At 46.1% G+C, this 57,671-nt stretch carries 49 protein-coding genes (1 of these 49 running past the window's edge); 45 read left to right on the forward strand and 4 right to left on the reverse strand.

Going from position 1 to position 57,671, the window contains the following annotated elements; translation table 11 throughout:
• The first annotated feature begins 305 nt into the window (after positions 1–305).
• From VM640_RS03340 to mobB, 4 genes are all read left to right on the forward strand, one after another.
• A complete protein-coding gene (locus VM640_RS03340; RefSeq protein ID WP_325389913.1) occupies positions 306–1,340 on the forward strand; it encodes an LCP family protein in 1,035 nt (344 codons plus the stop codon).
• A gap of 164 nt (positions 1,341–1,504) precedes the next feature.
• Positions 1,505–3,526, forward strand: coding sequence for a FapA family protein (locus VM640_RS03345; protein ID WP_325389915.1), 2,022 nt, complete (start codon positions 1,505–1,507; stop codon positions 3,524–3,526).
• A 57-nt stretch (positions 3,527–3,583) separates the two neighbouring features.
• Complete coding sequence (locus tag VM640_RS03350; protein ID WP_325389917.1) at positions 3,584–4,798, forward strand: molybdopterin molybdotransferase MoeA; 1,215 nt, start codon at positions 3,584–3,586, stop codon at positions 4,796–4,798.
• Positions 4,798–5,313: a molybdopterin-guanine dinucleotide biosynthesis protein B gene (gene mobB, locus VM640_RS03355; protein WP_325389919.1), complete on the forward strand. Its 516-nt coding sequence runs from the start codon at positions 4,798–4,800 to the stop codon at positions 5,311–5,313. Before VM640_RS03350 ends, mobB begins: the two co-directional genes overlap by 1 nt.
• A gap of 290 nt (positions 5,314–5,603) precedes the next feature.
• On the opposite strand, the gene VM640_RS03360 is transcribed toward mobB, so the two are convergent.
• The 3 genes from VM640_RS03360 to VM640_RS03370 all read right to left on the reverse strand — a co-directional run bounded on the left by VM640_RS03360 (position 5,604) and on the right by VM640_RS03370 (position 7,333).
• Positions 5,604–5,777 carry a hypothetical protein gene (locus tag VM640_RS03360; protein WP_325389921.1) on the reverse strand — a complete coding sequence of 58 codons (174 nt, stop codon included), beginning with the start codon at positions 5,775–5,777 and terminating at the stop codon, positions 5,604–5,606.
• A 19-nt stretch (positions 5,778–5,796) separates the two neighbouring features.
• A complete protein-coding gene (locus tag VM640_RS03365; RefSeq protein WP_325389923.1) occupies positions 5,797–6,312 on the reverse strand; it encodes a hypothetical protein in 516 nt (171 codons plus the stop codon).
• Between the two features lie 103 nt (positions 6,313–6,415).
• The gene (locus VM640_RS03370; protein WP_325389925.1) at positions 6,416–7,333 is read right to left on the reverse strand and encodes a Na/Pi cotransporter family protein; all 918 of its coding nucleotides are present in this window, start codon (positions 7,331–7,333) and stop codon (positions 6,416–6,418) included.
• A 113-nt stretch (positions 7,334–7,446) separates the two neighbouring features.
• Between VM640_RS03370 and VM640_RS03375 the strand changes: the two genes are divergently transcribed.
• The 5 genes from VM640_RS03375 (at position 7,447) to VM640_RS03395 (ending at position 13,232) form a co-directional block, all read left to right on the forward strand.
• Positions 7,447–7,920 carry a GNAT family N-acetyltransferase gene (locus tag VM640_RS03375; protein ID WP_325389927.1) on the forward strand — a complete coding sequence of 158 codons (474 nt, stop codon included), beginning with the start codon at positions 7,447–7,449 and terminating at the stop codon, positions 7,918–7,920.
• Between the two features lie 374 nt (positions 7,921–8,294).
• Positions 8,295–9,782, forward strand: coding sequence for a TldD/PmbA family protein (locus tag VM640_RS03380; RefSeq protein ID WP_325389929.1), 1,488 nt, complete (start codon positions 8,295–8,297; stop codon positions 9,780–9,782).
• Complete coding sequence (locus tag VM640_RS03385; RefSeq protein WP_325389931.1) at positions 9,779–11,098, forward strand: metallopeptidase TldD-related protein; 1,320 nt, start codon at positions 9,779–9,781, stop codon at positions 11,096–11,098. The genes VM640_RS03380 and VM640_RS03385 overlap by 4 nt, the downstream gene beginning before the upstream one ends.
• A gap of 681 nt (positions 11,099–11,779) precedes the next feature.
• Positions 11,780–12,541 (forward strand): histidinol-phosphatase HisJ family protein, encoded by a 762-nt coding sequence (locus VM640_RS03390; protein WP_325389933.1) that lies wholly within the window; start codon positions 11,780–11,782, stop codon positions 12,539–12,541.
• A 25-nt stretch (positions 12,542–12,566) separates the two neighbouring features.
• Complete coding sequence (locus VM640_RS03395; protein ID WP_325389935.1) at positions 12,567–13,232, forward strand: HD-GYP domain-containing protein; 666 nt, start codon at positions 12,567–12,569, stop codon at positions 13,230–13,232.
• Positions 13,233–13,426: 194 nt separating this feature from the next.
• On the opposite strand, the gene VM640_RS03400 is transcribed toward VM640_RS03395, so the two are convergent.
• Positions 13,427–13,558, reverse strand: coding sequence for a hypothetical protein (locus VM640_RS03400; protein WP_325389937.1), 132 nt, complete (start codon positions 13,556–13,558; stop codon positions 13,427–13,429).
• A 48-nt stretch (positions 13,559–13,606) separates the two neighbouring features.
• Here VM640_RS03400 and VM640_RS03405 point away from each other — a divergent pair, with 48 nt between their 5' ends.
• The 36 genes from VM640_RS03405 to sigG all read left to right on the forward strand — a co-directional run.
• The gene (locus VM640_RS03405; RefSeq protein ID WP_325389939.1) at positions 13,607–14,305 is read left to right on the forward strand and encodes a hypothetical protein; all 699 of its coding nucleotides are present in this window, start codon (positions 13,607–13,609) and stop codon (positions 14,303–14,305) included.
• A 229-nt stretch (positions 14,306–14,534) separates the two neighbouring features.
• Positions 14,535–15,419, forward strand: a complete 885-nt coding sequence (locus VM640_RS03410) for an AAA family ATPase (RefSeq protein WP_325389941.1) — start codon at positions 14,535–14,537, stop codon at positions 15,417–15,419.
• A 9-nt stretch (positions 15,420–15,428) separates the two neighbouring features.
• Positions 15,429–16,781, forward strand: coding sequence for a vWA domain-containing protein (locus VM640_RS03415; RefSeq protein WP_325390057.1), 1,353 nt, complete (start codon positions 15,429–15,431; stop codon positions 16,779–16,781).
• 389 nt (positions 16,782–17,170) lie between these two features.
• Positions 17,171–17,341 carry a 4Fe-4S binding protein gene (locus tag VM640_RS03420; RefSeq protein ID WP_325389943.1) on the forward strand — a complete coding sequence of 57 codons (171 nt, stop codon included), beginning with the start codon at positions 17,171–17,173 and terminating at the stop codon, positions 17,339–17,341.
• A gap of 236 nt (positions 17,342–17,577) precedes the next feature.
• Positions 17,578–18,003, forward strand: a complete 426-nt coding sequence (locus VM640_RS03425; protein WP_325389945.1) for a Fur family transcriptional regulator — start codon at positions 17,578–17,580, stop codon at positions 18,001–18,003.
• 130 nt (positions 18,004–18,133) lie between these two features.
• Complete coding sequence (locus tag VM640_RS03430) at positions 18,134–20,272, forward strand: glycoside hydrolase family 2 protein (protein ID WP_325389947.1); 2,139 nt, start codon at positions 18,134–18,136, stop codon at positions 20,270–20,272.
• Between the two features lie 729 nt (positions 20,273–21,001).
• Positions 21,002–22,102 (forward strand): methionine synthase, encoded by a 1,101-nt coding sequence (locus tag VM640_RS03435; protein WP_325389949.1) that lies wholly within the window; start codon positions 21,002–21,004, stop codon positions 22,100–22,102.
• 92 nt (positions 22,103–22,194) lie between these two features.
• Complete coding sequence (locus tag VM640_RS03440) at positions 22,195–22,392, forward strand: DUF1858 domain-containing protein (RefSeq protein WP_325389951.1); 198 nt, start codon at positions 22,195–22,197, stop codon at positions 22,390–22,392.
• 231 nt (positions 22,393–22,623) lie between these two features.
• On the forward strand, positions 22,624–24,006 hold the full coding sequence (gene lpdA / locus VM640_RS03445; protein ID WP_325389953.1) for a dihydrolipoyl dehydrogenase: 1,383 nt from the start codon (positions 22,624–22,626) through the stop codon (positions 24,004–24,006).
• 149 nt (positions 24,007–24,155) lie between these two features.
• Positions 24,156–25,529, forward strand: a complete 1,374-nt coding sequence (locus tag VM640_RS03450; protein WP_325389955.1) for an NCS2 family permease — start codon at positions 24,156–24,158, stop codon at positions 25,527–25,529.
• A 309-nt stretch (positions 25,530–25,838) separates the two neighbouring features.
• Entirely contained in the window at positions 25,839–28,955 is a 3,117-nt protein-coding gene (locus VM640_RS03455) for a molybdopterin dinucleotide binding domain-containing protein (protein ID WP_325389957.1), read from the forward strand.
• 23 nt (positions 28,956–28,978) lie between these two features.
• Positions 28,979–29,674: a TorD/DmsD family molecular chaperone gene (locus VM640_RS03460; protein ID WP_325389959.1), complete on the forward strand. Its 696-nt coding sequence runs from the start codon at positions 28,979–28,981 to the stop codon at positions 29,672–29,674.
• Positions 29,667–30,272: a sulfate reduction electron transfer complex DsrMKJOP subunit DsrO gene (dsrO, locus tag VM640_RS03465; protein WP_325389961.1), complete on the forward strand. Its 606-nt coding sequence runs from the start codon at positions 29,667–29,669 to the stop codon at positions 30,270–30,272. Before VM640_RS03460 ends, dsrO begins: the two co-directional genes overlap by 8 nt.
• A gap of 1 nt (position 30,273) precedes the next feature.
• A complete protein-coding gene (gene nrfD / locus VM640_RS03470) occupies positions 30,274–31,467 on the forward strand; it encodes an NrfD/PsrC family molybdoenzyme membrane anchor subunit (RefSeq protein ID WP_325389963.1) in 1,194 nt (397 codons plus the stop codon).
• A 169-nt stretch (positions 31,468–31,636) separates the two neighbouring features.
• Positions 31,637–32,650 carry an ABC transporter substrate-binding protein gene (locus tag VM640_RS03475; RefSeq protein ID WP_325389965.1) on the forward strand — a complete coding sequence of 338 codons (1,014 nt, stop codon included), beginning with the start codon at positions 31,637–31,639 and terminating at the stop codon, positions 32,648–32,650.
• The gene (locus VM640_RS03480; RefSeq protein ID WP_325389967.1) at positions 32,647–34,785 is read left to right on the forward strand and encodes an ATP-binding protein; all 2,139 of its coding nucleotides are present in this window, start codon (positions 32,647–32,649) and stop codon (positions 34,783–34,785) included. Before VM640_RS03475 ends, VM640_RS03480 begins: the two co-directional genes overlap by 4 nt.
• Positions 34,786–34,788: 3 nt before the next feature.
• Positions 34,789–36,216, forward strand: coding sequence for a sigma-54-dependent transcriptional regulator (locus tag VM640_RS03485; protein ID WP_325389969.1), 1,428 nt, complete (start codon positions 34,789–34,791; stop codon positions 36,214–36,216).
• A gap of 317 nt (positions 36,217–36,533) precedes the next feature.
• Positions 36,534–36,965: a division/cell wall cluster transcriptional repressor MraZ gene (gene mraZ / locus VM640_RS03490; protein ID WP_325389971.1), complete on the forward strand. Its 432-nt coding sequence runs from the start codon at positions 36,534–36,536 to the stop codon at positions 36,963–36,965.
• A gap of 17 nt (positions 36,966–36,982) precedes the next feature.
• Complete coding sequence (gene rsmH, locus VM640_RS03495) at positions 36,983–37,915, forward strand: 16S rRNA (cytosine(1402)-N(4))-methyltransferase RsmH (RefSeq protein WP_325389973.1); 933 nt, start codon at positions 36,983–36,985, stop codon at positions 37,913–37,915.
• 30 nt (positions 37,916–37,945) lie between these two features.
• Positions 37,946–38,425: a septum formation initiator gene (locus tag VM640_RS03500; protein ID WP_325389975.1), complete on the forward strand. Its 480-nt coding sequence runs from the start codon at positions 37,946–37,948 to the stop codon at positions 38,423–38,425.
• Between the two features lie 53 nt (positions 38,426–38,478).
• Positions 38,479–40,518, forward strand: coding sequence for a penicillin-binding transpeptidase domain-containing protein (locus VM640_RS03505; protein ID WP_325389977.1), 2,040 nt, complete (start codon positions 38,479–38,481; stop codon positions 40,516–40,518).
• A 509-nt stretch (positions 40,519–41,027) separates the two neighbouring features.
• The gene (locus VM640_RS03510) at positions 41,028–42,518 is read left to right on the forward strand and encodes a UDP-N-acetylmuramoyl-L-alanyl-D-glutamate--2,6-diaminopimelate ligase (protein WP_325390059.1); all 1,491 of its coding nucleotides are present in this window, start codon (positions 41,028–41,030) and stop codon (positions 42,516–42,518) included.
• Entirely contained in the window at positions 42,505–43,911 is a 1,407-nt protein-coding gene (locus VM640_RS03515) for a UDP-N-acetylmuramoyl-tripeptide--D-alanyl-D-alanine ligase (protein WP_325389979.1), read from the forward strand. The genes VM640_RS03510 and VM640_RS03515 overlap by 14 nt, the downstream gene beginning before the upstream one ends.
• An 83-nt stretch (positions 43,912–43,994) precedes the next feature.
• Complete coding sequence (gene mraY / locus VM640_RS03520; protein WP_325389981.1) at positions 43,995–45,002, forward strand: phospho-N-acetylmuramoyl-pentapeptide-transferase; 1,008 nt, start codon at positions 43,995–43,997, stop codon at positions 45,000–45,002.
• 562 nt (positions 45,003–45,564) lie between these two features.
• On the forward strand, positions 45,565–46,935 hold the full coding sequence (gene murD, locus VM640_RS03525) for a UDP-N-acetylmuramoyl-L-alanine--D-glutamate ligase (RefSeq protein ID WP_325389983.1): 1,371 nt from the start codon (positions 45,565–45,567) through the stop codon (positions 46,933–46,935).
• 20 nt (positions 46,936–46,955) lie between these two features.
• The gene (gene spoVE / locus VM640_RS03530) at positions 46,956–48,050 is read left to right on the forward strand and encodes a stage V sporulation protein E (protein WP_325389985.1); all 1,095 of its coding nucleotides are present in this window, start codon (positions 46,956–46,958) and stop codon (positions 48,048–48,050) included.
• Between the two features lie 371 nt (positions 48,051–48,421).
• Positions 48,422–49,531, forward strand: coding sequence for an undecaprenyldiphospho-muramoylpentapeptide beta-N-acetylglucosaminyltransferase (murG, locus tag VM640_RS03535; protein WP_325389987.1), 1,110 nt, complete (start codon positions 48,422–48,424; stop codon positions 49,529–49,531).
• A gap of 78 nt (positions 49,532–49,609) precedes the next feature.
• Positions 49,610–50,422 carry a hypothetical protein gene (locus VM640_RS03540; RefSeq protein WP_325389989.1) on the forward strand — a complete coding sequence of 271 codons (813 nt, stop codon included), beginning with the start codon at positions 49,610–49,612 and terminating at the stop codon, positions 50,420–50,422.
• Positions 50,337–51,215: a UDP-N-acetylmuramate dehydrogenase gene (murB, locus tag VM640_RS03545; protein ID WP_325389991.1), complete on the forward strand. Its 879-nt coding sequence runs from the start codon at positions 50,337–50,339 to the stop codon at positions 51,213–51,215. The genes VM640_RS03540 and murB overlap by 86 nt, the downstream gene beginning before the upstream one ends.
• Positions 51,216–51,245: 30 nt before the next feature.
• Positions 51,246–52,505 carry a UDP-N-acetylglucosamine 1-carboxyvinyltransferase gene (gene murA, locus VM640_RS03550; protein WP_325389993.1) on the forward strand — a complete coding sequence of 420 codons (1,260 nt, stop codon included), beginning with the start codon at positions 51,246–51,248 and terminating at the stop codon, positions 52,503–52,505.
• Positions 52,506–52,567: 62 nt separating this feature from the next.
• The gene (locus VM640_RS03555; RefSeq protein ID WP_325389995.1) at positions 52,568–53,293 is read left to right on the forward strand and encodes a cell division protein FtsQ/DivIB; all 726 of its coding nucleotides are present in this window, start codon (positions 52,568–52,570) and stop codon (positions 53,291–53,293) included.
• 17 nt (positions 53,294–53,310) lie between these two features.
• Entirely contained in the window at positions 53,311–53,640 is a 330-nt protein-coding gene (locus VM640_RS03560) for a small basic family protein (RefSeq protein WP_325389997.1), read from the forward strand.
• 338 nt (positions 53,641–53,978) lie between these two features.
• Entirely contained in the window at positions 53,979–55,046 is a 1,068-nt protein-coding gene (gene ftsZ, locus VM640_RS03565; RefSeq protein WP_325389999.1) for a cell division protein FtsZ, read from the forward strand.
• Between the two features lie 197 nt (positions 55,047–55,243).
• Positions 55,244–56,149 carry a sigma-E processing peptidase SpoIIGA gene (locus tag VM640_RS03570; RefSeq protein ID WP_325390001.1) on the forward strand — a complete coding sequence of 302 codons (906 nt, stop codon included), beginning with the start codon at positions 55,244–55,246 and terminating at the stop codon, positions 56,147–56,149.
• A gap of 3 nt (positions 56,150–56,152) precedes the next feature.
• Complete coding sequence (gene sigE / locus VM640_RS03575; protein WP_325390003.1) at positions 56,153–56,878, forward strand: RNA polymerase sporulation sigma factor SigE; 726 nt, start codon at positions 56,153–56,155, stop codon at positions 56,876–56,878.
• Positions 56,879–56,938: 60 nt separating this feature from the next.
• A protein-coding gene (sigG, locus tag VM640_RS03580) for an RNA polymerase sporulation sigma factor SigG (protein WP_325390005.1) crosses the window boundary here: on the forward strand, positions 56,939–57,671 show its 5' portion. It continues 41 nt past the right edge of the window; only the first 733 of its 774 coding nucleotides appear in the window; its start codon is at positions 56,939–56,941; its stop codon lies off the right edge, out of view.

Genomic DNA, 57,671 nt, shown 5'->3' on the forward strand with positions numbered 1-57,671 from the left:
AACGGCTTTCGTTCTCGCTATGCTCGGCGAAAGCCGGGTTTTCTTTATACTAACAGAAAGTATAAGTTTAGGGCAGATAGCATAAGTGCAACCAACGGCTTTCGTTCTCGCTATGCTCGGCGAAAGCCGGGTTTTCTTTATTAAATCCAGATTTTTAGGCTAAACTGGAATTGAGGAGGAAAAGCATGCTACAATATAGAAAAATTAATGCAGATCATCGGGAAATCGATCAAAAAGGTTAAAGGTTTCTGAAGAGTTCGTACGGAGTTGATGATGTGAGAAGAAAAAAAACATTTAGGTTACTGGTGTTATTGATATTAGCGGCCGTTACCGCAGTTTCCGGCTATTTCTTGTATTCCCGGCCATCCTCAATGGATAATTCCCCAACGCTCAAAGGGCCTGAAGGAGTTGATATGACGAATCGGGTGAGCGTTCTGTTAGTGGGAGCCGACCAACGTTCTAATAGTGAAGAAAAGTTTAATACGGATTCCTTAATCCTGGCCAGTATTGATCCGGTGGACAAGCGGATCAGTTTGCTCTCAATTCCGCGCGATACGCGGATTTCCATTTCGAAACACCCTTATATCAAGATTAACTCCGTTGCTTCCCTTAAGGATATGCAAACACTCGAGGAAGTGGTCACAAATTTGACAGGGGTACCACTAGCCGGCTATATCCAAACAAATTTCAGCGGCTTTAAACAAATCATTGATACCCTCGGGGGGATCACAGTCGATGTCGAAAAAGATATGTACTATGAAACTGGAGATGTAACCGACGGATATATTAACCTCAAAAAAGGGATTCAACGTTTAGATGGATCACAAGCGCTTCAGTATGCCCGTTTCAGGTATGATGCTCTAGCCGATATTTCCCGGACGGCGCGCCAACAGGTTGTTTTGAAGGCAGTGGCTAAGGAAATGATGCAAATCTCGACCCTTCCCAAACTTCCTTGGTTAATTCCCCAGCTTAACGAGGCAGTTAATACCAACCTAAGCCTAGGTGATATGTTTAAATTGTCCAAGGCAGCGGTCGGTTTTGAGAAAGCAGATATTGTTTCGCAAACATTACCTGGAAAGTTTTTAGATTTAGAAGGGGTAAGCTATTGGGAGGTAGATCCAAAAGCTGCGAAGAAAGTCGTGAGTAATTTACTGCAAGGAATTACGACCGCTAAAGTCATCGAAGATCAAGAAGTCGATTTGCTGAAACCTGTTGTCACAACGCCTTCCAAGGCATTGCCTAAAGTCCCCGGAAATAATCAGGACCCGAACGGGCAAGAATCGACAGGGTATCAGGAAGTCGAGATAAAGTGGCCCTTGGGCCCAGATGGTGGAGCTTAAGGAAAGAATAAAACAGCGAAAAAAGTAGGAAAAAGTAAGAAAAAGCAAAGAACTAATAATTTGAAGAATTATCTGGAAATTTTACCCCTAAGTTGCTAAAATATAATAATAGAAGGCATCCAAGTTGTCGAAACAACTGAATTATTATAGATGGGGTGTAAAAAATGCGAGAAGAGACGACACGAGGAAAGTCTGTTGAGAATATTAGAATCGAATATGCCCAAAAATGGAAATGCCAACCGGAGGATTTAGAAATAGAGGTACTGGATAAGCCGGGATTCCTTTCACGGCAGTGGAAAGTACGGGTATGTCTGGAATCAGAACAATCAGACCTGATGGCTAAGTCCTTTGCGACGAGTGAAGGGGTAGAAATTGACGAAATCAATGATCTCTCAGATGATTCGAAGGTCCTTGGCCAAGACCAGAAGGATTCGGATATGCAGCCAGTTTGGAACGCAGAAGAAAAGAAATATACGATTAAGTTAGCCCCTTCCGTTCGACAGATTATTCCTTATCCGGAAGCAGGGGCCCTCTATTGGAACGGGGAATTGCAAGTACTGCCTTTCAGCGTGACAGGTGAAGATGAGATCGAGTTTATCCCGAGTGAAAGTTTAGGACTAAGGACTTGGGAACTGGTCATTCGCGAAAACGGCTTAACGGCAATTGCTAAAGTGAAACATGAGAAATCAGGACGCTATGAGTTACCTGAGTTTGTGCAATCTGATGTTCGCTTGAAATGGGAAAATACCGTGCTCTGGAAAGAGACTCCACCTGAGGGCGAGTATTGGGATCAAGAACGCTTGCAGGAAGATATCCAACGGTTGAGTATTGTCCATGGAATTCACCCTGAGGCATGGGCAGAAATACTGTTTATTGAAGGGACAGGCGAAGTTGTTATCGCGAGCGGAACCCTGCCTACAGCTCCAGTGCCAGCTCGTTTCGAAGATTTTGTGGGAGAATGTTCGAAAGGGTATGACGAAAATGAAGAGCGTATTGACTTTTTTGCCACGAAGATAAATTTCATTAAAGAAGGTGCAATTTTAGCCCGAAAAGTTCCGGGAAAGGAAGGAGTACCTGGCAAGGATGTTCTGGGTCAGCCGATTCCTTCAGCACCCGTGAAGGATCTTCAGTTTAAATTAAAAAAGAACGTTAAACTTTCCGAAGATGGTTTGGAGGTTGTTGCTACCTGTGCTGGATTACCCATCCGCGTGGATGAGATAACATATATGGTCGAGAATGTTTATCTTCTTAATCAAGATGTGGATTTGGCGACAGGCAGCATCGAGTTTCCCAGAGATGTTTTCGTCTATGGGAGTGTCCAGGATGGGCTTCATGTTTATTCGGGGGGAAAAGTAGAAATTCAAGGATCGGTCTCAAAAGCGGAAATTCGTGCTGAAAGGGGTCTTAAAATAGCCCATAATGTTTTGGGTGGGCATTTGGTCGTTGGTGCAAGCTATGTCGTTCGTTCCGAATTGTTACGGCGAATGAAAGAATTCTACGAATGTCTAACCCCTTGCCTGATGCAAACGGCGGAACTGATTAATTCTCCTGATGCACAGCGTTTAAAGCCAGGACAATGTTTAAAACTCATTATGGAGCGTAGATATGTTGATCTTCCCAAAATGGCTACCGATTTGGAAAAGTTCGTTTTGGGCACAAAAGATGAGCTTTTGACTCAGGAGATTATCGTGTTGATACGTACTGCCAAACGCTTTTTGGTAGGCTTGGGCCCTCTTGACCCTCAGGCATTGCCTCTTCTGCACAGCGTGAACAAAGCCTTAGAGCAGTTGGTTTTAAATATCTCAATTGAAGTTCCCGAAAAATTAGAGTGCTCAGTTGATTATATTCAAGGAACAAATGTCGAATGTGGGGGGGCGTTTACCTGTTATAAAGGGACTTATAACTCAACAATTCAGGCGGGTGGAGATGTTAAAATCGAGGGAGTCTGTCGTGGAGGAAAGGTCATAGCAGGTGGAAATGTCGAAATCCGTGAATTAGGGGGATCGGGAGTAAGTACCACTGTGGTCTATTTGCCGGGAACGAAGCGGCTAAAGGTTGCGAAGTGCCATCCCAATGTTCTGATCTATATGGACAAAGAAATTATTCATATCGAAGAAGCCTATCGTTCACTGGAGATCTATCGGGAAAAAGGAATTGTCCAGGTTGAACGGTTGAAGGCGATCTAGCAAATAATTAAAAGTACAAATTTTAAACGTTGCAAAATTAGGGGAAGGAATAGACGTATGGAAACAATGATTTCGTTAGAACGAGCCTGGGAACTCGTTTCACAAAAAATCCATCCGATGGCGACCGAAAAAGTTCATCTGAGTGAGGCGTATCACCGTATTTTAGCAGTATCGGTTACCTCTCCCATCGCAATGCCTCCCTTTGATCGATCTCCGCTTGATGGTTATGCTTATGTGGCGAGTAAGGCAGATCCTACGCCTCTGCCGTTGCGCGAGGTTAGCGAAATTCCCGCAGGGACGTACCCAGTTCGGGAATTAGGTCAGGGAGAGTGTGCGAAGATCTTTACCGGAGCACCGATTCCAGTGGGTGCAAATTGTGTGGTAAGGATGGAAGATACGGAGTCGCACGACGATCAAGTTCTGATTCATCGCCCAGTTTCAGCGGGGGCGAATATTGTTCACCAAGGCGAGGAAATCCAAAAAGGGGAAATCGTCTTAATTTCCGGAACCGTACTTAACCCTCCATCTGTTGGGTTGTTAGCAGCATTAGGGGTGGAAGAGGTAACCGTTTATCGGCGGCCGCGCATCGGGTTGCTTTCCACGGGTTCGGAATTAATGGAAGTGGGGCAAGCGCTGCAGCCAGGAAAGATTTATAACAGTAACACTTATACATTACGGGGACTTTTAATGGAGGTGGGCTGCGACGTGAAAGTAGCTTCCTTCGTTCCAGATCGTCTTCCGGAAACGATCGCGACTCTGAAATCTTTGCAGGATATGGATGCAGTGGTGACAACAGGTGGTGCTTCAGCAGGTGATTATGACTTGATTCGTGAAGCGCTAATAGGAATCGACTGTGAACTGCTCTTCTGGAAAGTAAATTTCAAACCCGGAACTCCGGTAGCAGTGGGCATAAAGGGTAACCAGCTTTATTTTTCGCTTTCCGGAAATCCAGCGGCGGCGATGATTACCTACGAACTTCTCGTTCGTCCTGCGCTAAAAAAGATGTCAGGACGAAGAGATGAGGAAGAGGTTTTCCCTGTCAAGATGGCAGGAAGCTTCGGTAAATCTGGGAAACAACGACGCTTTTTACGTGCGCGCGCGGTTTTCCGTGAGGGAGAAATCTGGGCCGATCCGAATTATGCGCAAGGCTCGGGGGTTTTACGTTCGATGATTGGGAGTAATCTATTGGTGGATGTTCCAGGCGGACATGGACCCGTTCAAGAAGGGGAAACTTTATGCGCACACTGGATTCTTTCAGAAGGAGAACTTTGATGAACTCAGGTGAGAACTCAACTCAAACCCCGATCGTCTCGATCGTCGCGCGTCATTCGAACTCTGGTAAAACAACGTTGCTCGAAAAACTCGTGCGTGAAGCCAAGAGCCGAGGTTGGCGAGTCGCGGTTGTTAAACATGATGCCCATGAGTTTGAGATCGATAAGCCCGGAAAGGACTCCTGGCGTTTCACCCAAGCGGGAGCAGATGTAGTCGCCATTTCTTCTCCCCATAAGATGGCTATTTTGGAATCAGGCGAGTTAGAACGGACTCTTGATGAAGTGCTGGAACGGCTTCCAGATGTCGACCTTATTTTCACGGAAGGATATAAACACGGAAATAAACCCAAAATCGAGGTTTTTCGTTCTGAGGTCCATCGAGAGCTTTTTTACAAGCCGGAAGAGCTGATCGCTATAGTCAGCGATGTTAGGTTCGAGGTGGGGGTACCCTGCTTCGATCTCGAGGATGCAGTCGGTATCTGCGATTTTTTGGCGGAAAAGTATCAGTTGCTTTAATCTACCCTTTACAAGCAGCGTTACTTTACAGACGTTCGGACGTACGCTTGCAGACCAAGCTAAAGCATAACTGCTAATTAGAGTTGCTGCTACGCCTTCCATGGCGTTAATCTGCACTAGGCACGTCCACGTCCACGTTCAATGTTTGGCGAGATATCCATTCCCATCCCGTTGCCACATTGTCCCTGCGTATGTTTTCTGTCTTGTTTTCGCATGAGGATTATGAATGCTTTTTTGTCTGCTGAAATGATAAAAGACCCCTTGGTAGAGGTCTTCAATTTAATTTTGATTTATTTAATTATGGTTTTTCCATTAACGGTTTTAACACTTAGATTATTTTTAATTTCTTTAAAATATATATCCCTTTTAACTATAGTTTCTCTCTTAGGATTATTTAATTTATTATCAAACGATTTTGCTGTCTTACCACTCAAAATTATTTGATTGTTTTCATATCTAATCATAAGAAATCACACCTTTCAATCAAACTTCAAAATAATCTTCTACTACTTCATTGTCGCGAAAATCAATAATCATTTTAACAGTTGAGTCTTCTAAGACTATATTATCATCATCTTCAAGAAAATCAAAGCCCCTGTCCTTGTACCATTGTATTTTTGATGTAATTGCATCAATCAATAAACATCTGCATCCAATAAAGTCCGATATATTTTTAGAATTTCCTACAACATAGTTAAGAACTTTTGTGCCAATACCCATATTTTGATAATTATTATCTGTACATATATATTTCAAACAAATACACGGATATAAAATATTACTTTCTTCAATTTTTATTTCTTTAAACTGCATTGAAAAGTATCCTACTATTTTTCTATCTAACCTAATAAGTTTTGTATTGGCTAGTTTCATTATATGTTCATAATATGCGTCACCATCCAATAAATACTTATTTATTGAAGGGACTCCACAATCTAAATTCTTGAAACTCTCATTTTCATTAATTCCCACTAATTCTAATTCTAAATCTGAAGACATAAGTTCTCCTCCGATCTATTCAAACAATTTCGACAAAAGAGTGGAGAACCCTTCAGAATATGGAAATATTTATATTCAACTGCTTAAAAGGGACTACCATTCGTTACTTTAATACCCGCGTTAAAAACCGCGTAGCCCAGGGCAGAAACGGGAAAGCAACGAGGGAAGAGATCAGGTTGAAGAGAGTATGCGCATTGGCTACTTGGCGGCTGAGACTACCTCCAAGTCCTTCTAGGAGGTAGGCCAGCGGAGTAAGAAAGGGCAGAAAGAGGAGAACCCCAAATACGTTTAGTAAGATGTGAAAGACGGCCACGCGCTGGGCAGCCCGGTTTGTAGCGAGGGACGCGAGAATAGTGGTAAAACAGGTTCCAATATTGGCTCCGAAAATAAAGGCGAGGGCAGTGGGCAGGGTCAGATATCCTCCTTCCGCAAGAAGCATTACGAGACCGGTTGTAGCTGTAGAGGAGTGCAGTAGTGCGGAGAGTAAAGTTCCTGCAAGTATCCCTTGGAGATAATGATCCCCAAGCTGTTGCAAGAACTGCTGAACGACTGGGACTTCGGCTAAAGGGGCCATTCCGGTTTCTAATAAATAAAGGGCAAGAAACAATAACCCGAGTCCGAAGACGGAAAGGGCCAGGTAACGGTAACGATTGGGGATAAAGAGAAATCCGAGCGCTCCGAGGAGTAAAATATAGGGAATGAAGGAATCCAGAGAAAAGGCGAGGAGCTGAGTGGTCATCGTGGTTCCGATATTACTCCCAAGGATGAGGCTGAGCGTATTTTCAAAGGGAATCAGACCGGCATCAACAAAGGAAATAGTCATCACGGTAAGGGCAGTGCTAGATTGAAGCAGTGCCGTCGCTGCAGTGCCACTCCAGAGGCCACGCCACGGTGTAATAGTCATTTCACGAAGTACACGTTTAAAGGCATCCGCAGCGAAACGCTCAAGTCCGAGACGGAGAATCGACATACCATAAAGCAAGCAAAAGAGCCCGAGAAGCATCGAGAGGAGGAGCGACATATTGTATCCTCCTTTACCTATAGGAGACTAATTTTATATATGAATTATTTTCACCCTGCAGAACAGGCGCAACTGCGTTAACTCGTGCGTACATTATCCCAAGGGGTGATTTTATGCGGGTTCGCCAGGGAAACGTTCAGGATTGGCCTTTTATGTATGCTTTAGGAAAAGATGTGATACCTGCTAGCATTTCACCATGGCGCAAACAGCCCATGGAGGACACGCTCAAATACCGGGAGAAGATCTTAAAAGGGTTCTGGACGTGGATTCAGCAGACAGATTCGAGGGTGTTTATTGCCGAAACTGAAAAAGGGGAACCCATGGGGTATCTGGTTCTTTATCCGTCCTCGCGCGAAGAATTAACCGGGGTTTTGCAAACCTGGATTATGGATTTCGCGGTTTTACCCAAATATCGACGCCAGGGAGTTGGACGAACTCTGATGGAATCAGCAGAACAATATTCCCGGGAACAGGGGATTCCTTATTTAGGCTTGGCTGTGAGCAGTCATAATCTTCATGCTCTCCAGCTTTATGAAATGCTTGGCTTTGCCGAGGAACGGAAGTTGATGGTGAAAGTCTTAGACTAATGAAATATAGAAATAAAGAAAGTCAAAGACCCTAGAATTAGCTGGTCTTTGACTTTCTTTTTACTAACAGAAAGTATAAGTTTTGGGCAGATAGCATAAGTGCAACTAAGGCTTCCGCCTACGCCAGAGGCTTGGCGCAAGCCAAGTTTTCTTTAATAAGTGGGTAAAAAAAGGCTTGCGACAGAAGTATATAATACTTGTCGCAAGTGAAGTAAAAGAGAGGAGTGGGGATAAAAAATTGGAAAACGTGAGACTATTTAGATTGTGTCCGAAGGGCAACTAAAATATACATTCATTTTCCAGGGAATTATTTTAATGAGCCAAGCGTGGTATAATACAATACAAATAATTAAGTCGAAAAATGGAGGAAAAACGTGAATCAAAACGAACTTCGAGAACTGGTAGATCAACTCTTTAAAGAAAGTCAGAATGAATACTGTATCGTACGCTTAGAATCCAGAAGAGAATGGGGAATGCGCTTGAGCAATGGACGGTTCGAACGGGTTTCGAGCGGTTGGGATAGCGGAATAGGGGTTCAGGCTTTTACACAAGAGGGAGCGTCAGGTTTTGCTTCTGCCGATGTTCTAAGCCTCGAAGTCGGGCGACAGGTAATGCAAAGAGCGACTTCCTTGGCCGAACGCAACGCTCAGATCGGGGCGGAGTGTAATCGGGAGATTCTCAAGGCCCCTCGGATTGAGGAAGATGCTGAGGATCCGCGGGTTTTCCCTTTTGAACATTTTTCCCTGGCTGAACTTCAAACGAAAGTTTTAGGCCTGCACCAAAGGTTATTGGAGCGTAATCCGAAAATCTCTTGGCAGACCAGTTACCGTCAAGTTGAAGATCTCTGGTGTATCGGACGTTCAGATGGAACCCGGGTGTCTTTTGTAATTCCACGCGCTTTGCTCATGCACCAAGGAACCGTCCGCGAAAACGAGCGTGCTCAAAGTACGTTGGTTCAAAGGAGCGGCGTAGATGTGGGAATTTTGCAACTGGAGCAAGAAGATGCCTTCTTAGAAACTAAAGCCCTTGAGCGCGCTGAATTCGCTAAAGCTGTTTGTCGAGCTCCCCAGCTTCCTTCCGGGCATTATCCGTTAGTCATTGATTATGGTTTAGCAAAGGGGTTAGCGCATGAAGCCTTCGGGCATGCGGTCGAATCCGACCATATGAAGGAATCCGTGCTGGGGGAAAAGGGTAAATTGAAAAAGGGGCTCAAGGTGGCGCGATCTGGTGTCCAGATTATTGATGGTCCGCTCGTGGGCGACTGGGCGTATCAACCGTATTCCGCGAATGGGCTGAAACGAGAAACGGTCCAGATTGTCAAAGATGGAGTATTATTAGCAGGCCTTGGTGATATATTTTCGGCTGAGGAGGCTGGAATGGAAGTGACAGGAGCGGGTCGGGCGGAAAGCTATGGCTATATCCCCCTTCCTCGGATGACGAATATTCGCCTGATCGTCGATCAGGCGATCCCGATCCCTCAAGCGCCGAGTCTGAGGGAAGAGATTCGGCAAGTCCGAGAGGTTCTTAAAGAAAAGGGAGAACTGAGAGAAGAGGGTAAACATCTTTTGCTGCTGGGCTACCGGGGTGGTCAGGTCAATCCCAAGACGGGGGATTTCGTTTTTCAGTGTGATGGGATGATTGATCTTGCCGATCCGAATTTACCGGTTTATCAACCCAGTATTTTTAGCGGGAAAATCCTTTCAGCCTTGCAAGCGATTCGCGCTGGTCTCGGACAAGGGTGTTATGATGCCATAGGAACTTGCGGAAAATCAGGACAAGCGGTTCCTTCTAGTGGTGGAAGCCATCGTTATCTTCTGCTTGAGCAAGATGAACAGGTTAGTTTAGGGGGAGAACAAGGATGAAACTTATAGCCCATCTCGAAGAACTTTTGTATAAAGCACAAACTTCCCCAGTCCAGCTGAAGCTTAAGGTTCGTGACTGGCGGATTGTGGTTCACGAAACGCAACTTACCTCGTTAGGGATCAAAGATAGTGCTCCTGGTAGTGTTTACACACCTCCCAGTTATCATCAAGGGGAAAGTGGAGAGGTGGTTATTATTTGGGAGGATGGTCGCTTAAGCCGAGCTAACGTTCAGGCTGTTTCAGGAAAGAACGCTCAATCAGGGCAAGAGCAGTTGCAAGAATGGTATCAGGCTGCTTATGAAGACCCAGACGGCCGTGAGATTCCGGCTCCCGAAGCGATCCCTTTGGTTGCGGTAGAAGATCGAGCAGTCCAGAAAATTCTCGCCGGTGAGGATGAGATCCTTTTTGAACAATTGAGCCGTTTACTGAAAGATCGACCGGAACAAGCGGAAATGCAGGCAAGCATCCAAGCCGCTTGGGGTTATCGTCATGTCCGCAATTCTAAGGGCCTGGCGGTCTCCTATCAGGAATCTCAATATGCGCTCTCCTATTCCTTTGATAGTTTAGTGGGGGGAGGGTTCGCGAAGAGGCGCTTGATTAGTGAGGAAGAGTGGGTAAAAACTTGGCAACAGACGCTGGCCTATTATCAGGCGATGCAGCAGGAGGGGGCACCTATTGGGCCTCAGACCACAGTAGTCTTTTCGCCAGGAGTAGTGGACTCTTTTTTAGGGCAATTTATTGTTCCTAATTTCGTGGGGCAAAGCATTCTAGAAGGACAAAGCGCTTATCGAGTCGAACATTTTGAAAAGCAGGAACAGGTTTTTAATGAAGGCTTGACGCTTGTGGTTGACCCACTTCGTCCCTTCGAACTAGGCTCTTATCTCGTTACCTCTGAGGGAATAGCTGCCGAACGCACTATTCTTGTTCAGAAGGGTGTCCTGAAAACTCCCTTTTTACGGGTCAAGGATGCTCATCGTTGGGGCGGAAAACCCACGGCACTTCCCCAAGGGACTTCAGGGCTTTACCTCAAGCATGATCAGGAAGGTTCTTGGCCGGAAGTTCTTGTAGGAATTGAAGATGGAATTTTGATTCTTTCGGTGCTGGGAATGCATACGCAAAATAGTACTGCCGGAGAATATTCCTTAAGTGCCCCGCAAAGTTTAAGAATTCATAACGGGAAAATCGTTGGCAAAACCGATGTAAAGTTGTCGGGAAACTTCTTTAAAGACTTGAAATCCCCCGATACGCGGTTCACAAAGTCTGAACTTGAAACAAAGCCGTATCTCCTCGTGAAAACGGGCTTACAGACGCTGTAAACCCTCTAAAGGAATTTTTCTTTAGGGTAGACCTTCATGCCGGAGCATAGCACCATCAGAGGATGAAAAAGTTGGGGTCGTGTAGCTTCTCCCCTTCGAGGATAAGTCGACTAGGGCTAGAGTTTCGTACCTCAACTCTAGCCAGTCTCCTATATCATACATCCATTCACTTAGCGCTCCAGGGCTGGCACACTCGCTTCCGAGGGAGCTTAGCCGAACCCTTCTGCTTACTGCATGTGAACCTGCGGCACGCTAACCCACGGAAGCGTCGTGCGCCATAGCGCCCCTCCGCAAATCGTTCATTCCTGTGCGAGAAGCTACGTTATCAGGACTCTTGAGATGTAACATTATGAAAGCCACAAAGACAGGCGAAACGAATTGCTGAGCGAAGACTTAAAGCTGAGGGGCGTAGTGAACGCAGGCAGTGGAGCGTGAAGCCGAGCTGTGGACTTGTCCATGGATGGACTGATGCCGCGGGCGCATGGACGCGCAGGAGCGGCGTACCTCTTTTAGCACCCCGAGGTTTAGCGAGGTAGCGGAGTCGCCAAGTGAATAGCCCCGGCGCCATGATGAGCGGGCAAAGCGTTTCGCCGACACCCGAGTAGACCTAAAAAGCATAGCTTGGTGAGACCTTTCTTGGCCTTTTTACGGTAGAGAGAAATTGAGAGGGAGAGGTGGAAAATGTTAGACTTACATACGCATTTAATTGGACATCAGGACAGGCCCGCTAATCGGGAAAATATTCAAGACTATTTAGAGGCGGCTCGACGTGCAGGACTGCAGGAGATCGGCTTTTCAGATCATGACATGTATCTCGAGGATCTGAATCTGCCGTTAATCCGCGAGGTTGCCGAAGAATACCCCGACCTAAAGGTCCGAGTGGGCTTGGAGGTTGATTACCGCGCTGAAGATGAAGCGAAAATTCAGACCCTTTTACAGACGTTTCCCTTTGACTACGTTATTGGATCAGTCCATGAAATCAAGAACTGGTTATTTGATTATCCGGATCAGGCGCCCAAACACCGTGAAGTAGATCCTGATCAACTCTACCTCGAGTATTTTTCGCTTGTCGAAAAAGCAGCACGTAGTCAACTTTTTACGACGATCGGCCATTTTGATTTGATTAAGATTTTTGGGGTGAGACCGCGCACGGATGTCCGTGAATTAGCAGCTAACGCGCTTCAAGCCATCGTAGAAAATGGTTTAGTGGCTGAGCTGAATACGGCGGGACGGTATAAACCTGTCGGAGAATTTTATCCTGAACGGAAATTGATTCAGGAAATGGTCAATCGGGGAATTGAGTTTACTTTAGGTTCCGATGCCCATGAGGCTCAGTATGTCGGACGAGATTTAAGTGAAGCAACTCACTTACTTCAAGCTTGTGGCGTAAAACGACTGATCCGATTTGAACAGAAAAAGCGACTCACTCTTCCTTTGAGTTAAGCGTGAGGAGAGGGGCTGAACGAAGATGTATGGCAAGGAGATCGAGCAATTACTAAGAGATTTGGCCTGGATCGATGACGTTACTTATTATCATTGTTTAAAGGTTACCTATCTTATGTCATGTTTTGCGGATACCCCTTCAGGTAAACTTTTGATTAAACAAGCCTGGGTTACCCGAAATGAATGGGTAGCGTCTGGGTTACTCCATGATATTGGCAAGATACGTTGGCCACGGGAAATCCTTTTTGCTACTGAACAATTAAAGGATATGGAAAATGAGAAATTGCTGGAATTTTGGCGCTGCGAAATTGAACATCCGCTGGCTTCGGAAAAAGTGATTCTTGATTTTTATCACCAAACAGGGAATCGATTCTGGGAAAGAATCGCTAAAGGCGTTGCTGCCCATCACGAAAACTACTTGGGTGGGGGCTATCCGTATAAGCTGAGCGGAACGGATATTCCTTTGTTGGCCCGTGGAATCCGGATCTTTGACAGGTACACAACCTTGACTGAAGTAAAGCGTTACCGGATGCAGGCTAAGGATCAGGAGAGTGCCTTGAAAGAAATTCGCGGGCTACTGGGTTACGAATTTGATCCTTACTGGGGAGAGCGGATTCTTGACTTTCTGCCTCAGGTTGAGTTAATCTCTGATCTGGATGCATGGTTAACTGAAGAAATAAGGAAGTTTTAAGGGCCAGAGGGTACCTTTTTTATACTAACAGAAAGTATAAGTCTGGGGGCAGATAGCATAAGTGCAACTAAGGCTTCCGCCTACGCCAGAGGCTTGGCGCAAGCCAAGTTTTCTTTATACTAACAGAAAGTATAAATTTTTGGCAGATAGCATAAGCGCAACCAGCGGTTTTCGCTTTCCTACGATGCACGTAGTTAAGTCCGGCAGGATAAGGCGACTAAGGCCATCGCTTTGGCTCTGGCCAAGTCTTCTTTATCGCAAAGCTCGGCGAAAGCCGGGTTTTCTTTATCCTCCACCGAGCATAGAAAATCAATATTCTGGCACACTAAAGAAGAATTTGTGAATTTTCTATGCTCAGGAAAGAAGGAAGCCATATGCCTTGGATGGAACTTAGTTTGGATCCTCAAGATGACTGGAATGAGGTGGGTTTGCAAGATTGGTCAGAGGCCCTAGCAACTTTTCTCACGGAAAAGGGTAAAGAGGCCAAGCCCAGATTACAGCCTTTGCCAGGGTATCATACGGTTGCTTTGGGAGAAAATGAGGAGCTGGGTGAACTCGTAATTAGCTCAGCGGAACGTCTCGTGGTTCTGTTTGGGTTATCCTATGAGAGTCAAAGGGAAAAGGAGCTTGCTCATTATGTGGCTCACTTAGCGCGGCAGACGGGAGCTGTAGCTTTGCGTGCACCGATCCTGACATCAACAGAAAAGACGTTTTGGCAACGGATGGGGGCAGAACTTCAACCGGATCCAACACATCTTAAGGAGAAGATCCAAAGTGCGAAAGTGGGGGTCAAACCCTTATATCAGTACAGTTTGCAGGTGACTTATAAAGAAAGACCTGTACTTTGTCTAGAACCGATCTTTTGTACCGCACGGTCAGAAGGGGTGGTGAGCTTAGCCCAACGTCGCACGGAAAAACGGATAGGGGGACAACCCATTGGGTTTGCCAGCCGGATTTCTGCCCATTGTCCATGGAAGTTGGAACGATCCCAGTGGGATGACTTTTTGGCCTTTAGCCGTTTAGCGTCCTTCGAAGTGCTTGAGCAATGCATCAATATTTCAGAATTTTCATAAGACTTATTTCGTGGTATGATACCGCTATAAAGAAAACTTACTTCAGATGGAGTTTTGATTTCATCTGAAGTCCAGTTGCACTTATCCCCTACGAGGATAAGAATTGGCACCAAATCATAGATTTAGACAATTCTATACCCAGGGACTTAGCGCCACTTATCTCCCGCTTAAGAAGCAGGAGTCTAGTGGCGGTTAGTCATCGGGTATAGAGAAGTGGGGAGGGGTAGGTATGAAAATCGATATGACTCTGGATGAGTTCGAAAAAGCTCTGTCAGAAATAGGGTATATTACGGAGAAAAAAGACCGGATCGCGCTCACAGCTTATCTTGCAATCCAATTGGAAAAGCCGATTTTAGTTGTAGGGCCTCCTGGGGTAGGCAAGACAGAGATAGCTAAGGCATTATGCCAAGTGATGGCTGCCCCATTGATCCGGTTACAGTGTTATGAGGGCTTAGATGAAAATAAGGCGCTTTATGAATGGAATTACCAAAGGCAACTTTTAAAGATTCAAATGCAGAAGGAGAATCTACAGGAGGAAGATTTATTTTCTCCTGAATATCTACTTCCACGTCCTCTACTACAAGGACTGATGAGTCCAGAAGCTTCGGTATTGTTAATTGATGAAATTGATAAGACCGATGGTGAGTTTGAGGCGTTTTTACTGGAGATACTTGGTGAGTTTCAAGTGACGATCCCGGAGATGGGGACAATAAAAGCACAGGAACGGCCCTTAGTCATCTTAACCTCGAATGGGGAACGAGAGCTTTCTGACGGGTTGAAAAGGCGTTGTGTTTTTCTCCATGTCGATCCCCCTTCAGTGGAGAAAGAGGTCAAGATCTTGAGAGCCAAACTTCCAGGACTACCTGATAAACTAGCCTATCAAGTGGCCAAATCCGTGGGCGTGCTCCGGGAAAAATTGACCCTTCAGAAGATGCCTTCTGTCTCAGAAACATTAGATTGGGCGAAGGCGCTGTTAGTTATGGGCAAAGCAGAGTTGGATCCGGCTTGGATTGAGTCGACGCTCAGTCTTCTCATCAAAAGCCAGGAGGATTTAGAACTTTTCTATCAAGAAATGGGCGCTGAACGTTTACTTTGGGAAGCGAAAGCGTTATAGGTGATCGTGATGGGTGAGCATGTGATAAAGGAACGTAGCGAACTAGACCGACATCTTCTCGAATTCGCTCGCTTGCTTCGGGAAGGTGGAGTCCCTGTAAGTATGACGGAAGTCCAAGATGCATTGCAATCCTTGCTGAAGCTTGGACTAGAGGATAAAGAACGGACTGAGGGAATCCTCCAAGCAACTCTGGTAAAATCTCCGCAAAATATCCCCTGGTTTAATGAAGCCTTCCGAGCTTTTTTTGCTCCACCAGAGCAGCAGGCGAATTGGCAAAACGAAGCGCGGGAAAAGGCAGACAATGTTCATAAGGGGCTCTCTAAGAGTCGCAAAGAGCTGAGCTTCCAAGGGGAGGAACTGAATTTAACCGAGGAACAACGGATGGTTTATTTGCAGCTTCCGGAAGCGGAAAAGGAACGGATTAAAGATTTTTTGACTCGTTCTGAGCAAGGAATCCGTAATGGAATCCCGGTGGATCATTCCTTTCAGCCAATGGTCGAACGGGTGCTTAGAGGATCTCTCGAGTATTGGCGGCATAAACTTGGAGAGGAGTCTGAGTTTCCGTTATCTCCGCCTGGAGAAGGGGGACTTCTCTCTGAAGTCGAACGGGCCTGCCGTGAACAAGAAATTCAATATTTTACGCGAGATCTTAAGAATATTACGCCTGAAGAATGGCCACAGGTGATGCAGTTGATTCAGCAGCTTTCCCAACGACTCGCCGCCCAGGCTTCGCGGAGGTATCAAGCGCGGGGCAAGAGAGGCGGAATTGATATGCGTCATACCCTGCGGGAAAATCTCCGGTTCGGTGGAGTGTTGCTTGAACGCCGTTTTCGCGTTAAGCGGAGGAGCCGTCCGAAATTCGTTTTGCTTTGTGATTTGTCGGGTTCGATGATGAAGTATACGGAATTTATCTTGCAATTTATCTATGGCTTATCTTCCGCCGTGAACGGGATTGAAACCTATGCCTTTGCTGATCGCTTGCTCGAACTGACAGGAAAGGTTCGGTCCGGACATTCCCTCCAGGCAATGCTTCAGGCTGCATTGCCAGAAGCAAGTAAAGAATGGGGTGGAGGGACGAATCTCGCTGTTTCTTTAGAAGAACTCGCGAAGAAATATGCGAAGTCCTTTTCGCGCAATACCGTTTTGATTATTCTGAGTGATACCCAGACTCTTGAAGGGGAGAGGGCAGCCGGACTTCTCAAGAATATCCGCAGAAAAGTTCGTGAGATTCTTTGGTTGAACACCCTTCCCGAAAAGCGTTGGCCTGAAACGAAGACGGTGGAGTATTTCCGGCCTTACTGTCAAATGTTTGAGTGCTATACCTTAGGACATTTGCAAAATATCCTGAGCTCAAGATTTTAAATGTTAATGAAGAAGATCAATTTGGGTTTAGTGAAGGCCTTTATTGAACATACTAGGAGTATCAGGTAATAGTACATAAGCTCACAACCTAGGAGGTAATACTGGTGTTAGAAAAATGTCGATCTTGTGGTTTTGAACACGAAGACCTAACTCATGTTCTTTTTCGGAGAAATCATGTCAGCAATCGTACCTTGCCATACTGCTCGCATTGTATGCGAAGACTTTATCAGGTTCCATATCGCCCAGATCGGGATATTTAATCATTATCTAAGTCGTTCTCTGAAATGAATGATATTTTAGTATATGGGTAAAATAGTAAGTTTCATCTTGCCTTTTTCCTTTCTCTTTGGTATAGTGACGTTGAATAAGGGGAGAAGGGGGTTGTTCTAATGGCTTACAAAATTTCCTCAGACTGCATTAGCTGTGGTGCATGCGAAGCTGAATGTCCAGCAGGCGCGATTAGTGCAGGAGATGATCAATACGTCATCGACGCTGATGCTTGCACAGAATGTGGTACTTGTGCAGGAGTCTGCCCTGTTGGCGCTCCAGCTCAAGACTAATTGAATGTGAAACATTAAAAGGGAGAGTCGAAGTGCTCTCCCTTTTAATGTTTCACAGCGAAAATAGGGAGTAGATCCCAAAGACTCCTAATCAAGAATAATTATTGACAATATGACAATCAAAATTTATAATAAAATTAAAATAATTATTAAGAGATTATTGATATCGAAAACAAGTAAGTTTGAGGTTTTAATGGTTATAAGTTTATTAATGGGCAGGCTAGGAGATGAGAATTATGAACGCTATTGATATTTTAAGACACCTTAAGGAAAAAGGCGTGCGGTTTACGCCTCAGAGACAAGCCATTCTTGAATATCTTTTAGGGACGGATACCCATCCGACTGCAGAAGATATCTATAATCAAGTGAAAGCGAAATTCCCAGGAGTAAGTCTCGGTACGATTTATAATACGCTCAACATGCTTAAAGAACACGGCCATATTCTTGAGTTATCCTATGGAGATATGTCAAGCCGTTTTGATGGAAATCCTGTAAATCACTATCATGTCGTGTGTACGGAATGTGGAAAAGTCGTAGATTATCATCGCCCTCTTTTAACGATGGAAGATGAGGTTGCCGAAGAAACAGGGTTTAAAGTGATGGGGCATCGGATGGAGTTTTATGGCGTTTGTCCCGAATGCCAAAAGACGTTAGTCCACTAAAAGAACTTGAATAAGTCGTTAGTCCATTTACTAACGACTTATTTTTATCCTTCAGAGCAAGGATTTTTTTTTATTTTCGCGAACATATTGTATTAAATCCCATTGTTAAAAGAAAGGGTAAAACGCAATCATGTTTAAACGTCGCATTATTTTACTTCTTGCTGCATCAATACTAGCGTTTGGATTCTTAATTTGGAACTGGAGTGGGGCCCCGGGAATGTCCTTAGAGACGGGAGCAGGACCTATCAGTACTCAGCGTTTAACCTTAGATTTACGAGGAAGCTGGAATAGCTATTCTTCTTTAAGACAAGCTTTTGTAACGGAATCGCAAAATCTGACCCAGCAAAAGAGAGATTATCCTCTGATTGCTGCAGGAGAGGTAATTCTTCCCTCAACTCAGAAATTCCATGTCGCGGTTAAAAAATTTCAAATCCCGTCTGAATGGAGTGCTCGCAATGTTCTCCTCCAAATGAAGGGCGTTAATGGAGCAGGAGCGATCTATCTCAATGGCATGGATAGCACTCATCAGATTGGCAAGTTTGCGGATGATGGAGGAGAGGAAGAGTTTCTCCTGCCCGCGAATGCGCTTCATTATGGTGAAGATAATTTAATTTTGATTGAGTCCTCAGCACCGCCGTTTCAAGAAAATACGTTATTTGGTTTAAACTGGCCTGCAAAGGGACAAATTAAGGGCGCGTTGCAGTTAGTCGCAACCATGGAAACCAGTTTGGCAACGCCAAAGGTGAGTGTTCAGTGGAAGAATGGAGACGCGGTGGTCTTACTGCAAACCCAGATCATTCATCATTCGGTTTCAGAATATGGTCCCTGGAATATCCAAGGTGTTCTCTCGGATGGTTCCTCAGCGGTGGCAACAGCTTCGGCACAGATTGAACTTGGGGAATCGTCAGTTCAGGATTTAACTCTGACTTTTACCGTTCCTCAGGCTCGCCAATGGACGACGAAGGACCCGTTTCGTTTTCAGCTTTATCTGACCGTGATGAACCCAAAGGGAGATAAGGATGATGTATCCATCCCTCTTGGATTATCCTCAATAACCTTGCAAGAGGGAAAGTTCGTTAAAAATGGACAACCCTTAACGATTTCAGGACTAACCCTTTCTCCTGAGCAAGAGGCTCAGGTGCGACATACGGGGCAAGTCCAACAATGGTTAACAACGCAAAAGGATAAAGGGTATAACCTTATTTATTTTATTGGACCTTTTCCAGATGAAGCTTGGTTGGAGGCGGCGGATCAGATGGGGATGGGGATATGGGCAGAACTTCCAGCGAAGATGGTACCTGCAAATCGGCTCCCTAACCCCTCCGGTTGGGGAAACCTTATCCGCACAGGAATGCTCCATCCATCCCTGTGGGCGTGGACAGGAGGTACGGGCTTAGAGGCTGATCCACGCTTAATAAACTCAAATTTTTGGAATAATGTTCAGGCACAGACCCAACCGTTGCCGACTTTTATAGCTCGAGTCACTGGAGCTCAAGTCCCTTCTTCGCTAAACAATGTTCAGCTGACTCAATCGGGTTTTCAAGGACCCTGGGGGAAAGTGGTTTACAACACAGAAGGACAAACGAAGATTCCCATACCTTGGTCGCGGGAATCTCTAGTTGCAGGAATTTGGGCGGCCTGGGTGTTACTCGTCATTTTGGCGAATATTAGCGCAAGCAGTTGGCGGTATAAAGATCTTAAGGAACGAAAACCCAAACGTGCTCTTCGCCGAGCGTGGTACTGGCAGGGTTTAGCGCTCTTAAGTCGAGAAGGAACTCTGGCTGGAATTGTGACGTCGTTTCTCTTTCATACCCAAGTTTCTTGGGCGGTTTGGATACCAGAACAATGGCCCTTATGGGCTGCCATACAACAGCAGTCTCCGCTGCTCATATGGATCATCTTGACGCTTTCGTTTGTGCTGCTTCGTTTATTACATATCGGGGTGGCAGCACCACATATGCCCGAAGCTCCTGCAGCACTTGGGCTGGCTTTATGGTTAGAACGTCGCTATCGCTGGATTTGGATACCTGCCTTGTTGTGGGCAGCACACCCGTGGGGTGTTCCGATTTATTTGCCCTTAGCAGTGTATGGAGGATTATCTCTGCTTTTTCTTCCGATCAGGATACGGGATGTGCACAAGGTTAAAGGGCATTATCGTCCAATTCTGTTTGTGCCTGGTATATTATCCCTAATCTTCTTGGTTTGGGCAACCTGGAGATGGACAGATTGGTATTACCTTTGGTATCTAGTTGTTGCTTTACGCGGGTAGGCATTCTGGTCGCTGTGTACCATCATCAGGTGAGAAAAAAGGTTGGGTCGTGTAGCTTCTCGCACATCCATTCACTTAGCGCTCCTGGGCTGTCTCTCTTGCTTCCGAAGCAGCTTTGCCAAACCTTAGGGTAATACCTGAAGTGAACCACTGGCGCCGCTAAGCTTCGAAAGCTTCGTTCGCCTCGACGCCCTTCCGCCGCAAATCGTTCACTCCTGTGCGAGAAGCTACGCTTTCGGGTCTCCTAAGATTCTTACAGTATTAAGCCACAAGTATTAAGCCACACAGAAAGGTGAAGCGATTTGCTGAGCGAAGACTTAAAGCAGAGGGGCGTATCGCAAATCCCCGTCCGTCTTCTTAAGACCCAAAAGAGCCTTTTGTTAGGAATGAAGACTTTAAGTGAGCCGCTCACCAAACTTGACTTAAACTCGGAACAGGAGCTTCAGTGGGGCGGCGCATAGGACGTGCGCCGCCGCCAACAGAGGCAGGAGCCGATTTTGGCGGGTACCCCTCTTTAAATCCCGAGTTTAAGTCCTAGTTTGGTCGGTGAACGCTTCGCCTGAATGGATAACAAATGGCCTCTTTCAGAATAGCCCTGGCGCCGTGATGAGCGGGCAAAGCGTTTCGCCGATACCCGAGCAGACCTACAAAGCATAGCTTAGCAGAGGTCATGAAGACAGGCAAAAATACGCTGAATGGCAAATGTATACGAGAGTAAAGGATGGGATTATGGTGAGAAAAGAAGAGAATAAAAGTTCAGATTTAAACCCAAAAACTTGGGAACCCCACTTTTTAGCGACAGGGATAGGAAGCTTGCCTCATTCTGACCCTGAAGCTGCGTTGGATTTAATTTGGCAATCAGTACCCACTGCTCCCCATTGGCCTCAACTCCCGAACTTAGGGGCGGAAAGCTCCTTTATTGGTCAATTTTTGCGGCCGCTTATTGAAACCGGAGTGATTGGAGGTTTTGCTTCGCCGCGATTTCAAGTGGAGGCTCCGGATTGGCCGGAGAGAATGGCCCGTTTCTATGAACTTTATTTGCGGGCAGAAAGCGGAGAAATAGAAGCACTGGATGCTTTCGGCTTCACTCCTAAGGGGGGAATCGGGTTTGAAAGCTTTTGTGCGGATATAGAACATCGAGATACCCAAGGCGTTTTACTGGTCAAAGGACAATTAAGTGGACCGTTGACGGTGGGTATGCAAATCACGGATGCTAATCGGCGCGCAAGTTATTATGATGAGATCCAGCGGGATCTCTTGGTTAAAGCATTGGCGATGCATGGTGAGTGGCAAACCCGACGTTTAGCGCGTTTCGGTTATCCGGTTCTTATCTCAATCGATGAACCCGAACTTTATGCTTATGGAGCGTCGACGCATGTGACTTTAGGACGCGAGAGCCTTATTGCTCATATCAATGAGATTTCTGACGGAATCCTTCGACAAGGGGGTATACCAGGGGTACATGTCTGCGCAGGGACAGATTGGACGCTGCTTTTTGATTCTAAGGTCCGGGTGGTCAACTTTGATGCCTATGAATATATGACGAGTATGATCGTTTTAGCGGAGTCGTTGAATGATTTCTTGGAGCAAGGAGGAATTCTTTCCTGGGGAATCGTGCCGACTTCAGCCAAGGCTTTTGGGGAGACCGTGGAAAGTCTACAGGAATGTCTCGAAGGAAATATTCAAGAGCTCGTTAAACGGGGAGTCAATGAGGCGCGGTTACGTGCCCAAAGTATACTTACTCCGAGCTGTGGAATCGGTACCCTTGAACTCGATTTGACGGAAAGAATCTATGCGCTGCTTCAGGGTTTAGCGCTGAAGATGAGCTGAGTCTTGTGTATTGAAAGGTTATCCCTTATAATTGATTAAAACCGACTAGTTTACTTAGAATTGATTTGTAAGATAAAGAGGGGGAATTGAGATTGATTACGAAAGAGATGACCGTTGGACAAGTTTTGAGAACGTATCCGCAAACGGTACAAATCTTCCTGGAATTGGGAATGCACTGTTTAGGTTGCCCTTCTTCGACAATGGAAAGCATTGAAGGTGCGGCTTTAACGCATGGCAAAAAACCAGATGATTTAGTGGAGCAGTTAAACAAATCTCTCGTTCAAAATTAAAGTGTAATATGCAAACAGCAAATTAGCGGAAGTGATTGCGATTAGATAAGTGTCTAATTGTCGTCACTTTTTTTTAACTAAGGTAGTCGCCTGGGCAAAGACTGTCGCTGGACGTTTCTATTAAGAAGTTTGTTTTTCGAGCAAGCTATAAGCAGGGAAAATCTCAAATGTGTATGAATTGTGAGGATTATGACGAAGTGAACCGTTAGATAGAACAGGAGGGTTTGGGTCATGCAGTACCAAATTGGAATTTTAGGTGGAGGCCCTGGAGGGTATGTATGTGCGCTGCGTGCAGCACAATTGGGGTTATCTGTGGTCTTAGTTGAAGGTGAACGAATTGGCGGAACCTGCCTTAATAAGGGCTGTATCCCAACGAAAGCGTTGGTAAAAAGTGCCGAACTTTGGCGAGAAATTCAGCATGCCGGGAATTTTGGAATTCAGGTTGGCAATGCCAGTTTCGATTTCTCAAAAGTCATGGCGCGCAAGGATCAGGTTGTGGATACTTTAGTTGGCGGAGTCGAGCACCTGATTAAGGCGGCAAAGATTACATATGTTAAGGGGTGGGGACAAGTCCGCGAAGCAGGGAAGATCGAAGTGGAAACAGAATCTGGACCGGAGAGCTATGAAGTGGAGAATCTCGTAGTGGCGACAGGATCAGTGCCTGCTCGTTTGCCAATCCCAGGGGTGGATTTACCTGGTGTCCTCTCGAGTGATGAAATTCTTGAGATGACAGAGCTGCCTGAGCGTTTAGTGATTATCGGCGGAGGGGTTATCGGCCTGGAATTTGCCTCGATTTATCAGGAATTCGGCGTCAAAGTCACGGTTGTGGAAATGCTGCCCTCCTTACTTGCTAATATCGATGAAGAAATCCCGAAGAGGATGACTCCGCTTCTAAAGAAGTCAGGCATGGAAATCATGACAAAAACAGCACTTAAAGAAATCCGTCAGGACGGATCTCAGCTTATGGTTGTAGTCGAAGATGCTAAAGGGCAAAAGGAAATCCTCGCCGATAAGGTCCTGGTTGCGACAGGCCGTAAAGCGAATTTGCGAGGGATAGATAGTGAAAGTTTAGGGCTGCAAACTGAGCGAAGGGCAATTGTCGTCAATCAGAAAATGCAAACCTCCCTCCCTAATGTTTACGCGATTGGTGATGTGACGGGCGGAATCATGCTGGCTCATGTCGCCTCAATGCAGGGCATCGTCGCCGCAGAAAATATCGCTGGGCAACCCGCAGAGGCCGACTATGATGCCGTCCCGAGTGCCATTTTTACTTATCCGGAAATCGCTACGGTGGGTCAAACGGAGCAAGCGCTGAAAGCCTCAGGAAGGAAATATAAAGCAAGTAAGTTCCCATTTAGTGCTAATGGGAAAGCGATAGCGCTAGGGGAGACGGTCGGCATAGTCAAAATTTTAGCGGATGAACAAGGAACGGTATTGGGTGCGAGTATCATGGGCCCTCAGGCCAGTAGTATGATTGAGGAACTCGTATTGGCCGTGAAAAAAGGGCTGAATGCTGAGGATCTCGTTTACACCATTCATGCGCACCCGACTTTACCGGAAGCGGTAATGGAGGCGGCTCACGGGATTCTAGGCAAGCCTTTACATCTCGCTTAGTAATCATCGGAAGGATTTTTCCAAACAAAAAGCTAAAAAATAGTGTGAACGTTAGAAAAAATATCTAGATAAACATTCGGATTTGGTGTACAATATCCACGTTAACCTTCGAATAACAAAAGAGAAAAAATCTGAAAGGGGAACTCTGAGTGTTAGAACGATTATTTCATCTCTCCGAACGCCATACGAATGTCCGCACTGAGATCATGGCGGGACTGACGACGTTCATGACGATGGCCTACATTTTGGCTGTCAATCCAAGTATCTTATCTCAAACGGGAATGGATCCGAACGCCGTATTTTTTGCAACGGCAGTAGCGGCTGGTCTTGTGACGATAGCCATGGGGCTATTTGTTAATTTCCCGATTGCCTTAGCGCCAGGTATGGGCTTGAATGCATACTTTGCAGTCGTAGCTTCGGCTCACGGTGGGCAATTTTCTTGGCAGATTGCTTTAGCCGCCGTTTTTATCTCAGGAATTATTTTTGTTATTTTAACCGTTACGAAAATTCGTCAGATTTTAGTTGAAGCTGTCCCTGCGGGCATTAAGTCCGGTATTACCGTAGGTATTGGCTTATTTATCACGATTATTGGTTTAAAATTATCACACATCTTGGTTGCTGAAGTACATACCAGCCCGGATGTCATTAAGACCCTCACAGCACAGAATGGCTTTGTGAACAGCTTACACTTCTGGGACTGGGATTTAAAATTTGGAAACATCTTAGCACCGGATACGTTAACCGCTTTAATCGGTTTAGCGATCATCGCCTTCCTAATGGCGAGAAAAGTAAAGGGTGCGTTATTATACGGGATTATCCTCACAACTCTGATTGGAATTCCATTAAAAGCAACGAATATTGCCAGTTTTCATTGGGCTTTGCCTAATTTTAGTAACCTGGCCGTTGGTGCTCTCGATTTAAAAGGAGCGTTTACAACAGGTATTGGTACCTTGATTTTGACATTTACGTTTGTTGAGTTATTTGATACCTTTGGAACCTTGGTTGGAACCGGAAAAAAGGCCGGGTTGATCGATGAAAACGGAAATTCTCCGGCGATTGGGAAAGCCATGTTAGTGGACGCTTTGGGAATTAGTTTCGGAGCTTTGATGGGAACCTCTACGATAACTTCCTTTGTAGAAAGTGCTGCGGGGATTGGCGAAGGGGGTCGTACGGGTTTAACCTCTGTGACGACCGGCTCACTCTTCCTTCTGGCACTCGTCTTTGCCCCAATTTTTATCATTATTCCGGATGCTGCGACGGCACCAGCCTTGATTACAGTTGGACTTATCATGATGAGCGGGATCAAGGAAATCAACTTTGATGACATTACAGAATCTCTTCCGGCATTTTTGACCATCATCATGATGCCGTTTACCTATAGTATTGCTAACGGTGTTTCTGCTGGTATTGTCTTTTACACCTTCTTAAAACTGACAACAGGTAAAGTGAAGGAAATTCACTGGATGATGTGGATTTTAACTGCGCTAGTTATTTATCGTTATGTAGCACTCGCAGCGGGGTAAGGAAAATTAGAGAGACGATGATATAAAAATAAATTTTGAGTAAAGCAACTTTTCCAAAAGGCACACTGACATTTTGTCAGTGTGCCTTTTGGGCATGGAAAAATAGTGACTTTTTGTCATGCAGAGGGAGTAATTTGGGCGGGGTGATGTGTAGCTTTCGGGTAAATTCATATTATTCGGAGGAACAATTAAGTGGCATGGATTTTGCATTTAAAAGGATTGGATGATTAATCACAAACAAAATTCGATCTAATTTTTGCTAGAAAATTCCCAGATTGAAACAGGTCCCACGAGAAAGGAGATTATAACATGAAAAGGCGCGAATTTCTAAAATCCGTAGCCACCGTAGGTACATTTACTGCTATTGGTTTAGGGATGGAAAACATACTCCCCGACGTACTTGCCGATGAGATGATTGCAAATCCCACGCCCTATGACCATGAGGCTATACCGGTAGAAATGAAGATTGACCCAAAGACGGGAAATTTAACACTTAATCCTGATATCATCCTAAAAAATAGTGTCTGCTTAGGTTGCTGGAGCAATTGCGGGAACCGGGTCAAAGTCAATAAGAAGACGGGCAAAATTCTACGGGTCTTAGGAAACCCCTACCATCCGAGTAATGCAGAACCTCATCTTCCTTACACAACTTCCCTTAAGGAGTCCTATCTGAGTTTAGGGCAATACCAAGAGTTAGGACATACTCAGAGAGCAACCGTTTGTCAACGAGGAAATGCAGCCTATCAAATGGTTTATGATCCGAACCGTATACTCACCCCGTTGAAACGTACAGGTCAACGCGGTGAAGGAAAATGGAAACCTATTACGTGGGAACAGGCTATTCAGGAAACGGTAGAAGGTGGCGAATTATTTAAAGAAATCGGGGAAAACGGAATCATTGAAGGTTTTCGTCAGATCCATGACCAAAATACCCCACTTAATCCGGAGCAACCCGGATGGGGACCGAAGGCTAATCAACTTGTCTTTATTGGTGGGCGGGATGATGGACGGACGGAATTCCCCAAACGTTTCATTACCCAATGTTTTGGCACACCGAACTTCTTCGGTCACGGTGGAATTTGCGGCGCCAGCCGCCGGATAGCCTTCTTGGCGTTTCTCGATACATGGGACAAGAAGCCCCATATGAAAGCTGATTACATGAGCTCTGAATTTGTAATGTTCTTTGGAAATGCACCGGGTCAGGCGGGTATTCCATTCCAGCCGATGGCCCGAAAATCTGCTCTCGCTCAGTCAGAACGGGGTATGAGAGCAGTTATTGTAGATCCTGTTCTGCAAAATGGGATGTATACTTCACCCGATGCGGAAGAATCATCCTGGGTACCGGTTCGCCCGGGCGCCGATGGGGCACTGGCAATGGCGATGATCCGATGGGCGTTTGAGAAAAAGAAAATCAATGAGGTTTATCTATCTATTCCGAGTAAAGAGGCAGCAACGAAGAAGAAAAATCCTTCCTGGACTAATGCAACCTATCTCGTCATACAAGAACCTAATCATCCGGATTTTGGAAAGTTTCTACGTGCCGAGCAGATCGGTTTAAAGATGCCTGAGAATAATCAACCTGCCGCAAATACTCAACCCAATATCAACTATGTAGCCATCGATAAAGCAACAGGTAATCCAGAAAATTACGCTGAGAGCGATGAAGGCGTCCTACTTTACAGTGGAAAGTTAACGATTGGGGGGCAGGAGGTTCTTGTTAAGAGCTCCCTTCAGCTTCTTCTCGAGGAAGCCAATCGATTTACTTTTGAGCAATATGCTGAAGCTTGCGGTCTAAGCAAAGAGCGAATCTTTAAGCTTGCGAAAGAGTTCTTTAGCCACGGTACGAAGGCAGCAACGGATCATCATGGTGGTGTTTCAATGCACACGAATGGTTTTTACAGTTCTATGGCGGTTATCATGCTCAATGCTCTCGTTGGAAACATCAACCGAAAAGGTGGGTCGACGAAGAGCGGCGGCGGTTATCTTGCGGTCGATAAAGGGAAACGTTATGATCTCCTCACTGTTCCGGGCATGGTAAAAGCCAAGGGATTCAAAATTAGTCGCGAGGGTGCGAATTACGAGGACACTCCAGAATTTAAAGCACGTAAAGCCAAAGGAGAAAATCCATACCCGGCCACTCTTCCCTGGACTCCGCTATCTGATGCGTTGGAAGGACATGTCATTCCGTCGATGATGGCGGGCTATCCCTATTCCGCTAAAATTCTTATGCTCTGGATGACAAATCCACTCTATGCAACTCCCGGCCTTTTTCGTAAGGAGGTTGAGGACTATATTAAAGATCCCAAAAATGTTCCGCTTATCATCGGAGTAGATGTCATGATGGGTGATTCGAGTCAATACTCCGACTATATTATTCCTGATACGACGTTTTATGAAAGCTGGGGAGTACCACCTGTTTGGAATTTGATTCTTACAAAAGTGACTGGTGCCCGTCGCCCGGTGATTGATCCTCTCGTTCCAAAGACAAAGAGTGGACAGCCCTATTCCCTGGAATCTTATCTTATTGAGGTTGGAAAACGTCTTAATTTACCTGGCGTTGGGGATAAAGCGATTCCGAATGCTCAAGGGGAAGCAACTCCAATGAATTCAGCGGCGGATTTCTTTTTAAAGGCAATGGCTAATATTGCGTTTGATGAAACTCCTGTGCCGGATATCGAGGTTGACGAACTGAAATTAGCCGACCTCGAAGAGGATTTAAAACCTTATCAATCGTCACTCACTCTGGAAGAGTGGAAAAAAGTCTATTACCTACTTGCACGAGGTGGACGGTTTGAGGATTATGACAAGAATTATGATGGGGAAGTTCTTCATAATAAATTCGCCAAAGTCGTTAACATTTATAATGAGACATTAGGGACCATCCGTAACAGTATGACGGGTGAGCTCCTACCTGGCACTGCAACTTGGCAAGCTCCGGCCTTTGCCGATGGACGAACTATTAATCAGGTTTATCCGGATACAGATTGGCCGTTTCAAGTGATTTCTTATAAACCACGTTATCGAACGGGAGGTTACCTGTCAAATGTCCCTGTCCTCAAAGATATGCAGGATACAAATTTTATTGAACTAAACCTAGAGGATGCGACAAAATTGGGAATTCAGAGTGGAGATAAAGTTAAACTTGTTACCCCGTCAGGTGAGGCAGAGGGTACGGTTAAGGTCCGTCGCGGCGTACGCCAAGGTTCAATTGCAGTGGAATACGGCTATGGACATTGGGGTGCAGGGGCTAAATCCTATACCGTGGATGGAAAAGTAATTTCTGCAGATCCCAAGGGGGGTAAAGGCGTTCTGCTTAATCTTTTGGCCCTGAGAGATATCAGCATGAAGACTGCACATCCTCTGGTTGATCTCATCGGGGGATCCACTGATCGTAATACGATTAAAGCTCGGATTATCAAGCTTTAGAGGATTTGGAGGGGGCTAATTAAATGTTCAGAATGGATGAAAATGCAATCGACCGAGCAAGAGGATATGAGCTTTTGGCAGGAATCTTTTTAAAAGAGCCATCACCTCAGGTTATTCAAGTTCTCAAGGCTTGGACAGAATCAGGCACGACTGGAGAGCTTCTTGAACTTGCAGGGATTCTCAATAGGATTCAGACCCATGATCCGGAGCTTCTTTGCTTGACGCAAGAATATTATGATCTCTTCTTTGTTCCCGTCTCTGGTCGTTTTCTACCCCCTTTTGAATCAGCAATCCGGGGAGCGGAGCGCTCCAAAGGTAAGAAGATAAAGTACGGATCACATTGGGGAAGTCCAGCACATCAACTCTCCGATCTTTATGAGAGGGTGGGATTTAATCCGGGCGCCTTGAATATTTTTGAACCGCTCAAGGAGACCAAGATCCCCGATCACCTCGGGCTAGAGCTCTCCTTCATGGCTTACCTTTGTCGAATGGAAAATAAAGCGACAAATGCTGGACAAGAGATTTCTGGTATACGCCAATTGCAACAGAGAGTTCTTGAAAATCATTTACTGGAGTGGCTACCCCAGTTCACGGCAGAGCTTCTAAAATTGGAAGTTTCTCGATATTATCCTTACTTCGCTCAACTGGCCTTAGAACTGTGCCAGGAAGAGATCAGATTCTTTAATGAAAAATTTGAAAGGAGTGGCATAAGTGGCTGAGAAAAAGAAACGTTACGCGATGGTTATTGATTTGCGTAAGTGTGTCGGGTGTAATGCGTGTACCGTTTCCTGTAAGATTGAAAATCAAGTTCCGGAGGGCGTCTTTCGGACCTGGGTTAAGGAAATCGAAAAGGGAACCTATCCTGAGGTAACCCGTTACCGTTTACCTCGTTTATGCAACCACTGTGACAATGCCCCTTGTTTAGCAGCCTGTCCGGTGCAAGCCACCTATCGGGCTGAAGATGGTACGATTTTAATCGATTATGATCATTGTATTGGCTGTAAGTATTGTATGGCTGCTTGCCCTTACGATGCACGGTTTATTAACCCGGTCCGGAAAACAGCAGAGAAATGTACCTTCTGCTATCACCGGGTTCAGGAGGGTCTACTTCCAGCGTGTGTGACTACCTGCGTAGGCGGAGCACGCGTGTTTGGTGATTTAAATAACCCAAAGAGTCTCGTGGCTAAACTTGTGGCGAATAATCCAGTTCAAGTCTTGAAACCGGAAATGAATACAGAACCGATGGTTTTCTATATTGGAGCAGATCAGGATATTATGGGTGCGCGTTATACGAACCTAGAGAAAGGGGAGGATTAAGGTGGATAATGTTACGTATATCGCTAATGTTGAACATCCCGTTCAACTCGGTGTGATGATCGCGATCTATTTTTTCTACACGGGCCTAAGTGCCGGAGCCTTCGTACTCTCTAGTTTAGGAACCGTATTCGGAATAAAAAAATATAAATCAATTGCGAAGGCAGGCGTGGTTATGGCTGTTGCCTTGTTGGCAATTGCTCCGCTGCATTTGATTGGAGATCTAGAGCAACCCCAACGCTTCTACACCTTGTTTTACCGCCTAAACCCGCGTTCGGCGATCTCTTATGGAACGTTCCTACTCACGTTATATCCCCTGAATAGCGTAATCTATCTTTGGTTCATGATGCGCCGGGATTTTGCTCAAGGAACCCAAACGTTAACGGGTTTCCGGCAAAAACTTTATGCTCTCTTAACCTTTGGAAAAACTGACCTCTCCGAGCAAGCCTTAGCCAAGGATGACAAATGGATTAAAAGATTGGGGACGCTTGGGGTGCCCTTAGCCCTCCTCGTTCATGGGTATACTGGGTTTATCCTTGCGAATATTCAAGCCCGTGCTCTTTGGCATACGGGGCTCATGCCACTGATTTTCTTGATGTCAGCCATGGTATCCGGAACCGGTTTATTGATTTTAGTATTACTTATAACTCAACGTTTCTACTCTCCGGAAAAAAGCCTTACTCCGGAACGTAAAGCATTAATTTTTGACATTGCTCAGCTCATGAAGTGGTTTATCGTGGTCGATGGTACGCTTATGGTTATTGACTTTATCGTTCTCTACTATGCTAATGCAGCTGGTCATGCAGCAGCACAACTCTTCTTATACGGTAGTCACAAAACGATGTTTTTAGGCGTTGAGATTGGTTTGGGTTTATTGGTGCCGTTTATCCTTACCTTTCTTCCGAAGACAAAAAAATCTCTAGGTTGGATTTCCTTGGGTTCCTTATTGACGTTGATTGGGGTCATTGCCATGCGGGTTAATTTTGTAATCGGAGGACAACAACTTCCGTTGAGTGCGGATACGCTGAATCCCTATACGGCCGATCCTAAGCATTTGCTCATGATTGGACTCTTCGCTTTAGCAGAGATCACAATCCTCTTCCTTGCTTTCCGATTCCTTCCCATCTACGGATTGCCAAAAACTTCAGCCCCTTCGACTTTAGAATTTAACATTGGAAATAAAGCCGTGGTAAAGTAAAGATACAGGAATTGAGGTTAGAATAAGAAAAAGTGGAAATTAAATAGTTAGGTACTCTGGTCGGTCATTCGATGATGAAGAGGGGCATGTGAATGCCCCTTTTGACGATGCACCTATTAATGCTACACTGGTAGGTGAAGAGAAAACCGAAGATGAGGGAGGTGTGCAGATGAAAAGAACTGGGGTTGTTGCTGGGGTTGTAGCTGTGGTCATAATTATGATGCTTATTGTTTTAGCTCGTTTTTTAATAAGTAAGCCTTCACAGCAAGTTGCCCTCCGAAAGATCGGAATTTTGGTTGCCAATGATCTACGACTTACGAAAGTAGAAGGCTTAAAGTCGGAGCTCGAACAGTTAGGATATTCCGAAGGTGTGCAGCTTAACTATCAGGTTGAAAATGCAAAAAATGATCTTAATCGGATGAATGATCTCGGCTATCAGCTTGTGCAAGAAAAGCCGGATGTGCTCGTGGCAGCTGGGGCCGTGGAAGCCCAGACCCTTAGGGATCTTACGATGAAGAATAAGGTTCAGATCCCCGTTGTTTTCATGGGTACGCTTTCGCCTGTAGATATTGGCTTAGTTCAAGACCTATCCAAACCCGGGGGGACCTTAACAGGACTCAATAACTTTCATTTTGAATTGACGCCAAAGCGCTTGGAACTTTTGCATCGTCTATTGCCAGAAGTAAAACAGGTGGCTGTGCTCGGAGATACTCGAGTCCCCGTATTTGCCCAAACTCAAAAGGAACTAAATACGGTTGCCCAAGCTTTTGGGCTATCGGTGCATACGTATACCGTTGCTAATTCCGGAGAAATACAGCAAGCCTTTGAGAGTATACAAAAGGACGGAACCGAGGCGATAATTTTACTTCCTGGTTTTTTCTTAGAGACGAGTACCCGGGAAATTGTCAATCTAGCTACTCCCAACAAGATCCCGGTTTTTGGAGTATACCCCCTTGATACCGAAGAAGGCTGTCTTGCATCTTATGGTACGTCTAATCGGGAACAAGGGGTTCAGTCCGCACATATTGTGAGTAAAATCTTGCGGGGGTATTCTCCCAAAGACATTCCAGTCGAAACACCCGACCGCCTTATCTTCTCCGTGAACTTAAATCAAGCTCAAAAACTTGGGGTTAATCCTTCTCCTAGTGTTTTGAGTTTTGCGGATCAGGTGATTCAACCATGACCCAAGAACGCTCTCCCTGGTGGATGAGAATTAAGGCTCGAGTCCTTTTTTTTGGTATCTTAATGTCGATTCTTCCACTTACAATTTTTGGAATGATAAGCTTTAATGCGTCACGCGCTTACTTACAAACCAACATCCAAGAGCAAAATTACGAACGGGCTCATGTGCTTTCAGGCCGAATTGATGATTTTATCTCCAATATGGTGGATAGTCTAATTCATGTCACCTCAACCAATGCGTATACTTTAGTGGGTCAAGACTCGAGTAAACGAGATGTCGTTTTAGGAACTTTACTCCGTGAAGTTCCGTATTTCGAGAGCTTAGAAATCTCCGATTCGGACTATCGTGTATTGGGTCAGGTTTCACGTAGGAAAGTTATTCTACCGGAGGAGCATAAAAAAATTAACTATTTTCCGGTTCGCTTCGAACCTGGTTTTTCATTAAGCGAAGTATTTTTTACGTCTCCGGATAGTCGTCCCCAAGTTTATCTTACTGTGAGCATTCAAGATCCTCAAACACGACAAAGCCTTGGATACCTGCAAGCTCGGGCGGATCTTAAAAGCCTTGTCACAAAGTTTACAAATTTGCAGATTGGGCAAGCGGGTTATGTCTACTTAACAGATGAAAAAGGAAATTTGATTGGACATACGGACTTTAGCCGGGTCCTCGTACAGGAAAATGTCCAAAACAATCTTGCGGTTCAGAATTTTTTAGCTGGAAATTCTCCTACGCATCAAGGGAGTGAGTACCAAAATCCAGAAGGGGTTCGAGTTATTGGCACGTATGCACCGGTAGGAATCCCAAATTGGGGCGTATTTATTGAGCAACCGGTGAGTGAAGCGTATAGCCCGGTTCAACAGTTTTCTATACGGGTATTGGGAATTATTTTATTTGGAATCCTTGTTGTTTCGTTAATCAGTGTTTATTTCGGGTTGAAACTTACTCAACCGATTGAACATTTCGAGGAAGGAGTACGCCAAGTCATTTCGACAGAAAATCTCTTGGCTGAAATTCCGAGGGAAAGCAATGATGAGATTGGAAATTTGGTCATTGCTTTCAATCGATTGTTGCGTCAAATCAATGAAAAAAATGAAAACCTAAAAGAAGAGCGGGAACTTCTCAAGACGGTGGTAAACGGAATTGGAGCCGGGATGATATTAGTCGATAATAAAAAGCAAATCCTCTGGTGGAATTCCATTTTTGCTGATTGGTTTGGTACGGAAGATCTGCGATATGTATCCTGCGAAACTATTCTCAACGGAGAAGGAAGGGACTGTTTATTCCTGGAGAATGGGAAGGTCCTCCCTTTTGATGTGAATGGAGAACGTCGTTACATTCGTCAAATGTATTATGGGCTCACCCCTGGAAATTCTGAAAATGCCGCCTATCTTCTGCTCCTTGAAGATGTTACTCAGCAAGTAGAGATGGAGGCACGGGTGATTGAGACAGAAAAGATGGCTACGGTGGGTTTTTTAGCTTCGGGTATAGCCCACGAAATCAATAACCCCTTAGCCATTGTTTCTGCGCATAGCGAGGACTTACTTGACCGGATGCAAGAACAGGGTAATCCGCCGGGCAATTCGGAGATCCAAAGGATCTTGAAGATTGTAACTGTGCAAATCGAACGTTGCAAGCAAATTACGGGGCGGCTCCTTCATTTCGCTCGTCGGGGCAGGGAAGGCAATGACCTAATGGATGCAGGAAACGCGATTCAACAAATCGTAGATTTGGTAGCCCATCGTGCGAAGCAGAAAGGGTTAACCTTAAAGAAAGAGATTGAACCGGCTTTATGGTTTTTGGGTAATGAAAATGAATGGCAACAAGTTCTGCTTAATATTTTAACCAATGCAATGGATGCCTCAGAGGAAGGGAAGACCATAGAAATCCACGCTTATCAAGAGGGTCAACAGATCAAAGTAGTAGTTCGAGACTATGGCGAGGGAATTTCCAGCCAAGATTTGTCGAGGGTGTTTGATCCGTTTTTTACAACGAAGCCAGCAGGTCGGGGAACAGGTTTAGGACTTTTCGTGAGTTATGGAATGATTCAGCGAATGCAGGGACATTTGAACATAGAAAGTGAAAAAGGGAAAGGGACTACTGTGTCCATTATTCTGCCACACAAGGAAGTGATTTGATCAATGAAGTATCATTATAAGGTTCTAATTCTTGATGATGAAGAAGGTTTCCGAGAGATTATTGTTCAACGACTGAGCCGTCGTGGATATGAAGTTCTGGAAGCAGGCACGGCTCAGGAAGGAATGGCTTTACTCCAAGAAAGCTTTTTTGATGTTGTTTTGCTCGATCTACGGTTACCCGATGGGGATGGACTTTTACTTCTCCCTCAAATAAAGCAGCGCCAGCCAGACCTACAAGTGGTAATGCTCACTGGGCACGGAACCGTGGAATCAGCTATTGAGGCTATGAAAACAGGGGCTTACGATTATCTCATGAAGCCTTGTAATCTGTCTGAGTTGGAAATCACAATCCAGAAGGCTTTAGAACAGCGCAAACTGATGATCGAAAATACGGGTTTAAGGCAAGTGGTCAATCGGCAGAATCATGAGCCTCAGATAATCGGTGAAAGTGAATTGCTCCGTTCTTTGAAGGAATTGACCCGAAAAATGGCACAGGCGGATACTCCAGTTTTGATTCAGGGAGAGAGCGGTACTGGCAAGGAATTATTCGCTCGTGCTTTGCATGTTTGGAGCCCACGAAGTGCCCGGGCTTATATTCCTTTGAATTCCGGGGCGATTCCGGAAGCGTTAATGGAAAGCGAACTTTTTGGGTATGAAAAAGGAGCTTTTACTGGGGCAAACGCAACTAAACTGGGGTTAGTCGAGATGGCTGATCGGGGAACCCTTTTCCTTGATGAAATCGGGGAAATGCCTTTTTCTCTCCAAATTAAGCTCTTGCGTTTTTTAGAAACTGGAGAATTCCGTAGAGTTGGGGATACTCGATTACGCCGGGTGCAGGTGCGAATTATCACTGCAACGAATCGTGATCTTAAACAGGAAGCAGAACAAGGACGTTTTCGACAGGATCTCTTTTATCGTTTAAATGGGCTGACCCTGAGCTTGCCTCCATTAAGAGAACGGAAGGATGATATTATTCCGTTAGCCCAGTATTTTTTAGACTCCAATCGAAAAAGGGAGTTAAGTCAAGGCGTTTTGCTCTCAGAAGAGGGAAAACAGGCCCTCCTCCATTATGATTTCCCGGGAAATGTTAGAGAGCTGGCCCATTTAATCGAACGGGCGATGATTCTCGCTGAGGGTTTCGAGATTCATCCGGAAGATTTTTGGCCAGAGCAGGTTCTGACTCGGAAACGTGATTTAAAGCCATGGAAAGAGAACGGTGATCTAAGAGAAGAGAATATTACAGAGGAGATAAGAATCGGTGAAAAGGAGAAGCAAAGTATTCCTACTCCAACCCTTGCTGATGTGGAGCGGGCGTATATTTTACAAATCTTGAGAAAAGTAAATGGAAATCGGACTCAGGCTGCTAGGCTACTTGGAATTAGTGTCAGAAATCTTTACCGTAAAATTGAAGAATTTGGAGAAGTGAACTGAACCCCATTTAACAGACATTATTTAAAAGCCTATCATATAATATCTTTAATTTAAGCAAACTGGCATCGCTTTTCAAGCGGTGTCAGTTTTGTTATAAATTCACGTTCATGATTATAGATACACTTTGATTTAAGAATTCTAAAGAAAATCTGCTAGGAGAGGGATCGAGTGTACTCTTGGGACTAGGACTTTCTTCCTAAATCTTAATTTTTTATGAAAAAATAAAACAAGTTTGCAGGAGAATTCCTCTGAATGGAGAAATAGTGGGTTAAAGTGGAGCAAAGTGGGGCAAAAAGTTATCATTGTGGGGTGACAGTATGTTCATGGGGGAATACCTCCATACAATTGATGGGAAAGGCCGACTGATTGTTCCGGCTAAATTCCGCGAAGCCTTGGGCGAGAAATTTATCGCCACCAAAGGCTTAGATCACTGTCTATTCATTTACCCTGCTGAGGAGTGGCAAGCCCTTGAACAGAAACTTCATGATTTACCTTTTACCCAGCCTGATGTCAGGGCTTTTGTCCGATTCTTTTTTTCCGGGGCGACCGAATGTGAAGTGGATAAGCAGGGAAGAATTCTGCTACCCGCGAATCTGCGCGAATATGCCCAATTGGAAAAAGATGTGGTTCTCGTTGGGGTCTCGTCCCGAGTTGAGATTTGGAGTCAAGCGCTTTGGACAGACTATAGCCAGCAGGCCGAGGATGCTTACACTACTGCGGCAGAGTCCTTGGTTAACCTAGGAATTTAAAGAAGGGGACGAAGGTCTTGGAATTTCAACATGTCACCGTTTTACTCAAGGAAACAGTTGAAGGGATTTTTAAGGACCCCTCTGGAGTTTACGTCGATTGTACGTTGGGCGGAGCAGGGCATACACGCTTATTGTTATCAAAGATGTCAGCAGAAGGAAAAGTGATTGGCTTTGATCAGGATCCGAAAGCGATTGCTAGCGCCCAGGAAGACTTTCACAATGATAATCGTTTGATTTTAGTCAAGCAAAATTTTGAACAACTGCAGGCGAGTTTAGAATCTCTCCGGCTTTTACCGGTGCAAGGCATATATTTCGATTTAGGTGTTTCTTCTCCGCAATTGGATGAAGCGGAACGAGGTTTTAGTTATATGCAGGATGCCGAGCTCGATATGAGGATGAATCCCCAAAACCCCTGGACAGCTAAACGACTTGTCAATGAATGGAGTGCTGGACAGCTCGCCGAGGCCCTCTGGAAATATGGGGAAGAAAAGTGGTCAAAACGAATAGCTGAGTTTATCGTTAAGGCTAGAGATCAGAAGGAAATCATAACCACCAGAGAACTGGTGGAGATTATCAAAAACGCTATTCCGGCCGCTGCCCGGAGAGAAGGACCTCATCCCGCGAAGCGGACCTTTCAAGCCTTACGAATTGCGGTGAATGATGAGCTTGGGGTTTTGGCAAGAGCACTTGATCAAGTCATTGCTTGTTTAGCTCCGGGTGGCCGAGTTGGGGTGATTACCTTTCACTCCCTGGAAGACCGAATTGTCAAAGAAAAAATGAATTCCTGGCGAGGACGTTGTACTTGCCCGCCAAATTTTCCGGTTTGTCTGTGTGGGGCTAAACCTGTAGCCAAAGTTATCACACGAAAACCGATTTTACCCTCAGCAGAAGAAATCGAGGAGAATCCTCGTTCGAGAAGTGCGAAACTCAGAATTGCCGAAAAACTTTAGCGGTCTAAAGCGAAAGGAGGAAGAATACCTTTGGTAGTAGCGCAGGGAAAATTGGAATGGCAGCAGCCCTTAGATGAATTACCCCGCCCGAAAAAGCAAGCTATCTCTCGAAAGAGCAAACCCTCTCATTGGAAGAGTGTTCTGGTCTTGGGTCTGACCGTTTCCGTGGCAGCGGCTCTCGCCGTGGAAACGATTAACCTGACGGTCGTTAAAGGTGCACAAATTCGAGTCGTGGAGAAAGAAATTACCTCTCTCAAGTCAAACAATGACCTACTCCAGGTTAAAGTAGATAAGTTGCGTTCGGTGAACCGAATTGAGAGTGAGGCCCTCGCGATGGGGATGGAAAAACCCGCGGGTACAGTATATATGGCTGGAACATTACCTGTCGCCAAGAGCCAAACGGGTACCGTGCCGACTCAAACTGCCTCGCAGCCAGTAACGGAACAACCTTCAGTCTTGAAGCAAATTTCTCAAAAATTTACAAGCTTTTTTGCTTCTACTCAGCGCTAAAAAAGGCGGTTTGAAGTACGGTGACGCCCCGAGAAAATAGGGGGGTGGGGACGGTGAGTCCTTATGTTGTCATGCGTAAACGAATCGCCTTTCTTTTTTTATGCGTTAGCGCTTTCTTGGTTGTGCTTATTATCCGGTTAGGTTATGTGCAGTTGGCCCAAGGCATGCAGCTCTCACAAAAGGCGGAAGATACGCATTTTCGAGGCGTTCCCGTGGCACCGAAGCGTGGCAATATCGAAGATCGAAATGGGAATGTGCTCGCAATGAGTGTGAGCACTGAGACGGTTTATGCTTTACCGGCAGAAGTGAGAGCCTCCGGAAAAGTGGCCGAGATCGCCCAAAAGCTTTCCAAGCTTCTCCAAATGCCGGTTACGGAGGTTCAGGATCGGATTACGAAACGTTCAGCCTTAGAATATATCAAAAAAAAGGTGACTCCGGAAGTGACAGCCCAAATCAGAGACATGGATTTACCTGGAATTGGCGTAACCGAAGATAGTCAGCGTTACTATCCCAATGGTACGCTAGCCTCTCATATTATTGGGTTTGCGGGGATTGACAATCAAGGGCTTGAAGGAATAGAGTTGACAAGGGATGCCCAAATGAAAGGAATGCCGGGGGCCGTTTTATCTGAATTCGCAGCGAATGGAATCCCTTTACCCGAAGCCCAGCAGATGTATTTAGAGCCTAAACAAGGGAACACGATTCGCTTAACGATCGATAAAAATATTCAAGCCTTTGCGGAACGAGAACTTCAAAAGCTTATGTCGGGTCAAGGAGCGAATATGAATGGTCAAGTTCCTAAAAGTGCTTCAATTCTGGTGATGGACCCGAACACTGGAGAAATGTTGGCCTTGGCAACCGCGCCGACCTTCGATCCGAATAAATATCAGGAATTTGATGCCAGTGCGCGACGAAATATTGCGATTCAAAACGGCTATGAACCAGGTTCAACCTTCAAAGTTATTACACTGGCGGCGGCCTTGGAAGAGAAGAAAATAAGCCCGACGGAGCACTTTTTCGATCCTGGCTTCTATACGGTACTGGGCAAGAATGTACGGTGCTGGAAGGCCGGAGGTCATGGTGATCAGACCTTTATGCAAGTTGCCGAGAACTCGTGTAACCCCGGTTTTATTGAAATGGGGCAACGCCTGGGTATGGATAAGTTTTATAAATATTTGACTGCTTTTGGTTTTGGCCAAAAGACAGGGATAGAGATGTCCGGTGAAGCGGTCGGGATTTTGGCCAATAAGAAGAAGGCAACGGCCTTGGATCTTGCGACTATGTCCATTGGGCAAACCAACAATGTTACGGCGATTCAACTGCTGACTGCAGTTTCGGCTGTTGCGAATGGTGGAGTGTTAATGAAACCACAACTCGTCAAAGAAATTGTGGGGCCGAGTGCTAATGTCGTAGAGCCGTTTGAAAAACAGGAAGTTCGTCGCGTGATCAGCGAAGACACCTCGAAAATTGAACGTGAACTTCTCGAAGCAGTAGTAACGAATGGGACCGGACGTCGAGCATTCTTGCCCGGTTATCGAGTTGCCGGAAAAACCGGGACCGCCCAAAAAGTGGTGAATGGAGCGTATATTCAAGGGGATTATGTTGCCTCTTTTGTAAGCTTTGCTCCGGCAAATAACCCTAAATTAGCTATTCTTGCGGTGATCGACGGGGTGCCTTTTTTTGGAGGTGCCGTGGCTGGGCCACCTGTGCAAGCAGTGATGCTGGATTCTTTGAAGTATTTAGGGGTCAAACCTGATCTTAATGCTCCCTTGACGCCGAGTAAGCCGATGCCAGGTCTAGAATTTCCGCCAATAAAAAAGGCAGCGACCATTCCTTCCGTTCTGGGTTTGCCTCTTGGAGAGGCGCAAAAAGTATTGACCCAAGCCGGGTTTAAGGTCATGACAGAGGGACAAGGGCAAAATATATTAGATCAAGTTCCAACTGCTGATGCCAAGGTCGAAGCGGGTTCAACTGTGCTTCTCTATTTAGGGAACGAGGCTGGTACTCCTACGATGGGGCAATGGTGGGAAGATCAGGATGAGGATTTTGAAGCGATTAAGGCGATGCAGGGGCGGACGCCGCTGAAGCCATAAATGCGGATAGAAATACCTAAAGAGATGCCTATAGTGATGCTTTCACTACAGGCTCTCACTCTGGTGTCTTCGTTGGCTACTTCGCTTGCCTCCTTGCGCCGGGGCAAACCCTTCTGCTTTCTGGTCGTGTGTTTAGCCCGATTGACCTTGGCCGGTCAGTCGCACTTGTTTCCATGGCACACACGACACTAGGAACGTCCTGTTCCGTCGCAAGCTCGCCGCTCCTTCGCATCCTTACGATCGCGGCATCAGGCCCTCCATGGCCAAGTGCGCGGCCCTTACTCGCTTCGGAGTCTACGCTTGCTTAACGCCACTCCAACGAATCTTTGAGCTCTCAACTTGGATCAAAAGTAACGCTTAAGGGTTTTCAGTTTGTATCATGAGAATTATACTGTAATGGGGTTTACCAGGCATCTATAGCGAACAAATATAGCTTAGGGGCTGTGAAAATAAAATAGATCGAAGTCTGCTCGGAATTTGAACTGTCTATACTAGAATAGAAAGGTGTGATGAGGGTGCCAATGGTGAGTAAAAAACTTGCGAATATTCTTGATGAAATTAAGGTACTGGCTTCCTCTGGAGATATTAAAGTAGAGATTCACGGAATGACGATGGATTCCCGACAGGTCCAGTCGGGGGATCTTTATGCATGCGTTCCGGGAGCGAATGTGGATGGGCATGATTTCGCAGCTCAGGTTATCGAAAAAGGAGCTGCAGCGCTTTTAGTAGAGCGCTTGTTACCGTTTGAGGTCCCCCAGATTCAGGTTGAACATGTTCGCGATGTACTTGGGAAAATTGCCGCAAACCTGTATGATCATCCGAGCAGTAAGTTAGAAATGGTCGGAGTAACGGGAACGAATGGGAAAACGACGATTACCTATCTTGTGGAACAAATTATGAAAAGGCAAGGGAAAAAAGTGGGCCTTATTGGTACGCTCGGGGCACGGGTCGCGGGAAGAAAAATTCCGGGCAGCCGGACTACGCCAGAAGCGATTGATTTACAAAAGCTACTAGCGACGATGGTTGGCGAGGACGCCGATTTAGCAGTGATGGAAGTTTCTTCTCACGCTTTGGATTTAGGGCGTGTTCAGGGATGCGAATTTGACGCCGGAATTTTCACGAATCTAACACAAGATCACTTAGATTATCATAAGACTATGGAGGGGTATTTACAGGCGAAGGCTCGTCTTTTTAAGGAATTAAAAGGTCCTAAACAACCGAAGATTGGGATTATCAACGGGGACGATCCCGCCGCCAAAACTCTTTGCGAAGTTTCAGCTGCTCCGACAATAACGTATGGGGTTCGGGCTAAAGAGTTGGATTATAGGGCTGAAAATATTCAATTGTCAGCACATGGAATTCAGATGACCGTGCGTTTTCAAGGCAAGTTACAAGAGGTTCATTATTCAACTCCAGGCATGTTTAGCGTTTACAATGCGCTTGCAGCATTTACCTGGGCAATAGAACGAGGATGTGATCCCCAGCTTGCGGCCGATGCCTTGGCGGAAGTCCAGGGTGTACCCGGCCGGTTTGAAAGTGTGCGTAAGGGGCAGCCGTTCCCGGTTATTGTTGATTACGCGCATACTCCGGATGGGCTGGAAAACGTATTAAAGACGGCTCGCGAATTTACCCAAGGCCAGTTGATCACGGTCTTCGGGTGTGGGGGTGACCGAGATAAGGGGAAACGGCCGAAAATGGGCGAAATTTCTGCACGGTTGAGTGATTTCGTGATCGTGACTTCAGATAATCCACGAACCGAAGAACCTGAGCAGATCATTAAGGATATTCTGGTTGGAATATCTGGAGTGGAATATACGGTCATGGTTAATCGCCGGGAGGCCATCATGGCGGCCTGTCGAATTGCCAAACCTGGAGACACTGTGTTAATTGCTGGCAAAGGGCATGAAGACTATCAGATCATTGGAAAAGAAACGTTTCCTTTTGATGATCGGGAAGTAGCCAAAGAAGCCTTAAGGGGGCTTGGCTATGTGGAAAAGTAAACGTATTGCCGAAATTTTAAAGACGGAATGTAACGGAGATCCGCAAGTTCCGGTTTTCGGATGTGTCATCGATAGCCGGCAAACGCGAGGAGGGGAAGCTTTCTTTGCACTCGTGGGAGAGAAAGTAGACGGACATGATTATATCGAAGTCGCTTGGGAAAACGGAGCTAATCTCGTAATCGCGGAAAAAGCCAGGATGAAGGAACAGCCGAATTTGCATGTGCCTGAAGGCAAGGCGTTCATCCTCGTGGAATCCGGTCTAAACGCTATGCAGGAATTAGCCAAAGTATGGCGCCAGGAATTAGGGGCTAAGGTTGTTGGGATTACGGGGAGTAATGGCAAGACGACAACTAAAGATATGGTTGCGGCCGTCCTCGCCCAAAAATACCAAGTGCATAAGAATAAGGAAAATCAAAATAACGAATTCGGCGTGCCGATGACGTTACTCAATGCACCAGCGACTACGGAAATTCTCGTGGTTGAAATGGGTATGCGTGGGTTGGGACAGATACGGGCACTTTGCGATTTCGTTCGACCCGATACGGGTGTAATTACGAATATTGGGACTACCCATATGGAACTTCTTGGCTCCCAGGAGAATATTGCGAAGGCTAAGTGGGAGTTGATCGAAGCGCTCCCAGTCGAGGGAACGGCAGTTCTCAATGGCGAGGATTTCTGGAGCGTCAAGATGGCAGAAACAGATCCACATCTTCAGATATATTATGGCATTGAGGGGAAGTACCATCAGCCGAATCTTCAAGGGATGAATCTCGTGCCAACGGGAACCTTGGGAACCCAGTTCGAGATTGTAACTCAGTCAGAGCATGGTTTTGCGGATCTCCCTTTGCCCGGTGAACACAATGTTTTAGATGCTCTCTCCGCTCTGGCGGTCGGAGAAATTTATGGAATCTCAATGGAGGAGGGTTGCCGCGGCCTAGCGGAGCTGGAGCTTTCGAAAATGCGTCTGGAATTACATCCGGGTATCCGCGAAAGTAGGCTTCTCAGCGATGTTTACAATGCCAACCCAACTTCAATGCAGGCCTCGCTCAAGGTTTTGAGTGAAAGATCAAGTCAGGCTACGCTGGCTATTTTGGGTGAAATGTACGAACTTGGGGAAGCGAGTGCTAGTGGGCATTATGCTGTCGGTCAATCTGTTGCCCAGCTCGGAATCACGGAACTCATTACCGTTGGGTGCTTAGCTGAAGAGATTGCCCGAGGGGCCTTGGAATCTGGTATGCCGCAAGTTAGAGTGCATGTCTGTCCGGATCGAGATAGAGCGATTTCCCAAGCAAAAATGCTGCTCAACTCACTTGGGGATGAAACCTGGGTTCTGATTAAGGCTTCTCGAGGAATGAAAATGGAAAAGATTACAGAGGCTCTACAGATATCCTAATCCACCTAAAATGTAGTAAAATCGGTAATAGAAAACTCGAGTCCTAAGAAGTTTGAGTTCGGAGAAAAGGAAGGAATCGATTCATGTCAGAACGTTTACTCATGGCCGGGGGAATAGCGATTATCATTAGTTTGATTCTGGGCCCCTTTCTGATCCCTTTATTACACACCCTTAAGTTTGGGCAGAACATCCGGGAGGATGGACCCCGGAGTCACTTGAAAAAGGCGGGAACCCCAACCATGGGCGGAATCATTTTCTTGGTGGGGATTGTGGCGGCAGCGTTATTGAGTGCAGAACAACCCACTTCTTTAGAGATGGTTACTGTTGTAGGGGCGATGCTAGGTTTTGGACTCATTGGATTTATTGATGATTTTATTAAGGTTGTGATGCATCGTTCGTTGGGTTTGAGAGCTTATCAAAAATTAATCGGCCAGCTTGTCTTAGCCCTTATCCTGACCTGGGTGGCTGTGCGTTTACTGGGCCGTGGAACCGATCTTGTCATTCCGTTCACGTCTGTTCATCTTGAGTCAGGATGGTTTTATTATCCCTTCGTGGCTTTCATCATTGTGGGAATTACGAATGCCGTGAATCTAACAGATGGGTTAGATGGTTTGGCTGCTGGGACTACGTTTATCACTTCGCTTAGTTATATGCTGATTGCTTTGCTTGGGGCAACTCAAGGTGGAGGAGTCGCCATATTGGCGTATGAGTCAGATTTAGCCGTGTTTGCGGCATCTTTAGCGGGTGGCTGTCTTGGATTCCTGAGGTTTAATAAGTATCCGGCACGGGTTTTCATGGGAGATACCGGCTCTTTGGCTTTGGGTGGAGCTTTGGTTGGTTTAGCTGTCCTTACGAAGACGGAACTCGTACTTCTGCTTCTGGGGGGAGTTTATGTTATTGAGGCCTTTTCAGTTATTATTCAAGTGATCTCTTTCAAGACGACAGGAAAACGGATTTTCAAGATGAGTCCCATTCACCATCATTTTGAACTGTCAGGATGGAATGAACGGAAAGTTGTTCTGACGTTTTGGACTGCGGCGCTTATTTTTGGATTGCTTGGGATTATTTCGTTTTTACCTTCTTTAGGGTAGATATTCATGCCACTAAGCAGCACTATCAGAGGACGATTCTGGGTGGTGTAGCTTCTCGCCCATCCGGACCTTCGGGCGTGAGTCTCCATCGGAGACTCACGTACTTAACCGCTCCTGGGCTGGCACATTCGCTTCCGTGGGAGCTCTGCCAAACCCTTCTGCTTTCTGCATGTGCGTCCTCCTGTGCATTCCGAACAGTCCAGTGAACTGTTCGCCCGAAGGTTGCACCCGCGACATCAGGCCCGTAAGCCGTGGTAAGGCTTACGCACTTGTTTGGCCAAGTCAACTGGCGCCGCTAAGCTAAAGCGCGAAACCCCTTCACGGGCTTTCGTCCACGGAAGCATCGTGCGGCATAGTGCCCCTCCGCGAAATCGTTCACTTCTGTGCAATATAGGAGACTCGGCTTAGAGGTGAGGTACGAAACTCAAGCCCTAGTCGACTTATCCTCGAAGGGGAGAAGCTACACTTTTGGGTCTCTTTTAGTCATTTTTAAGGTTTTAGAGTAGTAGATGCTTTTGCAATATCGAATGAATAGAGAAGAAATTTATAGAAGGTGATCCGTGTGAATTTAAAAAATAAAAAAGTTTTAGTTGTAGGTGCTGGCCGAAGTGGATTGGCGGCTGTGAAAAAGTTGTTGGAGCTGGACTCGAACGTTATTTTGACGGATAAGCAGGATTATGGAAAGTTAGAGGGGTTATCTGAATTAGGCCTTGTCCCAAGTCAACTTGTTTTGGGTCGGATTCCTGAATGGGAAGAAGTCCAAGCGGAACTGATTGTGCTTTCACCGGGGGTTTCGCCAAAGCTTCCATTTATCCAAGCAGGAATCGCACTCGGGGTACCGGTGTGGAGCGAGGTCGAACTCGCGTTGCGGGATAATCCGGCGAAGAAAGTGGGAATTACGGGAACGAACGGGAAAACAACGACGACCACTTTGATTGGGGAGTTAGCCAAGGAAACGGGACGACCCGCTGTTGTCGCAGGAAATATTGGGGTGGCTTTAAGTGGACATGCCGATAAGCTGTCCGAGAAGGGTATTATCGTGGCTGAGCTTTCTAGTTTCCAGCTTGAACTGATAGACGAGCTGCGGTTAAATATAGCGATCCTGTTGAATATCACACCTGATCATTTGGATCGACACGCTACAATCGAGAATTATTTGGCAGCAAAGGCTCGCATTTTTGAGAATCAGACCTCAGAAGATTTAGCCATCTTAAACTGGGATGATCCGGCAGTTCGGGCTCTAGGTCCAAGTCTTAAGGCTAGGGTTCTGTATTTTAGTCCGTCGACTTACCTGAAGGAAGGAATCAGCCTTCGAGGCGAAGATGTTGTCTATTCTGAAAACGGGAAGGTTACGCGGGTTCTCGACCGGAAAGAATTGCAGATCCGCGGTAGTCATAACTTAGAAAATGTGATGGCTTCGATCGGAGCAGCTCGCGAACTCGGTTTAAGTTTTTCGGAAATTGCTGAAGGGCTTCGGCAATTCAAGGGAGTCGAACATCGTCAGGAGATTGTGGGCACGTTCGATGGAATTTTATATATCAATGATTCTAAAGGAACAAATCCAGATGCAGCAGAAAAGGCCTTGTATGCTTTTGCCGAACAGCCCATCGTCTTGATTGCCGGCGGGAAAAATAAAGGTCTCGATTTTCACGATTTTATGAAAATCGTGAAAGAACGCGTGAAAAGCGTTGTTATTTTAGGTATGGCGGCTGATGAAATGGAGCAAGCGGCTAAGGAGGTGGGGGTCCCCCGAATTGTTCGAGCAGGAAGTTTCGAGGAAGGGGTCAAGCTTGCAACCGCCGAGGCTGTTGCCGGAGATGTTGTCCTTCTTTCTCCAGCTTGTACAAGTTGGGATATGTTTAAGAGTTATGAAGAAAGAGGGGAATTCTTTAAGGAGTTAGTGCGTAGGCATTATAGGGAACCCATCTCATAAGTCAAAGGGGGAACTTGAAAATGCCGAGACGCCACCGACCGGATTGGATCTTACTGGGCGCAATACTCGCGCTTCTCACTATTGGAATAGTGATGGTGTACAGCTCAAGCGCAGTTAAAGGATATATCCAGTATGATGATCCTTATCACTTCTTGAAGATGGAGGTGATATGGATTAGCCTCGGTCTGGCAGCAATGGCCGGGGCAATGCGGCTGGATTTGCAGCTTTTAAGGCGTTTCGCTAAACCGGCATTGATTCTGGCGATTGTGCTTCTGATTATGGTTAAGATCCCTGGAGTAGGACGTCGCGTCAATGGTGCTGACCGTTGGATTGGGCTAGGGCCGTTATCAATTCAGCCTTCGGAAGTGATCAAATTGGCGATGGTTTTGGTTGTGGCGCATCTTTTGGCCATTAATCCCTATAAAATAAAATCGTTTCGCAAAGGGCTCTTACCTATTTTAGGATTACTTGGCCTGGTTGCAGGATTGATTATGCTTCAACCGGATTTAGGGACGACTTTAGCTATCGCCGGGACAACGTTTTTCATGCTGATTGCAGCGGGAGCACGGGTTAGCCATTTGCTGGCCTTAGGCGGGTCGGGTTTAAGCTTAGTCGTTGCAGCGATCGCTGCTGCGCCCTATCGGATGCGACGAATCACGGCTTTTCTCGATCCCTGGGCAGATCCTTCAGGAAAAGGGTATCAGACGATTCAAGCGTTGTTGGCCTTAGGTCCGGGAGGGCTCTTTGGTTTAGGACTCGGGCAAAGCAAACAAAAGTTTCTCTACCTCCCGGAAAATCACACCGACTTTATTTTCGCGATGATCGGAGAGGAATTGGGATTCGTGGGGGCTTCGCTCGTCATTATTCTGTTCTTCCTGTTTGCTTGGCGAGGTTTCCGCGTGGCTATGGGAGCTCCAGATGCTTTTACAGGGCTTTTAGCGGTCGGGCTAACGGCGATGGTCAGCATTCAGGCGATGATTAACATGGGGGTTGTGAGCGGGGTTTTGCCTGTAACTGGGATCACGTTGCCGTTTTTAAGCTATGGGGGGACTTCGCTCGTCTTCACGATGCTTGGGGTCGGAGTGCTGCTTAATATTTCGCGGGAGTCACGCTAGTTTTTTTACAGGAGTAGGACAGCGGCACAGCTTTGGCCACGGTCGCTTGTGGCGCTCGCAGACCAAACTAGAGCTCAGAAGTCGGGCTCCGGCGGGATATCCGGCAAAATCGCCATCCTTGGCTCACTGCCGGCCATGCACGTCGTGTGCGCGGTCCCGCCTCCGCCCGACTTCTGAGCTAAGTTCGGTGATCTGCTCGCTTTAATACGCTCCCTTTGGCCAAAGCGGTGCCTGGGGTCAATGCTGAGAAATTGAACTTAAACGTAACTCGCTTCGAAGAACTACTGGAGCATAGCCCCATAAGCTAAAGTACCAGGAAAAAATCTAAAATGCCAAGATAATCATTAAGCGAATGAAAGGGGTTAGATCCCGTGCGTGTGATTGTGACCGGGGGAGGGACTGGAGGACATATTTATCCTGCCTTAGCGATTGCGAAGGGAATGTTGTCCGCTGACCCGAAAACTGAGATCCTTTACGTGGGCACAGATACAGGAATGGAAGCGAAGCTTGTTCCTGAGGCAGGTCTGAAGTTTGCCAGCGTGTTTGGACATGGGCTACCACGCAAGATCAGCGTGGAAACACTAAAGGTCGGAGTTAAAAGTGTTAAAGCACTTTGGCAAACCAAACAAATCCTGAAGAAATTTAAGCCTGACCTAGTCGTGGGAACAGGGGGATATGTATCTGGACCGGTTGTTTTAACGGCGGCCTTCTTTGGGATTCCTACTCTGCTTCATGAGCAAAATGCCCTGCCTGGTGTGACTAATAAAATCCTTGCTCGGTTTGTGCGTAAGGTTATGGTTACCTTCCCAGACAGTATTGCTTATTTTGGGAGCCAAAAGAAACTTGTCTTGACGGGTTTACCTGTTCGATCGGAAATCGGTCAGGTAAGCCGGCAGGAAGGGGCGGAGCGGCTTGGCTTAAGCCCTGAGTGTTTGACCTTGCTCATTACGGGCGGAAGCCGAGGGGCACGGAGCATTAACCAAGCCATGTTCAAGGTGCTCAAGGAGTTATCCTTACAGCCGAAAGTTCAAGTCGTTTGGGCCACCGGAAGCGCGACCTATCAGGAAACTCTAAAGGGATTGAAAGAGGCAGGGATCCAGTGGAAGAGAGACAATTGGAAGGTGCTTGAGTACCTGAACGATATGCCAGCAGCTTTAGCTTGTGCTGATCTCTGGATTGGGCGTGCGGGAGCAGCTTCACTTGCAGAATTGATGGTTGCAGGTAAACCCGCCATCCTTGTGCCTTATCCTTATGCGGCTGAAAATCATCAAGAATACAATGCTCGGGCGTTAGAACAAGCTGGAGCTGCGCGCGTCATTTTGGATAAAGAATTAACCGGGGATGCCCTCTGGCAAACGATTCGTGACTTAATGGGGCAATCGGGTAAGCTCCAAGAGATGGCTGTAAAAGCGAAGGGACTAGCTCAGCCTGATGCTTTAAGCAAAATCGTGAACATCTGTTTCGAAACAGGGTGGAAATAGAAGGAATCTGCTCCCGAATCACACCTTCTTGACGGTTGGCATAACATATGACAGTCAGAAGGAAGGGAGTGGATTGTCATGTGGCCGAAGCGGAAAATTCTCCTACTTACTCCGTACGGCGCAGAAGAAGGGCTGGGCTTTCAGGCTTTGCTTGATGCCCTGAAGATCGAAACGATCATCAGGGAAGTTTCTGCTGAAGAGCCGTTGGATTTAACGGGCCTGACAATTTCGAGCGTGGATGGGCAGGAAGAGGATCTCTCAGATTGCGGTCCAACAGAGATAGTATATTGGCCAGAGTTTGATTCTCAAAATAATTATCGACGGTGGGGAGAAAATCAGGGTCTGACCCAAGAGTCAGCTGCGGATTTTTTACATAGACTATGGGATCAAGACGTGGTCCTTCCGGTTTCTGAAGGCGCCCAGAAAGAGGGTCGGCCCTTGCTTTGGCAGGTATTAGCAGAAGCAGGCTACGAGCCTTCTGTCCTTTGGCCTGGGGCTGACAGTCATTGGCAGGCTGAACAGGGTCGGGGGCTGCATTGGGTGGTTCCTGAGACCTGGTTGAAGAAACTCTTCAAAGATGAGTCGGTAGGGAGAAAACCAAATTACAGGTTTCCAGAAGCCTACTGGGTGATCCGTGATGAATTCGTCGATTTTTACGCTGAACCGGGAAGTTTTCGGTATTTCGGAAGGCTTCATCGTTCTCCCCTGGGTGAAGGAGAGGAAATGATTTATCACGAGATCCTACAGGGTTTACAACTTGGGGTATCCTGGTGGGAAGTGAAGAAGAACATAAGGTGGAATGTGGATGTTGATGAATGGAATAGAGGGACGAATGGAGCAGAATGTTCCGTTGAAGACTCTAAGCACCTGGAAGATCGGTGGTTTAGCTGAGTGGGTCGTATGGCCAATAACGGTTTCCGAAATTGAGAAGCTTTGGCGATTTGCCCAAGATGAGCAAATCCTGATCCGTCTGATTGGGCGTGGCTCGAATCTTCTTTTTCCGGACGAAGGATTAAGAGGGATTACTATCGTCACAACCGCCTTAACGGGCGAGGTTTGGGGAAAATGTACTTTGCAGGCTGAGGCAGGTTGTTCCTTGGCCCGGGTAGCCCAAGAAGCAGGGGAACGGGGTCTTAGTGGCTTGGAGTTTGCTAGGGGGATTCCAGGAACGCTTGGTGGAGCGATTGCTATGAACGCTGGTGCACACGGTGAGGAAATCCAGAACGTGCTGCATACGGTAAAGGTCTTAACAGAGGATGGAAAGATCCAAACCTTTGCTAAAGAGAAGCTAACCTTTGGATACCGGGAATGTTCGCTGCAAGGAAAAGCCTGGATATTAGCAGCAGAACTCCAATTTAATACGGGGAAAAAAGAAAAGATCAAGGCGCAAATGGTTGAAAATCTTGCGAGACGCAAAGATGCTCAACCGCTAGAGCTACCCAATGCGGGTAGTGTATTTCGTAATCCTCCAGGAGATTCTGCCGGCAGGCTCATTGAACAAGCGGGGTGGAAAGGCAAGGGGGTAGGCGGAGCTCAAGTCTCGCCTAAACATGCTAATTTTATCGTGAATGTAGGAAATGCAACAGCAGCCGATGTTTTAGCATTAATTCAAGCGATTCAAAAGGACGTCTTTGAAAAATATGGGGTCGAACTCAGGACTGAGGTCCATTATTTAACTGTATAATTTGCATAACTGCTTAGAGGAGGTATTTCTATGACGATGGATCGCTACGTCATCACAGGAAAACAAAGGCTAGAAGGAAAGGTACGGACCAGTGGTGCAAAGAATTCTTCTTTACCTATATTGGCGGCGACCCTTCTTGCTCCCGGAAGATCTAATCTCATAGAAATCCCGCATCTGGCAGATATCGAACATATGATCAACGTTTTGGAATACCTCGGAGCGGAAGTAACGATTAAAAACGAAGGGCTGATTGTCGATTCCACAAATCTGAAACGCTGGGAAGTCGATGAGAGTCTGATGCGTCAGATGCGGGCCTCTAATTTGATCTTAGGACCGATGCTGGCTCGGAACGGCCGGGTTCGAATTTCACGCCCCGGAGGATGCGCGATTGGTTCCCGACCCATGGATCAGCATATTAAAGGACTTCAAGAACTGGGAGTTAGGGTCAAAGAAAAACATGGTTACATTGAGGCATGGGCAGATGAACTTAGAGGTACAGATGTTTATTTTGATGTGCCAAGTGTCGGAGCTACCGAAAATATAATGATGGCTGCTGTTCTGGCTAAGGGAACGACGTTGGTTCATAATGCAGCGCGTGAACCGGAAATAGTGGATTTGCAGAATTTCCTGAATAAGATGGGGGCGAAAGTCCGGGGAGCGGGTATGGATATTCTCCGGATTGATGGAGTCAGTCAACTGAAGCCCACTGAGCATACGGTGATTCCCGACCGGATTGAGGCTGGAACCCATATGGTTGCAGCAGTCATGACTTGTGGAGATATTGAAATCGAAAATGTAATCCCCGAGCATTTAGAGCCCGTAATTGCCAAGCTCCGCCAAATGGGTGCTGAAGTTCAAATCGGGGATGATACGGTTCGTGTCCGAAGTACGGGTAGAATTAAAGGAGTAGACTGCAAAACTATGCCTTATCCGGGATTTCCGACGGATATGCAGCCCCAGTTTATGGCTTTGTTGGCAATGGCCGAGGATACAAGCGTAATCACGGAGACGATCTTTGAAAATCGTTTTCAGCAGGTGGATGAATTGCGTCGCATGGGAGCGCAAATCACAATTGAAGGTCGTACAGCTGTCATTCGCGGGGTGCAAAGCTTAGAAGGAGCCTTTGTTGAGGCGACCGATTTAAGAGCAGGGGCAGCACTTTTCCTGGCTGCGCTGGCGGCGGAGGAAGCCACGGTCCTAGAAAAGGTTGAACATATTGATCGAGGCTATGAAAATCTCGAGCAAAAGTATCGTCTGCTTGGCGCTAAATTGAAACGAGTCAGTTCTTGAGCTAAGAAAAAGCATGACAGCCAAGGCTGGATTCTGTATACTTGGGACGAGGGGGAACATACATGGAACCTAAGAAAACGAGTGCGGCCTTTTTTTATCTCCCGACATTGGTTATCCTACTGGTAGTGGGCTTGACCTTCTTTCTTCGGTCCAGTTACTTCGTTATTCAAAATGTCAAAGTCGAGGGCTTACAGCAGATCCCTCAGGTCGAAATTGATCGCTTAACGAGTAGTGCCAAAGGGCAGAATCTAGTGTTCATGGATCGGGAGAGCTTAAGAAAAAAGGTTACCCTTCATCCTTTGGTTCAAAGCGTTCAATTTAAACGACAATTTCCACAGACTTTGGTCGTTCAAGTCACGGAACGTACCCCCGTTGCCTTGGTGGTCGTTCCCAAGGGTGTGGTTAAAGTCGATGATCATGGAATATTTTTGCAGAGAAGCGAAGGCTGGCCGAATAATAGTTATCCTGTAATTAACGGTGTCACCATACCGGATACGGCGGGTCCCGGCCAAGAACTTAAGCTTCCAGGTTTGGATGCAGCACTTCTCCTTTTACGAGAAGCACCTAAAGAACTCTTGCCTATGATTGGGGAGCTTTATGTCAACCCTATTCAGCAGATTACAATTTATTTGACCAGTGGAGTTGAAGTGCGGTTAGGACAAGCTCAAGACTGGAAAGATAAATTAGAAGGGCTTTACCAACTCTTAAATGACACAGGCTATAAATCCTTTGAAAAAGGGGTAAGGTATATTGATTTCACCGCGGCCAAGCCCGTTATCGGTCGTTAATGAGGAGGATTATTTAAATGTGGTTGCCAATATTGGGTTTGTTGCTCGGTTTAGGGATTGGCTGGTTTAGCCCCTTTACCGTTCCTGTGGAGTATGCAAAATATTTGTCGGTAGCGATTCTGGCCGCTTTGGATTCCGTTTTCGGCGGATTGCGAGCAGCTCAAGAAGAACATTTTGACTCAACCGTCTTTTTGACCGGCTTCTTCACCAATACCTTGCTCGCTTCGTTGTTGGCCTATATCGGAGATCGGATTGGCGTAGATCTTTATCTCGCCGCAGTTGTTGCTTTTGGAGTTCGTTTATTCAATAATCTTGCCATAATTAGGCGACATCTATTGAAGAAATAGTCTAAGTTAAATCTAAACTCATATTTTCCAATTATTTTACGGAAAAAGTTATTCGTGAAAAAAGGAATATTGGTCTTGTACCTAGAATCTGTAAGCAAGTTTGAAAATTTTCGATGTGCGATAAAGAAAACCCGGCTTTCGCCGAGCTTTGCGATAAAGAAGACTTGGCCAGCGCCAAAGCGATGGCCTTAGTCGCCTTATCCTGCCGGACTTAACTACTTGCATCGTAGGAAAGGAAAACCGCTGGTTGCACTTAGAGTTTATCTGCCAAAAATTTTTACTTTCTGTTAGTAAGATAAAGGATAAACAGCTGAAATTGCGAGGGGGAAAATAGCTAGATGCTTGAATTTGACATGGACTTTAACCAGTTCGCAGGGATAAAGGTCATCGGTGTTGGTGGTGGGGGAAACAATGCGGTCAATCGTATGATTACAGCCGGTTTAAAGGGTGTTGATTTTATATCTATTAACACGGATGCCCAGGCTTTAAACCTCTCGCGTGCCGGTCAAAAAGTACAGATCGGAACGAAGTTAACGAAGGGTTTAGGTGCAGGTGCGAATCCAGAAGTCGGGATGAAAGCGGCTGAGGAAAGTCGGGATGAACTTCTTGAAGCCCTGAAGGGTGTCGATATGGTATTCGTCACTGCAGGCATGGGAGGCGGTACAGGTACTGGAGCTGCTCCGATTGTCGCCGAAGTGGCGAAAGAACTTGGGGCGCTAACGGTAGGTGTGGTCACTCGTCCTTTTACCTTCGAGGGAAGGAAACGAGCGATGCAGGCTGAAAAAGGGATCGCTGAGCTGAAAAGCAAAGTCGACACCTTGATTACGATTCCGAATGATCGCTTGTTGCAAGTGGTGGACAAGAATACCACGATTCACGAAGCGTTTCGGATCGCAGATGATGTACTGCGACAAGGGGTTCAAGGGATTTCAGACTTAATTGCAGTACCAGGGCTAATTAACTTGGACTTTGCAGACGTGAAGACGATTATGAAGAACACGGGCTCAGCCTTAATGGGAATAGGACAAGCTACTGGTGAAAACCGGGCTGCAGATGCAGCACGTAAAGCGATATCGAGCCCACTTTTGGAAACCTCGATTGAAGGGGCGAAAGGAGTTCTCCTAAATATTACCGGCGGGCCAAATATGACCTTATTTGAGGTTAATGAAGCTTCGGAGATTATTGCTGAAGCAGCTGATCCAGATGCAAATATTATCTTCGGGGCCGTCATTGATGAAAGCTTGAAGGAAGAAGTCCGGGTCACGGTTATCGCTACAGGTTTTGACCAAGTTCAAAGTTCTTTGGGTAAAACCGGAACGGCTTCAGACTCGGTAATTCGGCCTGTCGCCGCAACTTCTGCTGCGGATGATTTGGATATTCCAGAGTTCTTACGCCGTCGTCGGTAAAGACGCCACGTATTGCCTATACTATAAGATTTCAAGGAGCTAGCCTATTGGGTTGGCTCCTTTTGCTATATCTCGTCAAGACTCGCCTGTGTTTTCCTAAAAATTCCCACGTAATACGACAGGTTTTATCCTCACCTTTCGGTATAATTTGAGAAGAAGTGTGCGAGCGTGCAGGTACAGAAGGGACTGCCTACAGGATGATCGTAAGGTATCTGGATCTTGACCTGATGATTAATGGAATAATGGATCTCTTTCTTCTTCTTTTAACTGCTCGGCTGCTCAATACCTCGATCCGCATTCAACGCTTGCTGGGCGGAGTGATCGTGGGCGAGTTCCCGGTCATTCTCTCAGCCTATTGGCCGGCTTCCTCGCTCTTGTTCTTGAGCAAAATTCTCACCCCCTTCGCGATGGTTTGGGTGAGTTTTGCACCTGTCGGGACGCGGTCTTACTATAAGCGATTGACCTTATTTTGGATCTTGTCTGCAGGTTTGGGTGGCGGAGTCTATGCTCTGTGGGGTTGGGCCGAATTTGATGGATTCGCATCATCCGCTTTTAGGTTGGGTACTCAGAATTTCTGGATTTTACCGTTAGGCGCTCTCCTGTGGTGGGGAGGGCAAAAGCTCTGGTTAAGATGGCTATCCAGAACGATGCAATTAAAACCTGCCTTGTATGAGTTATCAATTGATTTCGGGGTAGAAAGCGAGATTGTCAAAGTAAGAGCAATGCTGGATACGGGGAATCAGTTGCGTGATCCCCTTACGGGGACTCCAGTCCTTCTCGTGGAAGAAGAAACTGTCGCCACGTCGTTCCCAGAGGACTTGAGATCGATACTTCAGGCTCCTTGGCGTGAGTTGGAGGATCCCTGGCCTTGGCTCTGGAAAGCAGATCCCATATGGATGAGGACTTTCGTTTTTATCCCATACCAAGCAGTAGGACACAAAAGTTGGCTTTTGGGAGTTCGCCCGAACCGTGTTTATTTAAGTTCCTCTTCTGAAGTTCGGGAAATCAAAGCAACGTTAGCCTTAGTCCAACAATCCTTAAGTCCGGATGGGGAATACCAGGCCTTGTTACATCCGGAACATGTTCAAGGAAGCGGAGGTTGAGCGATGAGATGGTATGAGCCAATCATAAATAAACTCTATGTTTTATGGAGTCAACTCCAACAGAAGATCAGGGGTCGGAAGGAAATATACTATGTCGGTAGTAGCGAAGCTTTGCCTCCTCCCTTAAGTTCGGATGAAGAAGTTGATCTGCTAGAACGGTTGGAAGTTGGCGATCCGACGGTTCGTGATGTGCTAATCGCGAGAAATTTAAGGCTAGTTGTGTATATTGCCCGCAAGTTTGAGAATACGGGTATTGGGATTGAAGATTTGGTTTCGATTGGGACGATTGGACTGATCAAAGCTGTGAATACGTTTGATCCCCAAAAGAAGATTAAGCTGGCTACATATGCCTCAAGATGCATCGAGAATGAGATTCTCATGTATTTACGGAGAAATAATAAGACGCGTTCGGAGGTTTCCTTTGATGAACCCCTAAATATCGATTGGGATGGCAATGAACTGTTACTATCCGATGTGCTGGGGACGGAAAATGATATTATTTCACGGCCGATCGAAGAGGAAGTGGACCGCCAACTTCTTCATCTGGCGATGGATCGCTTATCTGATCGAGAGAAGCTGATCATGGAGCTCCGTTTTGGGTTAGATAATGGAGAGGAAAAAACTCAAAAGGAGGTTGCCGATCGTTTGGGAATTTCTCAATCCTATATTTCAAGGTTGGAAAAACGCATAATTAGGAGATTAAGGAAAGAGTTTTGTCGACTAGAATAACATAAAGTCAGTTAGGGCATACTCACCAAGAGGAAATTGGCTGGGAAGGTGAGTGCTCGAATGGCTTTAAACAAGGTTGAAATCTGTGGAGTGAACACCTCAAAATTACCTGTCTTGAACAGTAAGAAAATGACGGAATTGTTTGTTGCTTATCAAAGTGGGGAGCGTGAAGCAAGGGAAAAATTGATCTACGGTAATTTGCGTCTTGTCCTCAGCGTAATTCAGAGGTTTACGAATCGGGGAGAATATGTCGACGATCTCTTCCAGGTGGGATGTATCGGGTTAATGAAAGCGATTGATAATTTTGACTTAGGGCAAAATGTTAAATTCTCGACATATGCCGTACCGATGATCATTGGTGAAATCCGGCGGTATTTGCGGGATAACAACCCGATTCGAGTCAGTCGTTCTTTGCGAGATATTGCCTATAAGGCTCTTCAGGTTCGGGATCAGTTAGTGGGCGAATGCTCGCGGGAACCAACGGTTTCAGAGATCGCGGATAAATTAACCTTGCCTCGAGAAGAGGTGATTTTCGCGCTGGATGCGATTCAAGAGCCGATTTCGCTTTTTGAACCCATTTACCATGATGGTGGAGATCCAATTTTTGTAATGGACCAAATAGGCGATGAAAAACATTCTGATGCCAGTTGGCTCGAAGGAATTGCGGTGCGCGAAGCCTTGCGCCGTTTAAGCGAGCGGGAAAAGCTCATTCTATCCTTGCGCTTTTTCCATGGTAAAACTCAAATGGAAGTTGCGGATGAGATAGGGATATCCCAAGCCCAAGTCTCACGCT

The organism is Desulfitobacterium sp. (genome assembly GCF_035539115.1).
Lineage (GTDB): Bacteria > Bacillota > Desulfitobacteriia > Desulfitobacteriales > Desulfitobacteriaceae > Desulfitobacterium_A.

Excerpts from the sequence above, each read along its gene's own strand:
- VM640_RS03345 (WP_325389915.1), top strand. The coding sequence starts at position 1,505 with ATGCGAGAAGAGACGACACGAGGAAAGTCTGTTGAGAATATTAGAATC.
- VM640_RS03350 (WP_325389917.1), top strand. The coding sequence starts at position 3,584 with ATGGAAACAATGATTTCGTTAGAACGAGCCTGGGAACTCGTTTCACAA.
- mobB (WP_325389919.1), top strand. The coding sequence starts at position 4,798 with ATGAACTCAGGTGAGAACTCAACTCAAACCCCGATCGTCTCGATCGTC.
- VM640_RS03360 (WP_325389921.1), bottom strand. The coding sequence starts at position 5,777 with ATGATTAGATATGAAAACAATCAAATAATTTTGAGTGGTAAGACAGCA.
- VM640_RS03365 (WP_325389923.1), bottom strand. The coding sequence starts at position 6,312 with ATGTCTTCAGATTTAGAATTAGAATTAGTGGGAATTAATGAAAATGAG.
- VM640_RS03370 (WP_325389925.1), bottom strand. The coding sequence starts at position 7,333 with ATGTCGCTCCTCCTCTCGATGCTTCTCGGGCTCTTTTGCTTGCTTTAT.
- VM640_RS03375 (WP_325389927.1), top strand. The coding sequence starts at position 7,447 with ATGCGGGTTCGCCAGGGAAACGTTCAGGATTGGCCTTTTATGTATGCT.
- VM640_RS03385 (WP_325389931.1), top strand. The coding sequence starts at position 9,779 with ATGAAACTTATAGCCCATCTCGAAGAACTTTTGTATAAAGCACAAACT.
- VM640_RS03390 (WP_325389933.1), top strand. The coding sequence starts at position 11,780 with ATGTTAGACTTACATACGCATTTAATTGGACATCAGGACAGGCCCGCT.
- VM640_RS03395 (WP_325389935.1), top strand. The coding sequence starts at position 12,567 with ATGTATGGCAAGGAGATCGAGCAATTACTAAGAGATTTGGCCTGGATC.
- VM640_RS03405 (WP_325389939.1), top strand. The coding sequence starts at position 13,607 with ATGCCTTGGATGGAACTTAGTTTGGATCCTCAAGATGACTGGAATGAG.
- VM640_RS03410 (WP_325389941.1), top strand. The coding sequence starts at position 14,535 with ATGAAAATCGATATGACTCTGGATGAGTTCGAAAAAGCTCTGTCAGAA.
- VM640_RS03415 (WP_325390057.1), top strand. The coding sequence starts at position 15,429 with ATGGGTGAGCATGTGATAAAGGAACGTAGCGAACTAGACCGACATCTT.
- VM640_RS03420 (WP_325389943.1), top strand. The coding sequence starts at position 17,171 with ATGGCTTACAAAATTTCCTCAGACTGCATTAGCTGTGGTGCATGCGAA.
- VM640_RS03425 (WP_325389945.1), top strand. The coding sequence starts at position 17,578 with ATGAACGCTATTGATATTTTAAGACACCTTAAGGAAAAAGGCGTGCGG.
- VM640_RS03430 (WP_325389947.1), top strand. The coding sequence starts at position 18,134 with ATGTTTAAACGTCGCATTATTTTACTTCTTGCTGCATCAATACTAGCG.
- VM640_RS03435 (WP_325389949.1), top strand. The coding sequence starts at position 21,002 with ATGGTGAGAAAAGAAGAGAATAAAAGTTCAGATTTAAACCCAAAAACT.
- lpdA (WP_325389953.1), top strand. The coding sequence starts at position 22,624 with ATGCAGTACCAAATTGGAATTTTAGGTGGAGGCCCTGGAGGGTATGTA.
- VM640_RS03455 (WP_325389957.1), top strand. The coding sequence starts at position 25,839 with ATGAAAAGGCGCGAATTTCTAAAATCCGTAGCCACCGTAGGTACATTT.
- VM640_RS03460 (WP_325389959.1), top strand. The coding sequence starts at position 28,979 with ATGTTCAGAATGGATGAAAATGCAATCGACCGAGCAAGAGGATATGAG.
- VM640_RS03475 (WP_325389965.1), top strand. The coding sequence starts at position 31,637 with ATGAAAAGAACTGGGGTTGTTGCTGGGGTTGTAGCTGTGGTCATAATT.
- VM640_RS03480 (WP_325389967.1), top strand. The coding sequence starts at position 32,647 with ATGACCCAAGAACGCTCTCCCTGGTGGATGAGAATTAAGGCTCGAGTC.
- VM640_RS03485 (WP_325389969.1), top strand. The coding sequence starts at position 34,789 with ATGAAGTATCATTATAAGGTTCTAATTCTTGATGATGAAGAAGGTTTC.
- mraZ (WP_325389971.1), top strand. The coding sequence starts at position 36,534 with ATGTTCATGGGGGAATACCTCCATACAATTGATGGGAAAGGCCGACTG.
- VM640_RS03510 (WP_325390059.1), top strand. The coding sequence starts at position 41,028 with ATGAGGGTGCCAATGGTGAGTAAAAAACTTGCGAATATTCTTGATGAA.
- VM640_RS03515 (WP_325389979.1), top strand. The coding sequence starts at position 42,505 with ATGTGGAAAAGTAAACGTATTGCCGAAATTTTAAAGACGGAATGTAAC.
- mraY (WP_325389981.1), top strand. The coding sequence starts at position 43,995 with ATGTCAGAACGTTTACTCATGGCCGGGGGAATAGCGATTATCATTAGT.
- spoVE (WP_325389985.1), top strand. The coding sequence starts at position 46,956 with ATGCCGAGACGCCACCGACCGGATTGGATCTTACTGGGCGCAATACTC.
- VM640_RS03540 (WP_325389989.1), top strand. The coding sequence starts at position 49,610 with ATGTGGCCGAAGCGGAAAATTCTCCTACTTACTCCGTACGGCGCAGAA.
- murB (WP_325389991.1), top strand. The coding sequence starts at position 50,337 with ATGTTGATGAATGGAATAGAGGGACGAATGGAGCAGAATGTTCCGTTG.
- murA (WP_325389993.1), top strand. The coding sequence starts at position 51,246 with ATGACGATGGATCGCTACGTCATCACAGGAAAACAAAGGCTAGAAGGA.
- VM640_RS03555 (WP_325389995.1), top strand. The coding sequence starts at position 52,568 with ATGGAACCTAAGAAAACGAGTGCGGCCTTTTTTTATCTCCCGACATTG.
- VM640_RS03560 (WP_325389997.1), top strand. The coding sequence starts at position 53,311 with ATGTGGTTGCCAATATTGGGTTTGTTGCTCGGTTTAGGGATTGGCTGG.
- ftsZ (WP_325389999.1), top strand. The coding sequence starts at position 53,979 with ATGCTTGAATTTGACATGGACTTTAACCAGTTCGCAGGGATAAAGGTC.
- VM640_RS03570 (WP_325390001.1), top strand. The coding sequence starts at position 55,244 with ATGATCGTAAGGTATCTGGATCTTGACCTGATGATTAATGGAATAATG.
- sigE (WP_325390003.1), top strand. The coding sequence starts at position 56,153 with ATGAGATGGTATGAGCCAATCATAAATAAACTCTATGTTTTATGGAGT.